Annotated in this window: 50 protein-coding genes; 29 read left to right on the forward strand and 21 right to left on the reverse strand. The window is 47.9% G+C overall.

Annotated features, from left to right (window positions below; all coding sequences use genetic code 11):
- Positions 1-173 precede the first annotated feature (173 nt).
- Complete coding sequence (locus EKM75_RS10055) at positions 174-1,022, reverse strand: YitT family protein (RefSeq protein ID WP_125694338.1); 849 nt, start codon at positions 1,020-1,022, stop codon at positions 174-176.
- 222 nt (positions 1,023-1,244) lie between these two features.
- Between EKM75_RS10055 and EKM75_RS10060 the strand changes: the two genes are divergently transcribed.
- The 4 genes from EKM75_RS10060 to EKM75_RS10075 are packed head-to-tail and all read left to right on the forward strand — an operon-like array spanning position 1,245 to position 5,843.
- Positions 1,245-2,441, forward strand: coding sequence for a CCA tRNA nucleotidyltransferase (locus EKM75_RS10060; RefSeq protein ID WP_125694253.1), 1,197 nt, complete (start codon positions 1,245-1,247; stop codon positions 2,439-2,441).
- Positions 2,442-2,469: 28 nt separating this feature from the next.
- Positions 2,470-4,365 carry an ABC-F family ATP-binding cassette domain-containing protein gene (locus EKM75_RS10065; protein ID WP_125694255.1) on the forward strand — a complete coding sequence of 632 codons (1,896 nt, stop codon included), beginning with the start codon at positions 2,470-2,472 and terminating at the stop codon, positions 4,363-4,365.
- 11 nt (positions 4,366-4,376) lie between these two features.
- Positions 4,377-5,327, forward strand: a complete 951-nt coding sequence (locus tag EKM75_RS10070; protein WP_125694257.1) for a thymidylate synthase — start codon at positions 4,377-4,379, stop codon at positions 5,325-5,327.
- A gap of 21 nt (positions 5,328-5,348) precedes the next feature.
- Positions 5,349-5,843, forward strand: a complete 495-nt coding sequence (locus EKM75_RS10075) for a dihydrofolate reductase (RefSeq protein ID WP_125694259.1) — start codon at positions 5,349-5,351, stop codon at positions 5,841-5,843.
- Between the two features lie 762 nt (positions 5,844-6,605).
- Here EKM75_RS10075 and trhA read toward each other — a convergent pair.
- The gene (trhA, locus tag EKM75_RS10080; RefSeq protein WP_125694261.1) at positions 6,606-7,247 is read right to left on the reverse strand and encodes a PAQR family membrane homeostasis protein TrhA; all 642 of its coding nucleotides are present in this window, start codon (positions 7,245-7,247) and stop codon (positions 6,606-6,608) included.
- 153 nt (positions 7,248-7,400) lie between these two features.
- Between trhA and EKM75_RS10085 the strand changes: the two genes are divergently transcribed.
- The 6 genes from EKM75_RS10085 to EKM75_RS10110 all read left to right on the forward strand — a co-directional run bounded on the left by EKM75_RS10085 (position 7,401) and on the right by EKM75_RS10110 (position 13,314).
- The gene (locus EKM75_RS10085; RefSeq protein WP_125681291.1) at positions 7,401-8,252 is read left to right on the forward strand and encodes a DegV family protein; all 852 of its coding nucleotides are present in this window, start codon (positions 7,401-7,403) and stop codon (positions 8,250-8,252) included.
- Between the two features lie 70 nt (positions 8,253-8,322).
- The gene (locus tag EKM75_RS10090; RefSeq protein WP_125694263.1) at positions 8,323-9,246 is read left to right on the forward strand and encodes a GDSL-type esterase/lipase family protein; all 924 of its coding nucleotides are present in this window, start codon (positions 8,323-8,325) and stop codon (positions 9,244-9,246) included.
- Between the two features lie 15 nt (positions 9,247-9,261).
- The gene (locus EKM75_RS10095) at positions 9,262-9,867 is read left to right on the forward strand and encodes a YpmS family protein (RefSeq protein WP_125694266.1); all 606 of its coding nucleotides are present in this window, start codon (positions 9,262-9,264) and stop codon (positions 9,865-9,867) included.
- 23 nt (positions 9,868-9,890) lie between these two features.
- Positions 9,891-10,112, forward strand: a complete 222-nt coding sequence (locus EKM75_RS10100; protein WP_125681297.1) for a YozE family protein — start codon at positions 9,891-9,893, stop codon at positions 10,110-10,112.
- 364 nt (positions 10,113-10,476) lie between these two features.
- Positions 10,477-11,430: a hypothetical protein gene (locus EKM75_RS10105; protein WP_125694268.1), complete on the forward strand. Its 954-nt coding sequence runs from the start codon at positions 10,477-10,479 to the stop codon at positions 11,428-11,430.
- Positions 11,431-12,636: 1,206 nt separating this feature from the next.
- Entirely contained in the window at positions 12,637-13,314 is a 678-nt protein-coding gene (locus tag EKM75_RS10110) for a hypothetical protein (protein WP_125694270.1), read from the forward strand.
- A 392-nt stretch (positions 13,315-13,706) separates the two neighbouring features.
- On the opposite strand, the gene EKM75_RS10115 is transcribed toward EKM75_RS10110, so the two are convergent.
- Positions 13,707-14,306 (reverse strand): hypothetical protein, encoded by a 600-nt coding sequence (locus EKM75_RS10115; protein WP_125694272.1) that lies wholly within the window; start codon positions 14,304-14,306, stop codon positions 13,707-13,709.
- Between the two features lie 647 nt (positions 14,307-14,953).
- Here EKM75_RS10115 and ylqF point away from each other — a divergent pair.
- From ylqF to EKM75_RS10155, 8 genes are all read left to right on the forward strand, one after another.
- Positions 14,954-15,817 (forward strand): ribosome biogenesis GTPase YlqF, encoded by an 864-nt coding sequence (gene ylqF / locus EKM75_RS10120; protein ID WP_125694274.1) that lies wholly within the window; start codon positions 14,954-14,956, stop codon positions 15,815-15,817.
- Complete coding sequence (locus tag EKM75_RS10125; RefSeq protein ID WP_125694276.1) at positions 15,810-16,595, forward strand: ribonuclease HII; 786 nt, start codon at positions 15,810-15,812, stop codon at positions 16,593-16,595. The genes ylqF and EKM75_RS10125 overlap by 8 nt, the downstream gene beginning before the upstream one ends.
- 28 nt (positions 16,596-16,623) lie before the next feature.
- Positions 16,624-17,505, forward strand: coding sequence for a DNA-processing protein DprA (gene dprA / locus EKM75_RS10130; protein WP_125694278.1), 882 nt, complete (start codon positions 16,624-16,626; stop codon positions 17,503-17,505).
- Between the two features lie 146 nt (positions 17,506-17,651).
- Positions 17,652-19,763 (forward strand): type I DNA topoisomerase, encoded by a 2,112-nt coding sequence (gene topA, locus EKM75_RS10135; RefSeq protein WP_125694281.1) that lies wholly within the window; start codon positions 17,652-17,654, stop codon positions 19,761-19,763.
- A 184-nt stretch (positions 19,764-19,947) separates the two neighbouring features.
- Positions 19,948-20,883: a tyrosine recombinase XerC gene (xerC, locus tag EKM75_RS10140; RefSeq protein ID WP_125694283.1), complete on the forward strand. Its 936-nt coding sequence runs from the start codon at positions 19,948-19,950 to the stop codon at positions 20,881-20,883.
- Between the two features lie 16 nt (positions 20,884-20,899).
- Complete coding sequence (gene hslV, locus EKM75_RS10145; protein ID WP_125681321.1) at positions 20,900-21,442, forward strand: HslVU peptidase proteolytic subunit; 543 nt, start codon at positions 20,900-20,902, stop codon at positions 21,440-21,442.
- A gap of 21 nt (positions 21,443-21,463) precedes the next feature.
- The gene (gene hslU, locus EKM75_RS10150) at positions 21,464-22,876 is read left to right on the forward strand and encodes an ATP-dependent protease ATPase subunit HslU (RefSeq protein WP_125694285.1); all 1,413 of its coding nucleotides are present in this window, start codon (positions 21,464-21,466) and stop codon (positions 22,874-22,876) included.
- A gap of 90 nt (positions 22,877-22,966) precedes the next feature.
- On the forward strand, positions 22,967-23,842 hold the full coding sequence (locus EKM75_RS10155) for an aldose 1-epimerase family protein (RefSeq protein WP_125694287.1): 876 nt from the start codon (positions 22,967-22,969) through the stop codon (positions 23,840-23,842).
- Positions 23,843-24,435: 593 nt separating this feature from the next.
- Here the strand turns inward: EKM75_RS10155 and plsY are convergent.
- A complete protein-coding gene (plsY, locus tag EKM75_RS10160) occupies positions 24,436-25,074 on the reverse strand; it encodes a glycerol-3-phosphate 1-O-acyltransferase PlsY (protein ID WP_125694289.1) in 639 nt (212 codons plus the stop codon).
- A gap of 265 nt (positions 25,075-25,339) precedes the next feature.
- On the opposite strand from plsY, the gene parE reads away from it, so the two are divergent.
- From parE to xerS, 9 genes are all read left to right on the forward strand, one after another.
- Positions 25,340-27,313: a DNA topoisomerase IV subunit B gene (gene parE, locus EKM75_RS10165; protein WP_125694291.1), complete on the forward strand. Its 1,974-nt coding sequence runs from the start codon at positions 25,340-25,342 to the stop codon at positions 27,311-27,313.
- A gap of 76 nt (positions 27,314-27,389) precedes the next feature.
- Entirely contained in the window at positions 27,390-29,792 is a 2,403-nt protein-coding gene (parC, locus tag EKM75_RS10170; RefSeq protein WP_382338815.1) for a DNA topoisomerase IV subunit A, read from the forward strand.
- A gap of 136 nt (positions 29,793-29,928) precedes the next feature.
- A complete protein-coding gene (locus EKM75_RS10175) occupies positions 29,929-30,888 on the forward strand; it encodes a LysR family transcriptional regulator (protein WP_125681333.1) in 960 nt (319 codons plus the stop codon).
- Positions 30,889-30,923: 35 nt separating this feature from the next.
- On the forward strand, positions 30,924-31,853 hold the full coding sequence (locus EKM75_RS10180; protein WP_125694295.1) for a manganese-dependent inorganic pyrophosphatase: 930 nt from the start codon (positions 30,924-30,926) through the stop codon (positions 31,851-31,853).
- Between the two features lie 146 nt (positions 31,854-31,999).
- Positions 32,000-32,572, forward strand: a complete 573-nt coding sequence (locus tag EKM75_RS10185) for a matrixin family metalloprotease (protein WP_125694297.1) — start codon at positions 32,000-32,002, stop codon at positions 32,570-32,572.
- A gap of 135 nt (positions 32,573-32,707) precedes the next feature.
- On the forward strand, positions 32,708-33,148 hold the full coding sequence (msrB, locus tag EKM75_RS10190; RefSeq protein WP_125694299.1) for a peptide-methionine (R)-S-oxide reductase MsrB: 441 nt from the start codon (positions 32,708-32,710) through the stop codon (positions 33,146-33,148).
- 34 nt (positions 33,149-33,182) lie between these two features.
- Positions 33,183-33,704 carry a peptide-methionine (S)-S-oxide reductase MsrA gene (gene msrA / locus EKM75_RS10195; RefSeq protein WP_125694301.1) on the forward strand — a complete coding sequence of 174 codons (522 nt, stop codon included), beginning with the start codon at positions 33,183-33,185 and terminating at the stop codon, positions 33,702-33,704.
- A gap of 46 nt (positions 33,705-33,750) precedes the next feature.
- On the forward strand, positions 33,751-34,194 hold the full coding sequence (locus EKM75_RS10200) for an NUDIX hydrolase (protein ID WP_125694303.1): 444 nt from the start codon (positions 33,751-33,753) through the stop codon (positions 34,192-34,194).
- A 1,217-nt stretch (positions 34,195-35,411) separates the two neighbouring features.
- Positions 35,412-36,476 carry a tyrosine recombinase XerS gene (gene xerS / locus EKM75_RS10205; RefSeq protein WP_125694305.1) on the forward strand — a complete coding sequence of 355 codons (1,065 nt, stop codon included), beginning with the start codon at positions 35,412-35,414 and terminating at the stop codon, positions 36,474-36,476.
- 203 nt (positions 36,477-36,679) lie between these two features.
- Here the strand turns inward: xerS and EKM75_RS10210 are convergent, their stop codons facing one another.
- Positions 36,680-37,261 (reverse strand): TetR/AcrR family transcriptional regulator, encoded by a 582-nt coding sequence (locus EKM75_RS10210; protein WP_125694307.1) that lies wholly within the window; start codon positions 37,259-37,261, stop codon positions 36,680-36,682.
- A gap of 182 nt (positions 37,262-37,443) precedes the next feature.
- On the opposite strand from EKM75_RS10210, the gene EKM75_RS10215 reads away from it, so the two are divergent.
- Positions 37,444-38,859, forward strand: coding sequence for an MDR family MFS transporter (locus EKM75_RS10215; protein WP_125694309.1), 1,416 nt, complete (start codon positions 37,444-37,446; stop codon positions 38,857-38,859).
- Positions 38,860-38,999: 140 nt separating this feature from the next.
- Here the strand turns inward: EKM75_RS10215 and EKM75_RS10220 are convergent, their stop codons facing one another.
- From EKM75_RS10220 to EKM75_RS10240, 5 genes are all read right to left on the reverse strand, one after another.
- Complete coding sequence (locus tag EKM75_RS10220) at positions 39,000-39,533, reverse strand: hypothetical protein (protein ID WP_125694310.1); 534 nt, start codon at positions 39,531-39,533, stop codon at positions 39,000-39,002.
- A gap of 118 nt (positions 39,534-39,651) precedes the next feature.
- Positions 39,652-40,611, reverse strand: a complete 960-nt coding sequence (locus tag EKM75_RS10225) for an alcohol dehydrogenase catalytic domain-containing protein (protein ID WP_125694311.1) — start codon at positions 40,609-40,611, stop codon at positions 39,652-39,654.
- 76 nt (positions 40,612-40,687) lie between these two features.
- Positions 40,688-41,035, reverse strand: coding sequence for an MmcQ/YjbR family DNA-binding protein (locus EKM75_RS10230; RefSeq protein ID WP_125694313.1), 348 nt, complete (start codon positions 41,033-41,035; stop codon positions 40,688-40,690).
- 59 nt (positions 41,036-41,094) lie between these two features.
- A complete protein-coding gene (locus EKM75_RS10235) occupies positions 41,095-41,244 on the reverse strand; it encodes a helix-turn-helix transcriptional regulator (protein ID WP_125694314.1) in 150 nt (49 codons plus the stop codon).
- Positions 41,245-41,386: 142 nt separating this feature from the next.
- Positions 41,387-43,090, reverse strand: coding sequence for an MFS transporter (locus EKM75_RS10240; protein ID WP_164508784.1), 1,704 nt, complete (start codon positions 43,088-43,090; stop codon positions 41,387-41,389).
- A 90-nt stretch (positions 43,091-43,180) separates the two neighbouring features.
- On the opposite strand from EKM75_RS10240, the gene EKM75_RS10245 reads away from it, so the two are divergent.
- On the forward strand, positions 43,181-43,714 hold the full coding sequence (locus tag EKM75_RS10245) for a TetR/AcrR family transcriptional regulator (RefSeq protein ID WP_125694316.1): 534 nt from the start codon (positions 43,181-43,183) through the stop codon (positions 43,712-43,714).
- A gap of 211 nt (positions 43,715-43,925) precedes the next feature.
- Here EKM75_RS10245 and EKM75_RS10250 read toward each other — a convergent pair whose 3' ends face one another.
- From EKM75_RS10250 to EKM75_RS10300, 11 genes are all read right to left on the reverse strand, one after another.
- A complete protein-coding gene (locus tag EKM75_RS10250; protein ID WP_125694318.1) occupies positions 43,926-44,768 on the reverse strand; it encodes an alpha/beta hydrolase in 843 nt (280 codons plus the stop codon).
- Between the two features lie 174 nt (positions 44,769-44,942).
- Positions 44,943-45,440 (reverse strand): cysteine hydrolase family protein, encoded by a 498-nt coding sequence (locus tag EKM75_RS10255; protein ID WP_125694320.1) that lies wholly within the window; start codon positions 45,438-45,440, stop codon positions 44,943-44,945.
- 228 nt (positions 45,441-45,668) lie between these two features.
- Entirely contained in the window at positions 45,669-47,000 is a 1,332-nt protein-coding gene (locus tag EKM75_RS10260) for a YhgE/Pip domain-containing protein (RefSeq protein ID WP_225426705.1), read from the reverse strand.
- A gap of 91 nt (positions 47,001-47,091) precedes the next feature.
- Positions 47,092-47,733 (reverse strand): TetR/AcrR family transcriptional regulator, encoded by a 642-nt coding sequence (locus tag EKM75_RS10265; RefSeq protein ID WP_125694322.1) that lies wholly within the window; start codon positions 47,731-47,733, stop codon positions 47,092-47,094.
- A 151-nt stretch (positions 47,734-47,884) separates the two neighbouring features.
- Complete coding sequence (locus EKM75_RS10270) at positions 47,885-49,273, reverse strand: MFS transporter (protein ID WP_125694325.1); 1,389 nt, start codon at positions 49,271-49,273, stop codon at positions 47,885-47,887.
- A 136-nt stretch (positions 49,274-49,409) separates the two neighbouring features.
- A complete protein-coding gene (locus EKM75_RS10275) occupies positions 49,410-49,697 on the reverse strand; it encodes an ArsR/SmtB family transcription factor (RefSeq protein WP_125694327.1) in 288 nt (95 codons plus the stop codon).
- Between the two features lie 121 nt (positions 49,698-49,818).
- On the reverse strand, positions 49,819-50,208 hold the full coding sequence (locus tag EKM75_RS10280; protein ID WP_125694329.1) for a DUF3021 domain-containing protein: 390 nt from the start codon (positions 50,206-50,208) through the stop codon (positions 49,819-49,821).
- A 12-nt stretch (positions 50,209-50,220) separates the two neighbouring features.
- Complete coding sequence (locus tag EKM75_RS10285) at positions 50,221-50,676, reverse strand: LytTR family DNA-binding domain-containing protein (protein ID WP_382338809.1); 456 nt, start codon at positions 50,674-50,676, stop codon at positions 50,221-50,223.
- Positions 50,677-50,696: 20 nt separating this feature from the next.
- On the reverse strand, positions 50,697-51,572 hold the full coding sequence (locus tag EKM75_RS10290) for an ABC transporter permease (protein ID WP_125694332.1): 876 nt from the start codon (positions 51,570-51,572) through the stop codon (positions 50,697-50,699).
- A gap of 1 nt (position 51,573) precedes the next feature.
- Positions 51,574-52,434, reverse strand: a complete 861-nt coding sequence (locus tag EKM75_RS10295; RefSeq protein WP_125694334.1) for an ABC transporter ATP-binding protein — start codon at positions 52,432-52,434, stop codon at positions 51,574-51,576.
- A 213-nt stretch (positions 52,435-52,647) separates the two neighbouring features.
- A complete protein-coding gene (locus tag EKM75_RS10300; protein WP_125694336.1) occupies positions 52,648-53,466 on the reverse strand; it encodes a DUF5776 domain-containing protein in 819 nt (272 codons plus the stop codon).
- Positions 53,467-53,702 lie beyond the last annotated feature (236 nt).

The raw sequence follows: 53,702 nt of genomic DNA on the forward strand, positions 1-53,702 counted from the left end.
GGGGCAGTGTGCCCCTTTTATTATACAAAAAATTGGTGTTGATAGATTTCTCTATCAACACCAAATATCATAGAACCTTCTTTTTTAATTGAGTCGTCACACAATAATTACTTTAACCTATGGTTTGACAAAAAAAGGCAACCGCCAAACCCGCGGTTGCCAAAAACAAGTCACTAACGTTTAAATTTACCCAGGAAACCAGTCTTCGGTACCTCAAATGAGAAGCCTTCACCTAACGCTTCATTCACATTAATTACCGAAATGAATGCCCGGGGATCGGTTCGCTGAATGATTTGGCGTAACCGATACAGTTCACTGGGTGCCACGACAACGTAGATCATCTTTCTTGGCTGGTGGGAAAAACCACCTTCGCCGCTGACTAGACTCACGCCCCGTTGCAGTTCATCCATGATACTGTCCGTGATTTCTTGATAGTGATCCGACACCACAATGATTCCGCGAGCAGCGTAGGCGCCTTCCTGCGTAAAGTTAACCAACCGGGAGTACACGTAGGAATAGATCAGCGTGTAGGCCATCTGCTGAATGTTGACGTAGACCAATGAAACCAGCAGGACCACGACATCCAGCCACAGCAACGTCTTGCCCATTGGCACCCCCCGGAAACGTTCGAAGATGCGAGCAACGATATCCGTTCCACCGGTCGTTCCACCATACCGGTAGAGGAGTCCGGAACCGAAGCCCCCAATTAACCCAGATGCCAGCGAGGCCAGCAAGAGGTCACCATGTAAGTCAATGGCAAATGGCACTCGTTGCCAGATCCACAACGAAATTGATAACATGAATGTTCCATAAATCGTGTAAATCGCCGATTGCCGCCCCAAGAACCGCCAGCCAATCAAGACGAGGGGGGCGTTAATTAGAAAAGTGGTGTATGCCGGGTCAATTTTGAACAGGGCCCGCAGAATCAAAGTGATCCCGGAGATTCCACCATCGGCCAAATGGTTGGCAATGTTGAAGAATACCAACGCAAACCCCAGCATGGCACAACCAATCCCTATCATTAATAAATCAACTGCACGGATCGATTCATCCTGTACTTGTGTCAACCGCCGTCACTCCCAACATCTAAATTTCTCAACTCATTCATCATAGCACACCGCTCTAGAAAACAGCGGACAAAACTCACGTCGTCTCAGCGAGTTTGAATTCAATTATGCCAGCGAATCTGTTAGACTGGCATATAGAGCAGTCATACAGAAATAACTGGTAGAAGGGTGAGCGAATTGAAGCTAGAACAATTACCACAGGAGTTTGAACTGGCCCGACCAGTTTTACAGACCATCGAGCAGGCCGGCTATGAGGCTTATTTCGTCGGTGGGAGCGTGCGGGATACCATCTTGGGTAAAGACATTCACGACGTAGACATCGCCACCAGCGCTTATCCTAACGAGATTAAAGGCCTTTTCAAACGGACGGTCGACACGGGTATCGAACACGGAACCGTTATGATTCTGGACCACGGTACCGGCTATGAGACGACGACCTTTCGTTCCGAGTCGACTTATACCGATTTCCGTCGACCAGACCAAGTCACGTTTGTCCGGTCACTGGAAGAGGACCTCAAGCGCCGCGATTTCACCATTAACGCCCTGGCCATGAAGGAAGATGGGGCAGTCATTGATCTTTTTGATGGACTGACCGATCTCCAGGAACACCGAATTCGCGCCGTTGGCGACCCGCAGGAACGGTTTCACGAAGACGCTCTACGCATGATGCGGGCGGTCCGTTTCGCCAGCCAACTGGACTTCACCATTGAAGGGCCGACTAAGCAGGCCATTACGGACCACGCGGCCCTACTCGAAAAAATTGCCGTTGAACGCACGCAAGTCGAATTGCTCAAGATGTTGCAGGGTAAGAAGCCACAACGCGGACTGCAAGATATGTTAGACACCGGTCTCTGGCAGTATTGCCCAGATTTTGCTTCCCACGAGGTAGCCTTGACCGAACTGGCCCAACGACTCCATCAGGGGGCCACGTCTAACGAAGCCGCTTGGACGCTACTGGCGACCCAGTTTAAGCTGGACACCACTGCCATTGGTAGCTTCTTGAAACACTGGAAGACGGCCAATCAAACGATCACGGCCGTTCAGACAGCCACCAGAACCGCTGAATTATTATTGCAGGGGGACCTGACTGCTTGGCAACTGTACCAATGCGGTGCAACCTTAACGCCGGTTGCCAATGAAGTCGCCGTTACCCTAGGAGCACCCGATCGCAGCACCCAGCTGGCCCACGACCTCGCTGCCTTACCGATTCAAACGAAGAAGGAACTCGCCATTTCTGGTGGGGATTTGATGAAGGCCGGCGTTAAACCAGGCCCACAACTTGGGGCCATTTTAGGTGACCTGGAATACCGGGTCGTCATGGGCGAATTGCCCAACGAAAATGCAGCGCTGGTTGCTAACAGCACCGCCGATTAAGAATCTGATATAAGAGAGTGAGAAACTTATGCAAACTTTACGCGCGGAAAACTTACACCGAACTTACGGTGAAAAAACGCTATTTGATAATCTGAATTTTATCATCAATGAACACGACCGCATTGGCCTGATTGGGGTCAACGGTAGTGGGAAGACCTCGCTGCTCAACACCTTAGCGGGTATCAGCAACGAACAATCAGGAGAGATCAACACCCCCAAGGATTACACCATTGGTTACCTGACCCAAAAGCCCGACCTCGACGAAAATATGACCGTGATGGACGCCGTTTTCTCTGGTGACCAGAAGGTCTTCGTGACGATTCGGCGTTATGAGGCCGCTTTGGCTGCATACGGCGAACATCCTGAGGACGACCAGGCTCAGAAACGTTACCTGGACGCCGAAGCTCAGATGAACGAGGAGGAAGCCTGGACCGCTGAAAGTGATGTCAAAACCATTTTGACACAGCTGAAGATCACAGACCTTTCTCAAGAGATCAAGACCATGTCCGGGGGCCAAATCAAACGGGTCGGCCTGGCACAAGTCTTGATTCAATCACCCGACCTCCTGTTGCTGGATGAACCTACCAACCACTTGGATTTTGATTCCATTGCTTGGTTGCAACAGTACCTGGCCAGCTATAAGGGCGCCTTACTGGTTGTTACTCATGATCGGTACTTCCTGGATCAGATTGCCAACCAAATTTGGGAACTGGATTTTGGGAAGCTTTATCAGTACCCCGGTAACTACCAAGCCTACGTTCAGGAAAAAGCCGAACGAGTCTCTCAAGAAGCCGATGCTGATCAGAAACAACAACAACTCTACAAAAAAGAATTAGCCTGGATGAAGGCTGGTGCCAAGGCCCGTTCTACCAAACAACAGGCCCGCATCAACCGGTTCAATGACCTAGCTAGCAACGTTGGCACGCGCCAGGTTCAAAGTAACGTGTCCATTTCCTTAGGCCAACAACGCTTAGGGAAAAAGGTCATCGAGCTTAAGGACGCTAATTTGAAGTTGGGCGACCACACCATTCTCAAGGACTTCAACGACCTGATCCAGGGTGGTGAACGAATCGGGATCAGTGGGGACAACGGGGCCGGAAAATCCAGTCTGCTCAACGTCATTGCCCAACGGTTACCATTGGACTCCGGTATCATTACGGTAGGGGAAACCGTCAAAATGGCGTACTACACGCAACAGATCGAACCCATTCCCGAAGATAAGCGAATGATCAGTTATCTCTCCGAGGTCGGGCAGACCGTCACGGATAATCAAGGAAACGCCGTCAGTGTGGCCGAACTTTTGGAACAATTCCTGTTCCCTCGGTTCATGCACGGAACCTTGATTCGTAAGCTTTCCGGTGGTGAGAAACGCCGGTTGTACCTACTAAAACTGCTGATGGAACAACCAAACGTTCTTCTGTTGGACGAACCGACCAACGACCTCGACATTGGGACGTTGACCGTGTTGGAAGACTACATTTCTCAATTTGCCGGTACCGTTATTACGGTTTCTCATGACCGGTATTTCCTGGACAAAGTGGCCGACCGACTCCTCATCTTCACCGGCGATGGCAACATCGAACGTTACTCCGGTCGTTTCAGTAGTTATCTGGATGACGCTTTGAAACAAAAGAAGCACGCCGATGATAAGCCCAAGGAAAAGGCCCCCGCTAAACCAGCAGCTCAACCCGATGAACCCAAGAAAAAGGTCAAATTGACCTACGCGGAACAGAAGGAGTGGGAAGGTATCGAAGGTGAAATCGATGGCTTAGAGGACCAGAAGTCTCAAGTCCAAGAAGCGATGAACGCCAACGGTGCCAACTACGATAAACTGGCCGATTTGCAGGCGCAGCTTGATGATCTCGACAAACAGTTGGATGACAAGATGGCTCGGTGGGAATACCTGAGCGAATACGCAGAATAGGAGTGACGGGTGTGTTAGAAGATGCTTACTTGGATCTGGCCAAAAAGGTTTTAACTGAGGGTCACCAGAAGTCTGACCGAACGGGCACCGGAACGGTGAGTTTGTTCGGTTATCAAATGCGTTTTAACTTGCAGGAGGGCTTCCCCCTGTTAACGACGAAAAAGGTACCATTCGGCTTGATTAAGTCCGAACTACTCTGGTTTCTGAAGGGCGACACGAATATTCGTTTTCTCCTACAACACCATAATCACATCTGGGACGAGTGGGCTTTCCAACGCTACGTTGATAGTCCCGACTACCATGGGCCGGATATGACCGACTTTGGCCGTCGTTCCTTAGTAGATACCGATTTCAAACAACAGTATCAGGCCGAAAAGAAGGCCTTCGACGACAAAATTCTAAATGACCAAGCCTTTGGCGACCACTACGGTGACCTCGGACTCGTCTACGGCAGTCAGTGGCGTGCTTGGCAGGGTAAGAATGGGGAAACCATTGATCAAATCGCCAACGTGATCGACACCCTGCGGACCCATCCAGATTCTCGGCGAATGATCGTATCTGCCTGGAATCCAGCCGACGTCCCATCAATGGCGCTGCCACCTTGTCACACGTTATTCCAATTCTACGTAAATGATGGTAAATTGAGCTGTCAGCTCTATCAACGTAGTGGGGACATCTTCCTAGGGGTCCCATTCAATATCGCCAGCTACGCCCTCTTAACGTCCTTGATTGCTAAGGAGGTTGGCTTGGAGGTCGGCGACTTTGTTCATACGCTAGGGGACGCCCACATCTACAGCAATCACATCGAACAAGTTAAGACCCAGTTAGCGCGGACACCACACGAGGCACCCAAGTTGTGGTTGAATCCTGAAAAATCTAGCATTTTTGATTATGAAATGGCCGATATCAAGGTTGAAGGGTATGATCCAGAACCCGCCATCAAGGCCCCAGTGGCCGTCTAACCAGCTAAGGAGGACTGTACGATGTTAATTTTCCTATGGGCAGAGAGCCAGGGCCACGTGATTGGCCACCGGGGCGAGCTGCCATGGCACTTGCCCGCAGACATGCACTTCTTCAAAACGGTCACGACCGGTAACACGATTGTGGCCGGCGCCCGGACGTTTGCTAGCTTTCCCAGTGCGTTACCCAACCGGACCAATGTCGTGGTAACCCACCACGATGCCAGCGAGTTTCCAGCCGGCGTGGTCGTATTGAACTCACTGGATGCTGTCCGCGATTACGCCCGCGAACGCCCCGAAGAAAAAATTTTCGTAGTGGGTGGGGCGCAAATCTTTGCCGGCCTCATGGACGACGTCGATTTGCTCTACAGAACGACGATCGATGCCGGGTTTGACGGGGACACCTGGATGCCCACCATTGATTACAGCCGCTTCCAGCGAATCAACCGACAACCGGGTATCCGTAACGAAAAGAATCCTTACGATTACACGTTTGAACAATTCCAACGTATCCAATAAATAATTTGTGGCCGGCGAAATTTCTTTCGCTGGCCACTTTTTCATACTGGTGTTTTGTTGCCGCCTCCGGTTGCCGGACGTGGTGGCCGCTGTGGGGACCGCCTACGGCCTGAGAAACGGTCCTTCGGCTCGACTTGAAGCCCCGCTAAAATCGGCGGGGCTCCAAGCTCGTCCCGTGAGATAAGTTCGGTGCCCCACCGAACTTATCTCACCACCACTGCAACCACTACGCCCGGCAACCTGCGGCTACATATAAGCTTAAGTGTAAGTAGTATATTTCAACTTATTTAACGGTATCTGTTCAAGCAATTCAAAATATTACGAACGTGTTTGCACGCCTGTTAATCTGTACGTAAACGCACACTATCTCAAAAAAAAAAGGAGCATGAAGTTCCCAAATTTCAGGAATCATTCGTGCTCCAAAATACAAATTTAAAATTCGTTAAGCCCTAGTCATCATTAGCTAACAACTATCATCGTGCATGTCACTGAGACCTTGCCAGCTACTCTCAAAATCTACGCTTCACTGCAATAATCCACAATTTCAGCGAAGGTGGGCAGGGGTGGAGCCAGCTGTGAAAATGGCGTTAACTAGCGCTTCTTGCTAGTTTAGGCCATGGGCGTATTTGAAGACACGGCATTTTCGCGGCTTTAAATCGAGCGAGAAGCCCGTATTTTGGCTGAAGCGTCCCCACAGCAGGCGCCGCCCCTGGCTGCCGAAGCGGCCATTCTAGCACATCTATCGCTTTTGAACCTAAGTAATTAAGCGTAGAACAGAATTGAGAAATACATCAGACCAGTCCCCAGCATCACAAACAGATGCCAGATAACATGGCCAAACGGCACACCCTTAAAGCTGTACAACACTGCCCCCACGGTGAATGACACTCCACCGAAGAATAGGAGGGCAAATCCAACCGGTCCCAGACCCACGTACAACGGTTTGATGCCCATCAGACACATCCAGCCCATCACCACGTAGATGACGGTGGAAACCTTTTGAAACCGGTTCAGCCAGATGGCCTTGTAGACGATCCCAATAATAGCCATGGCCCAGATGATACCGAACATGGTCCAGCCCAGCGCACCGCCAACCACCAGTAGACTGTACGGCGTATAGGTTCCAGCAATCAGTAAGTAAATCGCGCAGTGATCAAATATTTGAAAGACGTGACTCGCGCGGGTAAAGTACAAACTATGGAAAAGGGTTGAAGCGAGGTAAAATAGCACCAGAATGGCTCCGTAGATGGCGAAGGTCGTCATCCGGAGGGCGCCACCCTTACCGTGAGCCTGTAACAGTAGAATGACTAATCCGGCAATGCTTAAGGCAGCACCAATCCCGTGAGTGGCGGCGTTCAAAACTTCATTTACAATCTGGTAGGTGCGGCTACGTTCTTTTGTCAAACCAAATCCTCCTTATACGGTGCATAACATTCATTGGTGTTCGTAAACAACTTACTGAAAAAATCGACCAACTCTGCTATACTATTACCGTATGTTTCATTACGCATATTGTAGCATAAACCAAAATCTCTGGTCAGAAAGAGTGGGATACCCATGGCTAAAATTAAAATTGTTACGGACTCTTCTGCTGGTCTTACCGATCAACAGATTCAAGACTATAACATTACCATCATCCCGTTAACGGTCATGATCGATGATACGATTTACGTTGAACGGGAATCCATTACGAATAAAGAATTTATCGAAAAGATGAAGACGTCTAAGACGTTACCAAAGACGAGTCAACCGCCACTGGGTAAATTTGTTGAAACCTTTGATAAATTAGGGGAAGATGGCAGTAGCGTTATCTGCTTTACTATGTTGGCTGCCATCAGTGGCACGGTCCACACCGCCGAACAAGCCGCCCAATTGTCCAAGACGGATGTCACAGTCGTCGACAGTCAGTATACCGATCAGGCGCTGGCGTTCCAAGTCGTTGAGGCTGCCAAGTTAGCCGCTGAGGGTGGCGACAAGCAGGCCATCTTAGACCGCGCCGTTGCCGTTCGCGACCACACCAAGCTCTTCATGGGTGTCGTTACATTGGAAAACATCTTAAAGGGTGGTCGGCTTAGCCGGGCCGCTGGCATGTTGACCTCCTTGCTCAACATTAAAATTGTCTTACAAGTTACCGGTGGGGAATTGAAGATTCGGGCCAAGGGTCGCGGTATGAAGACCATTGACCGGTACTTCGATAAAGTTTACGAGCAGATCAAGCAGACGCCAGACATCGTGGCCATTGGGATTTCTCACGTAGAAGCCTTTGATGCCATCGACAAGATTCAGGGTCACTTACACGAAATCTTGCCTGACAAAGATGTCCTGGTACGAGAGACCGTTCCGATCATCGCCACCCATGGTGGTCCGGGTGCCTTTGCTTTGATGTACTACACGGATCCTACCAAATAAATTCAATAGACTAGTAAGAAAAGGGGTGGCGATGCCACCGCTTTTTCTTTTTCCTGAGGGGGATAAACTGATGAAGCTTAAAAATTTCAGTAAGATTATTGGGGTAACCTTACTCCTGGTGATGATTGTTCTGGCCGCCTTAACGTACTGGCATCCCGGAGCCCGCACCACTAGCTCCGGTACGCACCCAGCTGTCCGTCACCGTTCAACCGTTCGGGTCGTTGCGCTAGGTGACTCCCTGACGCAAGGCGTCGGTGATACCACTGACAATCAAGGGTATTCCGGTCGGTTGAAAACCATGATCCACAAAAAGGATAAGGTCAAAGTCGTCATGCACAATTACGGCAAGTCTGGCGACCGGTCTGATCAAATCGAAAAACGGTTAGTCGACAGTCGGCAGCAACAACGCCAAGTCCGGCGGGCCCAAGCCATCGTCATGACAGTTGGGGGCAATGATTTACTCCAGACCCTGACCAAAAACGTGACCATTAACCAACAGTCCCGATTGAACACGCAACTGACGACCGCTGAAAAGTCTTATGAAACTAAGTTAAAGAGTCTGTTGTCCACCGTCCGGAAGTACAATCCGAACGCGCCAATCTACCTCTACAGCATCTATAATCCCATCTACGTGTACTTTGCCAACCTAGACCAGATTACGGACGCTGTGGACGATTGGAACGCCGTGACGACCCAGACCGGACGGGACTTCTCGCACCTGTACATGGTTGACATTAGTCGGGCCATGTCCGTTGGTCAGTTCAAATCAGCCACGCAACAGGCTAAATTAAAGCGCCAGTCGCAACAGGCCAATGATGGCAAACTGTCGGCCAAGAGCTTCCAGGAACAGATCCTGGCCAGCAGTAGTAGCGACGAACTCAATGATTACCTTTCATCGGCCGACCATTTTCACCCAAACGCGAAGGGGTATGACCTGATGACCGCCGCTGCCTTCAAGCAAATGCAGGCGCATCAACAATGGCTAAATAAGTAAGGAGGAATCGGCTTCATGCAACGACATTCGCAGACTAAAACACCCACCCGAAATTGGTGGAAGTGGGGCTTCATCGCCCTGGTGGCCGTCATCCTCGTCACCTTCATAACGATGGGCGTCAAAGCACTCGGTCCCGCCAACGTGCCCGCCACGGCGAAAGCGCCGGCGACGGAAACGACCAATATCAACGTGACGCTCAATAAGAAACAAGTCAACGCGTTGGCTGACTACTATGTAAATAAGTCACTTAAAAATGAACCCCTTAAATATCGGTTCCAGGTGAGTGACCACGCGATGTTGACCGGATCCACCAAGGTTTTGGGCGCCAATGTCAACTTTGTTTTACTCTTCAAGCCAACCGTGTTATCCTCAGGAGACGTCCGATTAAAGGCCCAGAAGCTATCAATTGGCTCGTTGCCAGTTCCAGTCAGCTTCGTGATGAGCTACATCGCGAAGAACTATCCACTGCCTAAGTGGGTGGCGATGAACGTGAAGGAACAGACGATGACCTTGCACTTGACGGCCATTGGCAACGGCAAGAAGCTGTCTTACGCCGCTAAAAAAATCGATATGACCGGTGCCGGGAAGTTCGTCTTCCAGACCCGCATTCCGAAAAACTAACGTCCTAATAAAGGAGGATCGTCATGCCTAAAAGTTTTTATCAGTTTTTGATGACGGAACGGAACCCCGAGAGCTACGATCCCGTGGCAACGTTCGCCAACAACGCATTTCTAGACAGTTCGTTTCCCAAACAAGAAACGGAATTTGATCCTCTGTCAAAGTATCTTGAAGAAAACGCGCCGTACCTACCTTCGATGACCATCTTTGATGATGCTTGGCAAATGTACTTAGCCGCTTTAGCCTAGCGAGGTTGTATCAGAATAGGAATTAAAGAAGTCCGCATTGGCGGGCTTTTTTCCTTTGGGGTAATTTGGGCTGCAGCAGTGCGAGTTAAGTCGGCTTGACCAGGCTCGTTTAAGCCACCGGTGCCTATATTGACTTTTCCAGAGCGCTTGATTAATATTAGCCATATACAGTACTGGTATTAACAATATTTATACGATACAGAAAAGCATTTGAACTTTTCTCAGGACATCTGCTTTTGACAGATTTGAAAGGCCGAATTGATGTTGAAGGGACTGGTGTTACTTGAAATGACAGCCCCCACCTAGCGACACCAAGCCGGCTAAAATTGAAGTTATTATGAATAGGAAACGGAGGATTTCACTGATGAAGGTTAACAAATTGATTGTCTCAGCGCTGACGATTCTAAGCGTATCCACTATGGGACTCGCAACAGTTGCGTCCAATGCGGATACGGCGTTGGCAAAGACTAAGGCAGCCAAAATCGTTAAAACGACTACATATAAAGCCAAGCACAAGGTTCACGTTACCAAGGGAAATCTGTACTCTACGGCTAAGCTCACGAAGGTTTCTCACAAGGCTAAGAACTATAAACGGACGACATTCTACCGCATCAAGAAGGCCAAAGTTGTTAAAAGTAATAAGAAAAAAGCTGTATACAATTACGTTAAATCAACGAATGGCAAGACTAAAGGGTGGATTTGGCACAGCTATGTGAAGAATGGCAAGGCTCCAAAGGCTAAGGCGAAGAGTTTGAAAACAAAACGTAATGCTCAAGGTCTGAAGAAAGGGACAGCAAATAAAACTGCCATTAATAAACTTATGCCTGATGGTTACACCCTCACTAAGAGTAAAAAGATTCCAGGAACCAATATCAAGTTAAAGTCCAGCAAAGTCTATACTGCTGATGAAGATCTCTATATGATTGCTAAAAATGGACATCGAGTTTATCTCAAACCAGATAAACCAGGAAAGACAACTTACCGACAATATGCGACGGAAGTTATTCCTGGGTTAAAGGATCCTAAGACCAAGTTCACCAATAATACTGGCCATTGGATCATGTATAGTGTTAGCGGCAATGGGATTAAGGAAACGGATAGCCATGGAGATAAAGATGGTTGGAGTGATAATGGACGAATTGCTGCGCCTATTAAAGGTTATAAGTATTTCAGTGATCTGTATGATCCAATTGCTGGGCATTTTCCTGAGATTGGATGGGCCATTAATAGTACAGGAACAAATGCGACTCTGTATAATTGGGATAAAAAAATCTTAATTAATACTCCATCCGTGAATAAAGATAATTTGTCGTATTAAGTTAAGTTAAAAAAGGAGCCTAAAATTAGGCTTCTTTTTTATTTGTTATGAATAATTTCTCACCCACATCAATGTGAGAAATATAAGTAAAGGAAGCTCTTATCATGACTAACGAGAAATACTTACGTCTACATCATACAACTTTTGGCAGTTATCCCAAATTCTATCAATAATTCTGAGTGTTGGAAGCTACTTTATATTTCTGGAATGGATTAAACGAAACTGCTGCTAGTCCACATAAAGGATTTAAACATTTTAATGAATTAGAACCTGAATTGCAAGATAAGTTTGATGGTATTTGGAAAAGTTGCTTCTCAACCTTATTTGTGATTAATACAAACGATATAAAATAAAGTAACTGAATGTATGTCAGAACCAAGTTTTCACATATATTTAGCTACTTTTATACCTAGCTCTTTTTCACGAAGAGGTGAAGCTTGATGGACAAGTAAGGGCTAAATTTGATACAAATTTAGTATTAAGCTTTCAGTTGCCGCACAATCTAGAAGTAAGAAATTAATAGGCGAGATGACAGCAAATAGGTTGTCATCTCACTTATTTGCGGTGTCAGTTAATTTACAAAATTGCTGCATACTAAAAGTCATCTACGACCATTTAAAGTTAATCTGATTGCCGGGTATCAAACTTACGAAAATCACTGTTTCTTAGAAGACATGGCATAGTTAATCGTTGTCTAACGATAATCTACAGCTTCAATATCTTTAAAAATGCTTTCGACTACTTCATTCCGCTCCGTAAGAAATTCTTTTGCCCTTGAAAGGTTTTAAAATACCTTATCTTCTAATTTAGAAGGAAAATAATACCTAATTATTGTATAATATATTTTATAATCCATTATTTCAGATAGTTGGTAGAACGATTTGAATGAATATCTAAAGAATACATACTTTCTAAATTATTGTCAGTACTAACTGGTGCAACTTGCTTACGTGTCTACCAATTAATCTAATTAAATAATTTTTGAGGAGAGTTCTAATTATGAAACCTTATGTAAAACGCATGGTACGGGCAGCTCTATTAGGAACCGCCATTTTATCGTTGTCAGCTTGAGGAAATCAGGACCTAATCAAGTTAACGAGAAGACGGTTTCCTTTATCAAGGATGCGCAATCACCTAATCAGCGAATTTGGTTCATGGCTAATTCCGAACATTCAGACACCTACGACCTCAGTAAGGATACGCATATTGAACCAGATTCTAGTGACTAAGAATGGCAAGGCAACTGTCTACAATACGCCAATCTATACGTTTCTGATGCGAGATATTGATGGGAAGTCTGATAAAAAAATAATTTCGATGGCCAAAGCTGAGGATAAGAAATACTACCACGAAACCATCCAAAAATCTAAGGACGATTTGCAGGAAAGAATTGATAGTGATAAGGGTATTCTGAAGAATAACACTTTTACTGCCAATGCTGATGAACGAAAGGATAAACAAAGATTAGAGTCAGATATCCAACACATGCTGGCTTTTCAGGCTAAATTTCCCGTTGCTAAGTATGAAAAGCCAACTGCAAAACCGCTCCGTGCATCCGTCGTAACCGATAATTCAGGAAATAATGTCGTTCAAGAGAATATCGTTCACCAGCGGATTAAGCTGGATGACAAAGTTTGGAATTATAAATTCAAAGAGCATGGTTTACCGTTTAGCTATCCTGAAAACATTAAGTTAACTATGAGCAATGGTTTTAGCCAAACGTACGATTCACCCGTCAAAATTTTGAGTTCAATGTATGTTGGCTACACGAATGAAACGAATAATCAGCCCAACATCTACTTAACCACTAAAACAACTAATAAAGATACCAAGTCCGTGTTTGATTCATTAAAGACTAAAAAAGTGACTGAAGCTAAGGACTAAAACTCGGAAAAGCCATGCCCCTAAACTACATCTATGATGACACTGACAGTGATAATGGTCATCGAGATATTCTTCTCGACCCAGCGTACAACGTTATCAAAACAGGGACGTGGTATGATACTGAAAACCAGGTAGTCTTTAACGCATCAATTCTTGTACCAAGTAACATCACGGTCACGCCTACACCAAAAGCCACTTAACTTGATTGTTGAGCGGTTTTTTGACGTTTGTTAAACGACCAAAAGCACCACTATCTGAAATAGAAAATAAAGGTATATAGAGCTGCGACAATATAAAGGAACCCCCTCGAGTTGGATTTACGCCAATTCGAGGGGGTCCCTTCAACTAACAATCATGGTGTTCTTGATCATTGTGATAGCTTAGTGATTTAATTAATCCTTGGTTCCCAGGTTATGCCATCTCTTATTCGAGTACTTGTACGCGGTGATCTTATTGGATGACACAACGTCCCATTCGTGTTTAGTGGGGATAACATGACTGCCGTATTTGAAGATGACTTGCTTCTTTTGCGTTGGCTTGAAGTAGGAAGCAGTACTATGGGTCTTCTTGTCGTAATTCGTGTTGAACTTCTTCATACCATTGTAAGCTTCAATCCGATAGCCATGAAACTTCTTGTAGCGAGGGTGCTTACCTTTTTGATACCAATTTGAGCCAAACTTTGTGACTGAATAGATAGCATTAGGCGAGGACCTATACTTTCCAGAGGTCAAAATCCAATCATAGTTACTGAACGTGTGTGCAAGTTTATAATGCGCCCCGGGCAAAATTTTGTGGGTAGCAAGAACCCGGTCACCCTTGTAGGCCGGATAACCAGGCTTGATTTTACTGACGGTAATCGGCTTGCGAATAGTTACCCAATGGTTGGTTGTCCAGTATTGACTGAACTTTGCGGCAGCCGGACTGGGAATGGCTAAAAATAGGCTGGCCGAGAGGGTGACAGCCGCTAAAGTGAAACCTTTATGTAAATTCATCAGAATCGCTCCTTCATGTGTTACAACGCTAATCATCTCGTGGTCAGCGTTCATAGAGTTAGCTTACTATTTTGTGAACTGTTAGTAAATAGGGTTTGTAACCATATCTGGTAAATTGTTTCGTCTTATAATATTTTCTAAATAAAAATAAGTTAAATATTTATAACACAAAGAAAAAAGTGAATCGCAACATCAGCGACTGCTCACATTCAGGTAAGAAAAATTCAGTGTATCCGCAAAAAAACAAAAATAAGACTATTCCCACGGCTAATAACAACAAATAGCGCCACTATCTGAAACGAAGAATAAATGGTAAAATAGACTAGTTACTCAGATTCTCTGTTATCTTTTTGTATACCAACAACCGAAACGGTTAAAAATTAGCCGTATTGAGCGGCGCAAAATGAAAAATAGAACTGTCTTCTCAAATTCAGCTAACTATGAATTGAAGAACAAGCTTGTTAACCTGGTTACATGCAGCTTAATTCGTTTACAAGAGGGGACAGTAAAAGCGATTCGTAAATTTTTAAGAGAAATTGCGACCGCAAACGACTGGAATATGCCCGAAATAGAATGGACATATGGCAATTTTGACTATTTTAAGAACACCAAGGCGTCAAGCCCTTGGTATCAAAGGAGAAAAACTTATGAGCATTATCCAATGGTTCCCTGGTCATATGGCCAAGGCCATCCGTCAAATGGAGGAGAACGTCCACCTCGTAGACATCGTGTTCGAACTGGTCGACGCTCGGATTCCCGCTTCCTCACGTAATCCCGAGGTAGCCCGCATTGCACGGGACAAGCCCCATCTGATCATCATGACCAAGAAGGACCTTGCCGATCCACAACAAACTGCCGCTTGGCAACGTTACTACCATTCCCAAGACCAACCCGTCATCGCCATCGATTCTCGGGCCAACGTAACCCCCAAGCAGATCACCAAGATTGCGGCCAACATTTTGGCCGACAAGCTCGCTTCCGAAAAGGAAAAAGGCCTGAAGGAACGCCCAATGCGGGCCATGACTGTTGGAGTTCCTAACGTTGGGAAATCCACGTTACTGAACCACCTGGTCAATCACAAAGCTGCCCAAGTAGGCGATACTCCTGGGGTAACCAAGTCCCAACAGTGGCTCCGTTCCAACAAACACTTGGAACTGCTCGACACCCCCGGTATCCTTTGGCCTAAGTTCAAGGACCAAGAGACCGCCCAAAAACTAGCCTTAACCGGTGCCATCAAGGAAAAGCTCTACGAAAAAGATGACGTGGCGCTCTTTGCTCTCAACTTCTTCCGGAACTACCATCAACCAGCGTTGATCGAACGATACCACTTGGCCGACGCCGACTTAGAGTTGAGCGATGTCGACCTACTGATGAAGATTACGGAAAAGGTCGGCATGCGTGACGACTACCTGCGGGCTAGCGACCGGTTGATTCTGGACGCCCGCCACAAGAAGCTGGGTGGCTTCACCCTGGACCGGGCACCCGAGGTAGGTGACACCCCTAATGACTAAGCAACCCAGCCTCAGCAGTTTAAAGCAAGAGCTCGCGGACGTCACTAGCCTAACTGACCCCCGTTTAGTCTCATTAACGGCTGATTCACGGAAAGGTGCGCAATCACTCCTGAATCAGATCAAACGTCGTGTCGCAAAGGCTGAGGCGGCTGAGCTGGCATTTCAGGAGCGGCTACACTACGAACGACCACTGTGGGCAGCCAATCAACTTGTGGCTGGCATCGATGAAGTCGGACGGGGGCCGTTAGCCGGTCCCGTGGTGACGAGTGCCGTCATCTTGCCGCAGGACTTCGACATCCCTTTGGTCAACGACTCCAAGCAGCTGACTCCTAAGGAACGCGAGCGCCTATACCCGCTGATTCTGGACCAGGCGACCGCCGTCAGCATTGGTATCGGGAGTTCCCAACTGATTGATCAAATCAACATCTATCAGGCGACTCGAGTTGCCATGCAGCTCGCCGTATTGGGCCTCGGCGTGCCTCCACAGCATCTCATCGTGGACGCCATGCAGATTCCCGTCGACCTTCCGCAAACGCGGTTGATCAAGGGAGACGCCAAGAGCGCTAGCGTAGCGGCCGCCAGCATCGTAGCCAAGGTCTACCGAGACCATCTCATGGACACCTATGACGTACTCTATCCCGGCTATGGCTTTACTAAGAATGCCGGTTACGGAACGGCGGAACACCTACAGGGTCTGGTTGACCGGGGCGTTACCCCGATTCACCGCCGAACTTTTTCACCGGTTCAAAAAATTATTGCTAACGAATCACGGAGTTAATCCTTAAAAGGGATAGGAGGTTGCAGCCATGCAACTGACACTTCGTGATTTTTTCATGCGTTTACCACTGATCCAAGGAATCGGCCCCCGCACAGCCCTAGCTTGCTGGCGGTGGGTGGAACAGCACCCTGAATTAACCGACATTGGTCCCACTGAGCTTGCCAGCATGCTTCAAGATTTAATGCTAACCGCTCAGCGTACCCAGCAGCTTAAAACCAATCTATTCACCGCTGAACTCAACCGGCAGGTAACTGAAAACCTGGAGCATACGGGCTGCCTGACCATCGTAGATGCGGCGTATCCCATCCAGCTTAAAGAAACGTTCAATCCACCAGTTGCCTTGTATTTCCTCGGGGACGTCCGTTTCTTGCAGGGACTACAGTTAGCCGTCGTCGGTTCCCGGCAACCCACGCCGTATGCCTTACGTGCCATGAGACTATTGCTGCCCCCAGTAGTGGAGCGCGGGCTCTGCCTAGTCTCGGGTCTGGCCCAGGGGGTTGATACCTTAGCGCATCAGGTGGCCTTAGCTCACCGGGGACCTACCATCGCCGTAATTGGCACCGGTCTCGATAAATGCTACCCGGCCGCCAACCGCGACCTCATGGACTTGTTGATTCGCGACCACCTGGTGCTATCCGAGTATCCCTGGGGGACCGCGGGTGCCCGTCACCATTTTCCCGAACGCAACCGCATCATTGCTGGACTAGCCCAGAGCGTGCTAGTGATCGAAGCGGCCCACCATTCAGGCAGTCTAATCACGGCCAACATTGGGCTTCAGGAGAACCGCAACGTCCTCGCCGTTCCAGGGGCCGTCGACAGTCCCAATTCAGTGGGAACCAATGAACTAATTTTAGCGGGCGCGAAACCAATCTTGAATCCCGAACATATAATAGAAGAATTTTTTAGTTGACAAGCGCCCCCGACTTGAAATATCATGTGTGGGATTACTAGTGAAAAAATTAGCGAACTTTTAGTTCGACTTAGAACCAAATCGATACGGTCACTGAATCCCGGTAGAACGGGATTTACACCTATCATTCGAGGGAGTAATGTGTTTTGCCGACGAAAACAAAAACCAAAACAACGACAAAGAAACGGCGCAAGCCGCAAAAAAAATTAGTCATCGTGGAATCTCCAGCGAAGGCCAAGACAATTGAAAAGTATTTAGGGCGGACCTACAAGGTCATGCCTAGTCTGGGGCATGTGCGGGACTTGCCTAAGAGTTCGATGGGGGTCGATACTGAAAATGACTACGATCCGCACTACATCTCCATTCGTGGTAAGGGCGATGTGATCAAGGGCTTACGGTCCGAGGCCAAAAAGGCCAAAGCCGTCTACCTCGCATCTGACCCTGACCGTGAAGGGGAGTCCATTGCCTGGCACTTAGCCCACGTCCTAAACCTGGACGTGAAAGACAAGAACAGGGTCACGTTTAACGAAATTACCAAGGACGCCGTCAAGGAAGCCTTCAAGACGCCCCGGACCATTGACATGGACCTAGTGAACGCCCAACAGGCACGGCGGATTCTAGACCGTTTAGTGGGATATTCCATCTCACCATTACTTTGGAAAAAGGTCAAGAAGGGGCTAAGTGCCGGTCGGGTTCAATCGATTGCGCTGTCCCTGATCATTCAACGGGAAAAGGAAATCAAAGCCTTCATCCCCGAAGAATACTGGACCATCGACGCAGACTTCAAGAAGGCCCGGCACACGTTTGGTGCCAGCTTCTACGGCCTGAACGGTAAAAAGGCTGGCCTGAAAGATAACGCCGCCGTCCAAGACATCCTGAACAAACTCGATAAAAAGGGTGACTTTGACATCACCAACGTGGTTCGTAAGGAACGGAAACGTTCACCCCAACCACCATTCACCACAAGTTCTATGCAACAGGATGCTAACCGTAAGTTAAACTTCAGAACACGGAAGACCATGATGGCTGCGCAACAGCTTTACGAAGGGATCAACCTGGGCAAGGAAGGTACGCAGGGGCTAATCACCTATATGCGGACCGACTCCACTCGGATCTCTAGCATTGCCAAGCACGAAGCCTCTACGTTCATTCACGAAAAATATGGGGCCGAATACGCTGCAACGAAGCCCATCAAGGGAAAGCTGCCTGAAGGGGCCCAAGATGCCCATGAAGCCATTCGACCAACCTCTGTTTTCCGAACCCCAGCTAGCCTGAAGGAACGGTTGAACAAGGACCAATTCCGGCTCTACCAACTTATTTGGAACCGGTTCGTGGCCAGTCAAATGACGAACGCCATCATGGATACCATGGCTGTGACGCTGGAACAGAACGGCGTTACTTTCCGGTCCAACGGGTCCAAGATGAAGTTCGAAGGGTTCTTGAAAATCTACAAGGACGGTAAGGAAAAGGATAACCTGTTGCCCGACCTTGAGATTGGTGACGTGGTCAAGTTAGCCAAGACTGATCCAGCCCAACACTTTACCCAGCCACCTGCACGGTATTCCGAAGCCAACCTGATCAAGGCGTTGGAAGAAAACGGTGTGGGCCGGCCATCGACCTACGCCCCAACGCTGGACACGATTCAACGCCGCTACTACGTTAAGTTAGTCGGCCGGCGCTTTGAACCGACTGAATTAGGTGAAATCGTTGATGGCATCATCAACGACTACTTCCCAGACGTGGTCAACGTTGATTTCACTGCCAACTTGGAACACGAGTTAGATGGGATTGAAGAAGGGAAACAGGACTGGGTCAAGGTCATTGATAGCTTCTATCAACCATTCTCAACGGAAGTCGCCCACGCGGAAGACGCCATTGAAAAGATTCAGATCCGTGACGAACCCGCCGGCTTTGACTGTGACATCTGTGGCGCACCAATGGTCATCAAGATGGGCCGCTACGGTAAGTTCTACGCCTGCTCACGCTTCCCCGATTGCCGGAACACGAAGCCAATCGTGAAGGAAATCGGTGTGACCTGTCCCGTTTGTCATAAGGGTGAGGTCATCGAGCGGAAGTCCAAGAAGAACCGGATCTTCTACGGTTGTTCACGCTATCCCGACTGTGACTTCGTCTCATGGGACAAGCCAATCGGTCGTGACTGCCCTAAGGACGGCCACTACTTGGTTGCCAAGAAGATTCGTGGCGGTAGCCAAATCGTTTGTCCTAACGGGGACTACGAAGAAGCACCCCAAAAGTAAAAAGTTATTAACGACAGGTTTGTCAGTCATGCTCGCGCAGTAACGCAGTGACCGATGAACCTGTTTTATTGTATGGGTACCGGTCATTTTTAAACGGGCACCGGTCCAGAAAAAAACTGGTTGATGAGTTAGTTGTGTTTTTTTAAGCCATTTGCTAGCATTAACAAGTACAGGAGGTGTTCACGTGGACCAAACAGTCACAGACTTTCTCACGTATCTGCAAGGTGAGCGACAGTATTCTCCGGAAACCGTGAAGGCCTACCGCGAGGATCTGGAAGAATTTCACCAGTTTCTCGAAGACAACGGGGGCGTCAAGCCGTGGTCGGCAATCGACCAGTTGGATGTTGAGGTTTACCTCAGCAACCTCTATGATCACCACTACGCACGGACAACGATTTCCCGAAAGCTGTCCACGTTGCGATCACTTTACAATTTCCTGATGAGCAACGGGCAAGCAACCGACGATCCCTTTGCCTACATTCAGTTGAAACACCACCAGAACCACTTACCCCGTTTCTTCTACGAACGGGAAATGACGGCCTTGTTTGCCGCGGCGGTTGCCAATCCGAATGAACAATTGGCAACCCGGGATTCAGCGGTGCTAGAAGTGCTTTACGGCACCGGCATCCGGGTCAGTGAATGTGTCAACCTGACGCTGCCCGACGTGGATTTTGATAACCGCATGATGTTGATTCACGGGAAAGGGAATAAGGAACGCTACGTGCCGTTCGGTCATTACGCCGGCGACGCCCTGGAACGCTACTTTACAGCGGCCAGGACACCCCTGATGGCCACGCATCAACAGACACACGCCTTTGTCTTCATCAACTCACGGGGCGGTCAGCTGACGACAGCCGGGGTGACTTATTTGCTCAACCAGATCATCAAACGCAGTAGTCTGACGACGGATATTCATCCGCATATGTTGCGGCACACATTTGCCACGCACCTCTTGAACCGGGGGGCAGATCTCCGGTCAGTCCAGGAATTGCTGGGGCACAGCAGCCTGTCCACGACGCAGATTTACACCCACGTAACGCGGGAACACTTACAGCGGGATTACCGTCAGTTTTTTCCACGCGCAACCGAAGATAAGTCACATCAAAAGAAACCATCCTAAGGAGATCGATGAAACTATGCCAGTAAAATTTGAAGCCACGACCATCTGTGCTGTTCGGCACAACGGCCACAACGCCATGGCAGGTGACGGGCAAGTCACCATGGGAGAAAAGGTCATCATGAAGGGGACCGCGCACAAGATTCGCCGCATCTACAACAATCAAGTCGTTGTTGGATTTGCCGGTAGTGTCGCCGATGCCTTCAACCTTGAAGAAAAATTCGAAGGCCAATTAAATGAATACAGTGGGAACCTGCAACGAGCTGCCGTTGAACTCGCCAAGCAATGGCGGTCCGACCAAGCACTCCAAAAGCTTGAAGCCTTACTGATTGTTATGGACAAGGACGAAATGTTGCTCGTTTCCGGCTCCGGTGAAGTCATCGCTCCAGACGACGACATCCTGGCCATCGGTTCTGGTGGTAACTTTGCCTTGGCAGCAGCCACGGCCTTACACCACCACGCTACCGACATGAGCGCCAAGGAGATTGCCGAAACGGCCATCCACATTGCTGGGGGCATCGACATCTTTACCAACGAAAACGTTATTTCTGAAGAACTTTAATTATTGAACGGAGGAATCACTGTGGACGCTATTAATAAAACGCCTAAAGAAATCGTGGCCTTACTTGATCAATACGTGATTGGTCAGGATGAAGCTAAAAAAGCCATTGCGATTGCCTTACGCAACCGTTACCGTCGGATGCAACTCGATGCCGACATGCAAGAAGAAATTTCACCTAAGAACATGTTAATGATCGGACCGACCGGGGTCGGGAAGACTGAAATCGCTCGCCGGTTGGCTAAGATCGTGCACGCGCCCTTCACCAAGGTCGAAGCCAGCAAATTCACCGAGGTCGGCTACGTTGGCCGCGACGTTGAATCCATGGTCCGGGACTTAGTCGAAGTCTCCGTCAGCATGCAGAAGCAAGATCAGTTCAAGAATGTCCGGAGCGACGCCGTTCAAGCCGCTAAAAAGCGGTTAGTTAAGCTGCTGGCACCGGCCAAGAAGAAAGAAAACAAGAACAACAACGACTTTGCGAACATGATGAACATGTTCTCCCAGATGCAAAATGGCCAAACGCCTACGGCACCAACTGACCAAGAAGAAGTCACCGATGATATCCGCAACGAACGGTCATCTCTGGCGGATCAACTGAACAAGGGCTTGCTGGAAGACCACCAGGTCGAGATCGAAATGGATGATCCCCAACAAACCAATGCCACCGACAACAACATGCTAGGCCAAATGGGAATCGATTTGAACGACACCCTGGGCTCAATCATGCCTAAGAAGCGGATCAAGCGGACGGTCAGTGTGGCCGAAGCGCGTGAAATCCTGGTCGCTGAAGAATCTGAAAAATTGGTCAACAACGCTGACATCAACCACGATGCCATCAAACGGGCCGAAAACACCGGAATCATCTTCCTGGACGAAATTGACAAGATCACCAAGGGCAGTGGCCAAAATAGCGGCGACGTTTCCCGTGAAGGGGTCCAACGCGATATCTTGCCAATCGTTGAAGGCACGCAGGTCAAGACGAAGTACGGCACCATCGACACCGATCACATTCTGTTCATCGCTGCCGGTGCCTTCGCTGAATCCAAGCCCAGCGATTTGATTGCTGAATTACAGGGACGTTTCCCGATTCGGGTCGAATTAAACGACCTGAGCAAGCAGGATTTTGTCCGGATCTTAACTGAACCGAACAACGCCTTGATCAAGCAATACATTGCCTTGATTGGGACGGACAACGTGAAGGTGACGTTCACGATGGAAGCCATCGAACGGATTGCCGAATTGGCCTTTGAACTCAACCATGAGAACCAAAACATCGGTGCTCGGCGGTTACAGACGGTCCTGGAAAAACTCTTGGAAGACCTGCTCTACGAAGGACCTGACATGGGGACTGGTGACGTCACAATCACCGAGAATTACGTTAACGATAAGATTGGTGACATCGTTCAGAACAAGGACTTGTCACGCTACATCCTATAAAACATTACGGGAGCCAGGACAGTTGTCTTGGCTCTTTTTGGCGAGGTAGGGTATCATAGAGAGTAATGATTTAAGTCTGGGAGGAATTCGATGATAACGCTTAACAACGAATATTTAACGGTTCAGGTCAACCCATTGGGTGCCGAACTATCGAGTGTCAAAGACAATGAGAGCGGTTTAGAATACATGTGGCAGGCGGATAAGGCCTACTGGGGTCGCCACGCACCAATTCTCTTTCCCATCGTTGGTCGCTTGCAGGATAACCAGTATCGTCTCGACGGTAAAGTCTATCAAATGACCCAGCACGGGTTCGCGCGGGACCGGACGTTTACCGTCGTCGATCAGGACACGACGCACGTTAGTCTTGAACTCAAGGCCGATGCCGAAACGAAAGCATTGTTCCCATCCGACTTCATCCTGACCATCAGTTACGAACTGGTGGACCACCAATTGAAGTTTTCAGCGGACGTGGCCAATCCAGCGGACGATACGTTAACGTTTTCCTTGGGGGCCCACCCTGGGTTCAATGTCCCCCTGGGTGACCCAACCGCAGACTTTACGGATTACCAAGTCACCGTTTCACCGAAGAAGGTCTACCAACGTGTCCCACTAGTTGGCCCATACAGCGACACGCAGCACAGCGTGCCCCTCGACCTGACGCAGCCACTGAGCTTGAATCACGGTCTATTTGACCACGATGCCCAGGTTCTGACGTTAGACAACCACGAGACGACAGTGATGTTGAGTACGCCAGATAGCGACCATGGTGTCGCTTTGACAGTGGCCGCACCATACCTCGGTATCTGGTCACCATACCCGAAGCAAGCACCATTCGTTTGTTTCGAGCCTTGGTGGGGCTTAGCCGATGACGTTCAGGCGACCGGTGATTTAGAAACCAAGGTGGCCATCCACCATTTGGCTGGCCACGAGAACTTTCAGGCGGCTTACCAGATTACTTACTTCTAAACTAAAAGTTGAAGTGCTCGTTGTAATCCAGCATTAGTTAGCAGCGATATTGTTAATTGGTTGCGCTCCGGCGGCCAGGGATTCTGATTGCGTTTTGACATGATCATCGTTGAGGCCTTATACAAACTATATTGCACTGCAGTTGGTAGTAGACGCGGGGCTTTCAAGACATCAAGCTGTGTCGGCATCGGTTCAACCCATAGCTGACAAACGGTAAGTGAGAGGAGACAAATTAGGCTGCCTAATTCACACATTAATATTGTTATCTGACTCTCTAAGCAGTTAAACAGCACACGTTAAGTTTGGTAGCACCTATTTTCCGTTAAACTCATCAATTTGAGCGGAGGTGGTCAAGGGGTGGGCCGGCCGTGAAAATGACTTAAGCTAGCGGTTTATGCTAGCTTAAGTCATGGGCGCCTTTGAAGACACGGAGTTTTCGTGGCTTCAAAGCGAGCGAGAAGCCCGCTCTTTGGCTGAAGCGTCCCCACAGCAGGCCCACCCCCTGACCACCGGAGCACGAACACTCACATAATATTTAACAGAAAACGAAAAGGGCTCCCAACGACAAAAGTCATTGAGAGCCCTCAGTGTTCCTATTTAGCGTGATGCTTACGGTAGCCATGACCGAAGGGAACCATAGATTCAGTTCCCTGACGGATCCGCGTAATGTTCGTCCGGTGACGATAAAAGACAAAAATCGTCAAGATCAACGCAATCCCGGTCAAATACCAGTCCTGAAAACCTAACGAGATCAATGTAATCAGGCTAAAGGCAATCATGCTGGCAAGACTGACCATACTGGTCCAATAGATCAGACTGACCCACAGGCCGGCTGCAATCACAAACATGATGGGATTGTAAGCCAGTAGCATCCCCGCTGAGGTGGCCACCGCCTTACCACCTTTGAAGTGGTCGAAGACCGACACAGTATGTCCCAGAACGGCCATGAGGCCGAACAAGAGTGGCGTTGCCGTTCCGAGGACGGTCGTCACAGGGACAGCTAACCCGGGGAAGAAGGTGGGCAGCAACGTTGCAACCGTCCCCTTAGCAATATCCAGAACCATCACAATGGTTCCAGCATACGGTCCTAAGACCCGGTACGTATTCGTTGTCCCAATGTTCCCCGAGCCAGACTGTCGAATATCCGTTTGAAAAAAGGCTTTGCCGACCCAGACACCATTGGGAATGGCGCCCAGGAGGTAGGCCACAAGAAGTAAGCCAATTAATTTCACAAGTATTTCCTCCGCTCCGGTTTGGTGGAATCATCACTGATCACCACAAATTAAGCTGTCCTATATTTTAGCATGTTTTAACCGGAACGCCAATTATCTCTGAAATTCTAGCACGGTTTTAACTTCCTGTGGTATGATTATGAAGTTACTGGATACCATCAGGGCGGCATTGGACGAACCGTTTGAACATATGTTCGCTTTGGGGTAAACTAGAGAAGCACTGCAATCTGTATTTTTAACGACTAAAAGTAAAGGGGATTTACGCATGGCGAAAGCAAAACCAAAATATGACGATTCCTCCATTCAGGTTTTGGAGGGATTGGAAGCTGTTCGTAAACGTCCTGGTATGTATATCGGGTCAACCGACGGCCGGGGTCTGCATCACTTGGTCTACGAAATCGTAGATAACGCCGTCGATGAAGCTCTGGCTGGCTATGGTAAGGAAATCAACGTGACCATCCACCAGGACAATAGTATTACGGTCGTTGACCACGGGCGGGGTATGCCAGTTGGCATGCACGCTTCAGGAATTCCAACACCAGAAGTCATTCTCACTGTGCTGCATGCCGGTGGGAAATTCGGCCAAGGGGGGTACAAAACCTCTGGGGGACTTCATGGGGTCGGGGCTTCCGTGGTCAACGCCCTCTCCAGCGCACTCACGGTCACCATTGTCCGTGATGGCGTGCGGTATCAAGAAAAATTCAAAGACGGGGGCCATCCCCAAGGTACGCTGAAAAAGTTAGGCAATACTCGGGCCCATAACGGGACCACACTGACGTTCAAACCGGACAGTCAGATCTTCACGACCACCGTTTATAATTTTGGCACCTTAGCGGAACGCTTACGGGAATCCGCCTTCTTACTAAAGGGCGTTAAGATTACCCTGACCGACGAACGCGAGGGTCAGGAACGTGAAGAAACCTATCATTTTGAAGACGGTATCAAAGAGTTTGTTGGGTATCTTAACGAAGACAAGGATACGTTGAGCGACGTCATGTACTTTGACGGCAGTAAGGACGGTATCGAGGTTGAAGTAGCTGCCCAATACAACGATGGGTACACCGAAAACCTGCTTTCTTTCGTCAACAACGTTCGGACCAAGGACGGTGGTACTCACGAGGCTGGTATGCGCAGTGGGTGGACTAAGGCGTTCAACGAGTACGCCCGCAAAGTTGGTCTTCTAAAGGATCGTGACAAGAATCTGGAAGGAACCGATGTCCGTGAAGGTCTCTCAGCCGTTATCTCTCTTCGAGTGCCCGAAAACCTCTTACAATTTGAAGGCCAAACGAAGGAAAAGCTGGGGACGCCTGAAGCCCGGACCATCGTTGACAGCGTGATCAGTGAACAACTCGGCTACTACCTCATGGAAAATGGGGACTTCGGGAAGATGCTGATCAAGAAGTCTACGCAGGCTCGGCAAGCGCGTGAAGCCGCTCGAAAAGCGCGTGATGAAAGCCGGAATGGAAAGCGGCATAAAAAACACGAACGCCTTCTCTCTGGCAAATTGACGCCCGCGCAATCCAAGAACGCGGCCAAGAACGAACTGTTCTTAGTCGAAGGGGATTCCGCCGGTGGTTCCGCCAAACAAGGTCGGAATCGAAAGTTTCAAGCTATCCTGCCGTTACGGGGGAAGGTTTTGAACACCGAGAAGGCCAAACTACCTGACATTATGAAGAACGAAGAAATCAGTACCATGATCTACACGATTGGTGCTGGCGTTGGAGCCGAATTTAACATTGAGGACGCCAACTACGACAAGGTTATCATCATGACCGATGCCGATGACGACGGTGCTCATATCCAAATTCTCCTGTTAACGTTCTTCTACAAGTACATGCGACCGATGATCGACGCCGGCCGGATCTACATTGCCTTGCCACCGTTGTACCGCATCAAACGGACCGGGAAAAACCAAGACATTGCGTACGCTTGGACGAACGACGAACTCGCCGAAAAGACTAAGCAGATCAAGAACCACGGGTATAACCTTCAACGGTTCAAAGGGTTAGGTGAAATGGACGCCGAACAACTGTGGGAAACGACCATGGATCCCGATAACCGGACCTTGATTCGTGTCCAAATTGACGACGCCGCCTTGGCAGAACGCCGGGTCACGACTCTGATGGGCGATAAGGTTGAACCACGCCGGAAGTGGATTGAAAACAACGTTCAATTTACCTTAGAGGAAGATAACTCGAGCCTGTTAGAAAACGATTCATCGACCTCATCAACTGATTAATCAAAATTCCGGTGAAAGGAGCAATTAATTCGTGAGTGAAGGACAAAAAATTCAAGAGCTAACGTTGGAAGAAGTTATGGGCGACCGCTTTGGTCGTTATTCCAAATCAATCATTCAGGAACGGGCACTTCCCGATATTCGGGACGGCCTAAAGCCCGTTCAACGGCGAATCTTATTTGCCATGAACAAGGACGGCAACACCTACGACAAGGGGTTCCGGAAGTCCGCTAAATCTGTCGGGAACGTCATGGGTAACTTTCACCCTCACGGTGATAGTTCCATTTATGAAGCGCTGACGCGGATGAGTCAGGACTGGAAGGTTCGCGAACCGCTCGTTGAAATGCACGGGAACAACGGATCCATGGACGGGGACCCCGCAGCCGCCATGCGGTATACGGAAGCTCGTCTCAGTAAGTTGGCGGGTGAAATGCTCCGTGACATCGACAAGGATACCGTGGAAATGGTCCTTAACTTCGATGATACCGAGTACGAACCTACCGTCTTGCCAGCCCGATTCCCCAACCTGTTGGTTAACGGATCCACTGGAATCTCAGCGGGTTACGCCACCGAGATTCCGCCGCACAATTTAGGAGAGGTTGTGGACGCCTTAGTCTACCTCCTGAGTCACCCCAAGGCTGAATTGGCCGAACTGATGACCTACGTGCAGGGACCAGACTTTCCAACTGGTGGAATCATCCAGGGGAAAGACGGTATCGTCAAAGCCTACGAAACTGGTCGGGGTCGGATCGTCGTACGGTCCAAGACTAAGATTGAACCCCTTCGCGGAAACAAGAGCCAAATTACGGTGACGGAGATTCCTTACGAAGTCAACAAGGCCCAACTCGTTAAAAAAATTGATGAAATTCGGTTAAACAAAAAAGTTGAAGGCCTCGCTGAAGTCCGGGACGAAACTGACCGTGAAGGCTTACGCATTGCCATTGAACTCAAACGAGATGCGGATGCTCAGGGGGTCTTGAACTACCTGTTTAAGAACACTGAACTCCAAATCACGTACAACTTCAACATGGTGGCCATCAACCACCAACGGCCAGAACACGTTGGCCTCAAGACTATCCTGTCAGCGTACTTAGAACACCAACGCACGGTGATTACTAAGCGGACCCAGTACGACCTGCAAAAGGCGCTGGATCGGCAGCATATCGTCTTAGGGTTGATCAAGGCTCTGTCGATTCTCGATGAAGTCATCAAAACCATTCGGGCCAGCAAGGACCGGCGCGATGCGCGGGACAACCTGGTCAGTGCCTACGATTTCTCAGAAAAACAAGCGGACGCTATCGTGGCCCTGCAGTTATACCGGTTGACCAACACCGATGTGACTCAGCTAGAGGCCGAATCCGCCAAACTCTCAGCCGCTATCGAAGAGGACCGGAAGATTTTGGCTGACCCCAAGACGTTGAACGCTGTTCTGCGGAAGGAATTAAAGGCCGTTGCCAAGGAATACCGGAACCCACGTCGGACTGAGATTCAGGACCAGATCGAAGACCTGAAGATCAAGACGACCGTCACGGTTGCCGATGAAGACGTCGTCGTTTTAGTGAGCCACGATGGTTACCTGAAACGCTCCGGCGTCCGTTCCTACACGGCGTCGGACCCCGCAGACAATGGGTTGAAGGATGAGGATTACCCAATCTTCATGCAACAATTGAGCACGTTGGATCACTTGATGATGTTCACCAACAAGGGTAATCTGATTTACCGGCCCGTCCACGAAATCAGCGATGTGAAGTGGAAGGAAACCGGTGAACATATTTCTCAGACCATCGGCTTAGAGTCCGATGAAGAAATCGTGGCCACCTTCGCCTTTAAGACGTTGAAGGAGGCCGGTCACTTCTTGATTGCAACCAGTGATGGCTATATCAAGCAGACTGCCTTTAAGGACCTGACACCGGGTCGGACGTATAAGAGTCGCGCTGCGGTCTATGAGAAACTGAAGAATCCGGATGCCAGTGTCGTTCAGGTCAAATACCTGACGGAACCCGTTGAACAAGGAATCCTCTTAATTTCCAAGAACGGCTACGCGCTGCGTTACACCTTGGATGAAGTTTCCATCAATGGGGCCCGGACCACCGGTGTCCGTTCCATGGACCTGCGTGACGATGATGAGGTTGTTAACCTAGCCATGGTCACAGATAGTGATACAATTGCGCTGATCACCCAACGTGGGGCCTTCAAGCGACTAGCAATGAAAGAACTGTCAGTCACGAGTCGGGCCCGCCGGGGAGTGGTCGTCTTACACGAATTAAAGCGCGAACCACACCGAGTCGTCGATTTCATGACGATTCCAGCGGGGAACCCCGCACTAGAGATTCTGACGGACAGAGAACGGACTCACGATGTCTTGCCAACCGAACACCCACTCAGCGGTCGCTACTCCAACGGCTCGTTCGTTGTGGATACTGATGTTGAGGGGACGCCGGTTCAGTTACGTCTCAAACCAACGGAACTAGTCTTGGAATAAGACAATCTGTGCGACTTTGCGAGCAGAAATCGTTGCGCTTTTAGTGTAAACGGCCTATCATATACAGTAATAGTAACCATTAGTTGGCAGGTCGTTAATTAACGGACCCCGTCACAATGATAAGGAGCAAAAGCGGATGAAGACGAAGCAGGAAAGCATTTTTTCTTCAAAAACCCTGACGTATTTCCTACAGCTTGCTGAGACCATGAATTACACGCAGGCTGCCCAGATTTTAGGCATCACGCAACCAGCATTAACGCAGCAGATCAAGAAACTGGAACGAACGGTGGGCGCACCACTATTCTATTCAGTCGGCAAAAAACTGCGGTTATCCGACGCGGGATATACCATGCTCGACGCGACGCACAAGATTTATGGCATTCTCAACCAAGCTACTGACGAGATTCAACAATCGACCAGTGCCACGCAAGGTGAAATCAACATCGGGTTACTGGCATCCATGGAAGATGCTGTTTTTGAGGATTTTGCCATTCTGTCGTATCAAAACAATCCGGATCTCAAAATTTCCTTCCACATGTTAACCCGGAAGGAAATTTGGGAGCGCCTGGAAAACAACAAGATTGATTTGGCCATCATGTACTTGCCCGATGACTCCATTAAGAACTGGAAACCGTACGAATCGAAGAAGATTATTTCGGACGACCTGTTGTTCATTCACCATGATGAACAGTTGGCCAAGAAACGGCGGATCAAGTTCAAGGACACCACCGAGAACGTTTGGGCCATGTATCCAGATGGGTACTACTTGAACCAAACGTTGCATGAAGCCTACAAGAATCAATTGGCTGATTTTCCCAAGAGTGTGGCGAACTTTACCACACCGACGCAGTTGCTCCATTTTTCCATGCAGACACAATCCGCGACTGCGTTACCAAATTCGTTTATGATTGGGCAGGACGACTTACCCAACACCTGGACGGCCCATTTTGATCCAAACATTCGGTTCGACTTGGCCTTCGTCTTCCGGAAGGGTAAGGCAGAAATCCCCCGTATTAGTCACTTCTTGGCGCAGTTTGACCGGTACTTGCATACCGACGATTACATTTCCCGCCTTAAACAACTTCGGAACCAATAAACTAAAAATATTATTTGTTAAAGGAGTTCTATCTAATGAGTAAAGCATTGATTTTCGGTCACCAAAATCCAGATACGGACGCTATCGTTGCCGCTAAGGCCTTCGCTTACTTCCAAACCCAGAAGGGCCTGGATGTTGAAGCCGTTGCCCTGGGCGAACCTAACATGGAAACTAACTTCGTATTGAATCACTTTGACGAACCAGCACCACGGGTCATCAAAACTGCTTCTAACGAAGTTGATCACGTTATGTTAGTCGACCACAACGAAGCCCAACAAAGTGTTGAAGACATCGACAAGGTGACGGTTACCCACGTCGTTGACCATCACCGGATCGCTAACTTCGAAACGAAGTTGCCTTTGTACTACCGGGCAGAACCAGTTGGTTGTGTCAGCACGATTTTGACCGAAATGTTCGACGAAGAAAAAATCGAAATCCCAGCTAAGTTAGCTGGTTTGATGCTTTCCGCTATCATTTCAGATACATTGTTATTACAATCCCCAACGACGACTGACAAGGACCGCGAAGCAGTTCGTGCCTTGGCTGAAATCGCTGACGTGGATGTTCAAAGCTACGGTATCGAAATGTTAAAGGCTGGGACTAACCTGGCAGCCAAGTCTGACAAGGAACTCATCGACGGTGACGCTAAGTCATTCGACATGGGTGGCAAGAGCGTACGGATCGGCCAAATCAACACGGTCGACTTAGACGACGTTTTGTCCCGTCAAGCTGGTTTGGAAAAGGAAATGCAAGCTGAAATGGCCGCTGACGGTTATGACTTGTTCATTACCTTAGCTACCAACGTTTTGAACAGTGACTCAGAACTCATCGTTGCCGGTGAACCTAAGAGTGCTGTCGAAACGGCCTTCAACACTAAGCTGGACAACAACCGTGCCAGCTTACCTGGCGTTGTTTCCCGGAAGAAGCAAGTGGTACCACCATTGACCGCTGCCTTCGAAGGCTAATTTAAGATAATTTACGTTCTAACGAACACCTTTGCCCAGTTTTTGACTGGGTAGAGGTGTTTTTTTAAGCCGCCTAAAATGGGATTCGCTATAATACTGTCGATGGTAGTCGTTAGGCATCTTCCTTCGAGGGAGAGGGATTATGCATGACAAGAAGCTGGTATCGGGGAATTATTACCGCAGTTATCGCTGTTGGTCTGTTACTCACGCAGGTCGGCAATATTGTTGCTTTAGCAACGACTGCCACACCATTTGGTCCGGAACGTTTCGCGAGTGATCATGCCACGTACGTGATCGATACCAAGTCGGCCTATTACCGGCACATCTGGGAGAGTGCCATCTACGCTTGGAATAAGACTGGTGCGTTTCATTTCAAACAGGGCTCAGCGGCACACGCTCAGATTCAATTGTCGACGGCTTCTCAGTCCCAATCTGTCTCAATGGGGCAGGACGTTGGTCTAACAGATTTCTGGTCTAGAAATGACTACCTAAAGTCTGTTAAGTCAACACTGAACACCCAGCTGCTGCAGGAATATGGCTACTCACAATCCGACGACTTACACGTCGCTGAACATGAGTTGGGTCACACGATGGGCTTAGGTCACAATCCATCTAAGCGTAGTGTCATGTACTACCGCAACCGCGATGAGGGTATCCAAAAAGTAGATATCCAAGCCGTTAAACTTCGCTACACGTTGCCTGCTGGCGAAGCAAGTTAGGACTATAAAACGTTATCACGGGAGCTGAGCTCTCAGTGATAACGTTTTTTTAATCAAATTAATTGTAATTTTGACAAAGAGGCATAAACTAGAAATAGGCTTATTAGTTGTGTACAATTGATTGGAGGAATTTGAATGGCATCTCAAGAGAATCAGGCAGATTTAAAGAAACGATTGACAGCTGAACAGTTTGCCGTCACGCAACATGCAGCCACAGAAGCCGCGTTCACTGGTGAGTACGATCAATTCTACGAACCCGGTATCTACGTCGACGTGGTGAGTGGTCAACCATTGTTTAGCTCCACCGATAAGTATGATGCCGGTTGTGGTTGGCCATCCTTTAGCAAGCCTATCGATGCGGCCAACGTCAAGGAAAATACGGATCATTCATTTGGGATGGTTCGCCAGGAAGTCCGAAGTACTGATGCCGCTTCTCACTTAGGTCACGTCTTTAATGACGGGCCCGCTGAGACTGGTGGTCTACGCTACTGTATCAACTCGGCGGCGCTGAAATTCATTCCCGCCAATGAGTTAGACGCTAAGGGGTATCATGATTTTGAACAACTCTTTAAGTAAATAGACTCTTTAATCGAATAGAAAGGGTGAGTCGATGAGTCAATTTGAAACAGCCATTTTTGCTGGCGGATGCTTCTGGTGTATGGTTCAACCATTTGATACGCAACCGGGAATTCAATCCGTTATCTCTGGTTACACCGGTGGGCATACCGTCAATCCAACGTACGCTGAGGTTGCGAGCCATACCACCGGCCACACCGAAGCCGTAAAAATCACATTCGATCCAGCTATCATCAGTTACGCGCAACTGGTTGAAATCTATTGGCGGCAAACCGACCCCACGGATGCCAGTGGTCAGTTCCAAGATCGCGGCGAAAGTTATCGACCAGTCATCTACGTTAACGGTCCTGAACAACGTCGCGCGGCCGAAGCCTCTAAGTCAGCGTTAGCGGCCAGCGAACGCTTTGACGACCCAATTGTCACCACGATTGAGGACGCCCAACCATTTTATCCCGCCGAAGAGGAACATCAGGACTTCTACAAACGCAATCCATTCCGTTACCAGATTGAAGAAATGGGCGGTCGCCAAGATTTTATCCAAAATAAATGGCGTTAATACCCATTCTGTATGCTACAATTATGGGTAAAGGATGGTGTTTTCAGTGGGATATGTACGTGATTTACGGCAAAAAGTTGGTCAGGAACCCTTAATTGTGGTCGGCTCCGCAGCAGTCGTTCGTCGTCACCAGCAACTCTTATTGATCAAACGAACGGATAACTTGCTTTGGGGACTGCCAGCTGGTTCTAAGGAACTCAACGAAAGTGCTGAAGACACTGCGCGACGTGAATTACGTGAGGAAGCTGGCTTAATCGCAACTGACGCTAAACTCATGACGGTTGCCAGTGGTTCCGGCATGCAATACACGTATCCCAACGGCGATTCAATTGATTCCGTGACGGTTGTTTACGCGTTAACGGTGACTGGCGAAGCACAGCCAGATAATATCGAGACGAGTTCGGCTAAATTTTTTGACCTGCAGCAGTTGCCGGAGAATCTGACGCCGTTAACGCGACAAATCCTACAAGAAATTTCACTAATCAACTAACGTAAAATTAATCAGCAAACCGAGACGCGTAAAGTTGCGTTTAGGATTGCTGATTTTTTTTGAAGATTAGATCAATGAGGCTGGGATTGGCTTTCAAGTCTACTTTCGATAATATATATTATGTAAAGTAGAATAGCTTTTCGCCGTAGACTTGAAGAATGGCCATGCCCTTTCTTTTGAATGTGTCGTTATTTTTTTGCGACGCTACTTATATACTTGTTGGTTAAAAAATAAAAACAAAGCAGCTAAGTTGCTCAGCAAGTTACTGCCGACATCCGTGTGTCGACTGATCATGATGCTCAGAAAATTGTTTGCGTCACCGCTGACCGAACTTATCCGCCAGCTTGCCGGCTGTAATCATCTGCTTGCAGCCAAATTAGTTTAATTTCGATTAAGTGCTGCCGTCTGTCAGCAAACCTATTTACCGATTAAAGTCAGCCAAAACTGGCAATTTACAGGCGTATTCTCCGTTAATTTCATGGTCAGGTCTCCGTCTAAAGTCTGAACGTGTGCTTAGAATCAACGTCCAAAATCACGTTTTGACAGTCGAACCCAGCAGCACTTGGTTCTGTGACATTGCTGCCAGTTCTTAAGCTAAAGTACCAGGCAAACACGGACTACCAATCAATAATCAGAAATTACTTGCTGCCCAGCTCAGTGATGGCAGCTGCTAAGCTTAAACAGTCAGTTAGAGTTTCCAAATAGTTTGACGGATTCGATTGCTAATGTGGGCATCAACGACTGGCTAGCTGGGATTTTGTTAAACGCCGTCCAAGTTGATGTTTAGGTGCTATTTTTCTTGAATATGATACAACATGCGTGACGTGTTATGTGCCTAAATACTGTTGCTACAGTGATTATGGTTTGATAACTGCTGATTTCATCCAACATGTTAAGTAGCTTAAAGGCCCGACAACTGCTGCTATACCAGTATTTAACAGGATTTGAACGTAACCGTAAGTAACAATGTTCTTCAACCAACATAAGCTTGTAGTTCAAACACCGAAAAACGGCTATATAACAGGCATTACGCCCATTTTTAACCCCAATATGCTAACTGACTCTATAGGTCATAATAGTACTATTCAAACTACTACTTTCATTAAAACAAATATTTTAAAGATAGTAATAAGCAAAAATAAGACGGGGGACTTGCTAATTGAACCATTCACCGGTATCATATAACATATGAGAACATACGTTTGGAGGCCACTTCCATGGAGAAACAACATTACTTAAAATTAATTAACGAAGAACTGGCCACCGCACCCTGGTACGTCCAGGAATACTACCAGGCCAAAGCGACCGTGCCCCTGTCTCCAGCCACCCTCTATCAGTATCTAACCGAGTACCGCCGCTTCTTCAACTGGTTGATCAGTGAAGGCCTGACGACAGCTACCTGCCCCGCTGACATTGATATTCAAGTGCTGGCTAGTTTAAAGAAAGAAACCGTTGAACTATACAAATCTGCTTTATTGAATCAAACCAAGCTCACGGGCGCCCCTGGTAGCCGAACCCATCCAACCATCAATCGCTCGTTAAACGCCCTCTCTTCACTCTTCAAGTACCTGACGGAAGATACCGAAGACGAGCACGGTGAAGCCTACTTCGACCGTAACGTGATGCACAAGATTGCCCTGGTCCGAACCAGTGAGACCTACGCGACCCGAGCAGCCAACTTAAAAACCAAGCTCATGCTGGGCGACACGGATCATGATTACCTGGCCTTTATCGACAAAAAATACGAAGATCTGTTGTCACCGGCTAAAAAACGGTATTTTCACCGGGACAAACAGCGTGACCTAGCCATCAACGCCCTGCTGTTGGGCAGCGGCTTGCGGGTCTCAGAAGCCGCCAATGCTGACCTGCGCCACCTGAACTTGAAAACGGGCACGATTGGTGTGGTCCGTAAGGGTGGCCAACGGGACACGGTGCCGATTGCGCCGTGGACGTTGCCTTACATTCAAGACTATGTTGAGCACCGAACGGCGATTTATCACGCTACTAGTAGTGACCGGGCCCTTTTCCTCAGCAGCTACCGCGGCCAGGCCTCGCGCATGCAGGCCAATTCCATGGAAAAAATGGTGGCCAAGTACTCCGCCGCATTTAAGGTCCGTATCACGCCGCATAAGCTCCGGCACACGTTAGCCTCAAAACTCTACCTAGCCACCAAGAACGAGCAGCTCGTGGCCACCCAGCTGGGACAGAACTCAACCAGTGCGACCGGACTGTATACTCATATTATTGATGAGGAACAACGGCATGGGTTGGAAAAAATGTAAAATATTAATTGCTTTTTTCCTAAAAAGTTCCCTTAAAAATGTACTTTATTTTGGATTTAATTTAAAATCAGCGACCTAATTTTAGAAAAAGCCAGATTTCCTTATGAAAGGAAATCTGGCCTTTTAGGCTGGTATAAATTTGGCTAGCTGCAGCATTTTTCATGCCAAGTTGTTTATATCATTTCTAATTTCATTAGTAGCGTTTACTTTAGAAAACGGTCATACACCGGCATCAAAACCATATTGACCAAGTTATGAAAACGTTGCTTTGTTATTGGCTCATCGTCAAATAAACTGTCGAGTGTTAATAAGATAGGAATGTTATAAAACTGTTGCGGCATTTCAGCTTTCAGATCACCACGAACTCGTGCTTGATCAAAAATCTTTTTGACAATCTGAGTCAGATAATTATCTTGATTAAGCTTGTCAAAATACTCACCAAGAGTAATACTACCTAGTCGTTCTTTAGCAAGCCCAATCATATTTTGATAATTCATTTGCGACATTGCAGTTACTATTTCATCAAATAACTTAATTAAGTCTTTTTGTACATTACCAGTATCGGGAATTTCTAAATTAAATTTCCCTATCTGTGTTCTCAATGCTGCCAAGACAATATCTGCTTTAGAATCCCACCGGCGATATAGTACATTTTTATTCGTACTGGCATTCTTCGCAATCATATCCATAGTTAAATCTTCATATTTAGTTGTCGCAATTAACTCTAACGTGGCTGACAAAATATCGTTTTCGAGTTGTTGCCCCCGTCGCCGTTTCTGTACCATCTCATAAACTCCTATCCTAATCTCTTATTTAACTGTACCACGAAATTGTTTAATATTTAACACTGAATTATTGCTATGAACAATCACCAAACGCAAAAACTTGACGAAAATCACCTTTAGAGATAAGATACCTCAGTACCTTAAATTAGGTACTGAGGTATCTTAAAAGTGGAGGCGTCAACATGAAAGAACAAAAATTACCACGAAACATCTTGAATCAAGCCTGGATCATCGTTTTAGGTGCCATCGCACCGCTTCTTGATTCAACGATGGTCAATATTGCCCTGAATCATTTAGTTAAGAGCTTCAATACCTCATTGAGTACCGTTCAGTGGGTCGTCACTGGCTATCTGTTAGCTATGGTAGTCGCTGTGCCCTTCACCGGCTGGCTCAACGATAAATTTGGTGGCAAAAATGTTTTCTTAGGGGCTGAGCTGTTATTTGGTATTATGTCCCTTGCTGCCGGTCTTTCAGGAAACATCAACGTCTTGATTGGCTTTCGGTTCGTTCAAGGGTTCAGTGCTGGACTGATTACCCCACTACTAACGACGTTACTGGTTGATATTGCTGGTACTAGTATGATGGGTCGTTTGATGGCCGTCGTTGGTCTGCCAGTCTTACTGGGACCAATTTTAGGACCAGTCTTTGGTGGTGTTATTGTTCAATACTTAAATTGGCGTTGGATTTTCTTTGTGAATATTCCAGTAACCATCATTGCTTCGCTCTTTATTTGGTTAAAGCTGCCACGTACGGCGCCTAAGAACATCCATGCCAAATTCGATTGGCTCGGGGTCGCTTTACTTGCAGGGATGTCAGCCAGCATTGTCTATGGTGTTGTCCAAGCGAGTTCCAAAGCTAATTTTACCAATAGCACCACAATTACTTACCTGATCATCGGTGCAATTGCAGGTGTTCTGTATTTCATCTATGCCGCATTGAAAAAAGAACAGGCCATCGTGCCACTCTCCCTATTCAAACATGGGAACTTTGACGGTTCGGTGATTGGGCTATTTTTAGCCGGTGTCGCAACTAATGGTCCAATGCTATTGTTGCCACTATTTTTCCAAAATTTGCGTGGTCAATCAGTTGCAATGGCTGGGCTGTCACTGTTACCACAAGGCATTGGTATGTTGCTTGCGCGACCAATTATTGGCCGTTTGATCGATAGTATCGGTGCACGTTTTGTCATGCTTGGTGGACTAGCAATCACACTGATTGGCTCAGTTCCTTTCATCTACTTTAACCAAAAATCTGCTTATTGGCTGTTGATGGTGGTCCTCTTCATTCGCGGAATTGGAGCCGGTGCAATCATTAGCCCGCTTATGACCGATTCTTTCATCGGTATTGACCCGAAACTGTCTGGTCAAGTTTCAATCGCAACTCGGATCATGCAAAACGTTGGTGGTGCCTTTGGGTCTGCTTTATTAGCCACCATTGTTGTGAATTATCAGACTAATCATAGTCACTTTTTGGGACTGAGCATGATTGCTTCAAGTTACCAACAAGGATTCTTATGGGCCGTCATCTTCACAGCATTACTAGCGATTCCAGCACTGTTGTTGACCAACCGGTTAGGTAATCATAAACAAAATTCGTAGACTATTTCGTAATCCTTAATCGACATTTTAAAATAATAACTATTAAAATATCTGCTGTAATAAACAAGTCTTAATGTTTATACACAGCAGATATTTTAGTGTTTTATTTAAAATAGCCCATTTTTAGAAATATCGTTAGCTTAGTCTCGACAGCGTTTTCCTTCACTACGGTCATGATGCCGCTCGGCTTGAAGTTCAGCGTTAGCACGCATTTCCGTTGGATACTTTCGGCCAGCTAACCACCAAACACACCCACGTTGCACCAACAAGGTGACGCCTAAATAGAGCAATAACGTGACTGAACTGCCGGTCCATAACCGATCAACACCCAAGTGACCGGCAATACCGACGACCCACCAGACCAACGTCAACCAATTCCCTTGGCGCATCACCAGTCCATTATCATCCACCCAGAACCGATACGACCAGGCCCGTAACAGAGCAAAGATAATCGCACTAGCTAAGCTCAAGCCACCAAAGACAACCACCTGTGAAGGACTGATCTGTAGATGCTGTTTGTTGAAAGCATCTCCAATTGACGCAGCTCCCAATAGTACCACCAGTACGAAAAATTTCATTTTAAAGCGAACCACTTTGGGGGCAAGCTGCCGTTTAATCACGACGAAAAGTAACCACGCACCCAACACCAAATTGGTCAAATCTAGATTTTGCATCTCAAACTCCCTTAAGCTATTTATTTAAGCCATTTCTGTAGTATACACCTTAAACCTAAAAAGTGGTCAATCCACATTTGGATTGACCACTTTTACCTGTCTTTAAAAACAATCGAATCTATGGCAACACGACAACCTTACCAAGCCCATCACTAGTCGCAAGATACGCGTGAGCGGCTCGCGTTTCAGCTAGCGTAAAGACGTGCTCTGGGGTCACATCAACCTGGTGCTCTGCGATAAAGTCGAATAAGCTTTGGATACGTGCGGCATCAACGTGACCCGAATAAAATCCCGTCAGGTAACGATTGTTGGGGATGTCCATGATGGGATCGAAGCCATCAAGCGTCCAGACACCACCGAGCTCCCCGGTTGCGCTAACAATGCCCCATTCAGCCGTGTGCTGTAAGGAATCCCGGACGGCTGAGGGCCCCATCAAGTCCACAATCTTGTCGAATTCACCCGCACCCGCCGGCAAGACGTTAGCGTCGGGTGTATGCAGGACCTGATCAATCCCGAGCTGCTTCAGAGCGCTATCCTTACGCGTCGAGCGCGAGGTCCCCGTGACTGACAGATTCAAACCGGATGCGTTCATTAATTTTAGCACCGCGACGCCCACGCCACTAGTGGCGGCACGAATCAACACACGGTCACCCGCCTGTAAGCGTAAGCTCTGATAGATACCAAACGCCGTATAGAAGGTCTCGGGCACCGCCGCCAGTTGGGCCCAGTCTAGCTTAGTCTTAATCGGATAGACCTGGTCGTTAGGCAACAGAACATATTCGGCATAACTGCCATCAAAGGCCCGACCCATTTCGCCCATTAAGGAAACAACGGTTTGACCAAGGTGAAATTGATCCGGTGCGCTGGTTTCATCAACCGTGCCAACAACTTCAATCCCTAATATTCGTGGGAACTGAACAGAAGGCGACTTGCCCTCCCGCGTAAAAATTTCCGAATGATTGATGCCAAATCCCCGAACCTTAACCCGTGTCCAGCCCGGTCGTACCGCGGGGGTTGGGACCTCCGTGTATTCCAAAACTTCTGGCCCACCTGGCCGATTAACGACTACCGCATGCATGGCGTGATCTTCCCTTCATTTTGCAAAAACTAAACTGATCCGTCTTGCTATCAAGTCTACATCATCATACCATTAATTAATCGGTCAATTGGAAACTAGCATCAACAAGTTTCCGCAAGACCTCTTTGGACGGCACCTGACTGATATCCAGGGTAATCCAGTGTTGTTTCGTGAAATGCTGTCCCGGTAGGATGTAAGGCATCGTGTCAATGAGCTCGTCAATGCTGGCAGGGTTACATTTTAAATCCAGGTACAAGGTTTCATTTTTCTCGTAGGCCAGCCCAAATATTTTCTTACTAGCCGCGTGTCGCAACGCGTCGAAGACAATCCGATTGCGGCGACCCGGGGCGTTAAACGGCTCATCAACATTAACTTTCTGGCCCTCGCTACTAAATGCGATGAGGGCTTCTTTTGTCATTTCCATAGTTATGACTCTCCTTCACTTCGATAGTCAAACAAGACGTCTACTGATGCGTTTAGAATCTATGCTAATTTAAAGGCCAGGCTTAGCGACGGATTATACTTATCGTTTTCAATGGCATTGATTGTTTGCCACGTCACGGCCGCCAATTTAGCCACCTTTGCCTGAGATAATTCTAGTGTTTTACGCCAAATGGCAATACTATTTTGCATCGCTTTCGCCTTCCTATGTCAATCCTATCTAACACTTTTAGTAAAACATGTTTGATATCAAATGTAAAAACTTTTTGACATTTATGACGGTGACCGAAAAAAGCGTCTGAGATCTTCGTCAATCCCAGACGCCCACTAAAATTTAGTTTCGATTCAGATAATCACGGCGTTTCCTGAACAGAAATACTGTCAATAGCATGCCAAACGTAAATGGCAGCGCCAATCGATATGGCCGCAAGAAGGCCTGGGTTAATTGTTGCTTAGTTTCGCGTCTGATTGTCGCAACCACGGGTGTCAAAGCCCTATTATCTTGAGTAATTTGGGTCGTCACGGCCTGGCTAACCTGTTGGTGGATACGCCGTTTAACGGCAGCTGGTGCTTGGGTCAACTTATTTTTCTGCAAGGCTTGCTGATAGTTTAAGCGGATGAGTCGTTGCGTTTTCGGCTTATCGATGAACGTTGTCTGTTGATGCTTAGGCGTTTTCTCCGTAGCTAACTGGGTTTTTACCTGCATCAGCGTGTCACGCTTCACCTTGTCTGTCACCGATAGAGCCTCGACGCCGTTCTGCGCAAAGGTCCAGATATTGGTTTTCGCCGTTAACAAATTCGCAGACAGTGCCGACACAAAAATGGCCACGGCTAGAGATGTCCCAATCTGCCGAAAAACACCAATGACGCTCTGCGAGGCCGTTAACAGATTGCCGGTGAAGTCGCCGGCCGCCAGTACCGTAATCGGTCCAATCACGATGCCGTAGCCTGCGCCCACTAGGATTGCTGCCACACAGACCTGCCAATAGATATTGGGATTCATTTGACTAAGGGCCACATAACCCCCAATCATCGACAGACTCCCCATCAAAATGACAGCTCGCGGCCCCATCTTGGATAACAGCCAACCGCTGATGGGTGACCAGATGAAGATCATGAGCGAGGCCGGCGTAATCATCAGTGCTGCCAGGAGCTCCCCTTTATTTTGTACCTTCGTAAAGAAGCTCGGCATCAAGACTAATAGCGCAACCAGAAAGATACCGGACATCACGGTCACAACTGCTGACCCGACAAACTGTTTGTCCTTAAATAAAGCCAGCGGCACCATAGGTTGTTGACTATGTGCTTCGACCACAATAAAAGCAACCAGTGCAACCAGACTCAGTAGTCCAAGTCCCAGACCTCTCCCACTCGTCCACCCCCAGTCGCTACCCTTGACCAGCAACAGGGTTAGGCTGAATAACATCAGCATTGAGAGTAGCGAACCAGCAATATCTAAACGTTCCTTGGTTTGCTTGCTTTCATGTAGATCGAACAACCGCCAGCAAAGCACGAGCGAAAGCAAGGTAAACGGCACGTTGATCAAGAATATTCCACGCCAACCAAAGAATTGCGTCATGATCCCGCCAATCGTTGGTCCCATGGCTGCCGCTAATCCCTGCGTGACGCCCAGTGTGGCAATCGCACTGGTTCGTTTTTCCATAGGAACGCTCTGAATGCCAATTGTCATACTGGCTGGGAAGACGATTGCTGCCCCCAAGCTCTGAATTCCCCGGCCCACAATTAGCCACGCCACATTAGCTGCTAATCCAGAAAATAGTGAACCGATTAAGAATAGCGCTAAGCCAAAAATGTAAAACCGGCTGCGGCCATGGATATCTGCTAGTCGGCCTAAGGGAATCGTCAAACTAGCAAACAAAATCGTATACAAATTGAGCGCCCATGAGAGCTGCTCCAGACTGGTCGATAACCCCGTTTGAATTGCTGGTAACGCAATGTTCATCACCGTCGTGTCCAGCATACATAGGAAAATTCCAATGGCCATTGTCCCAACTAACTTCGTAGCTTTTTTCAACATAAGATCCCCTCCTCAAGTGTTATCGTTAGTCTACGGGGATGGCTTACGATAAACTAGATTTAGGTTACAGAAAGGGAGATGTTGTGACCCATGAATCCACAGGAACGTAAGCAACAAAACTTGGCGACCATCTACCAGGCACTACTGGAGTTGATGATGCACAAACCCATGACGGCCATCTCCATCACTGAACTGTGTCACCGGGCTCGAGTTTCCCGGTCGTACTTTTATCGGCACTATCAAAACTTCGATCAAATTATCACCGCGTATCAAACACAAAACATGCTCAGTTACCTGCGCCGTTTGCCACGTGTATCTCAAGTTGAACTCGCTGACCTAATGACGCATTACTTCAAGAATACCAAGTTAGAGGCCGAAACTTATCAGCTTCTGATTAAAAATGGCCAACTAGATATCCTCTTGCAAACGTTCCAAACCGTTTTTTATTTGCTGATCAAACAGGACCGTATCAGCGGACACAGTTCACGTTTAAATGAACCATATTATTTAGAGTACTTTTCTGGTGCCGTCATCAATATCACAGTCAACTGGGTCAAACGGGGTTTTGTTGAAACCCCAGAATATTTAGGGAAAATGGTGACTCAATTTACGCTGAGACAATAGAAATGACACCACTCCAGTTGGCTAATCTGCCGATCTTTGCCCCCCCTACCTCCAGCAGATTAATCCTGTCTTGTAATCACATAATTTTAGAATACAAAAACGACCTCACCGCGGTTAATTCTGCGATGAGGCCATTCAATTTGAAAAACTTAACCTAAGCTTGTCTGTCATTAGTCTAAGATATTAGTGCTTTACTGGTTCTCCACAACCACTAGTTCTGGAGAAAATGAATCAACAGGCGGTCTACTCGCACATTATCATGTAGTTTACTGTGTTGGGCACCCGGCCCCATAATTTTTTGTTCCTGGTAGGACTTGGCCCGACTGGCAACCAAATACCGCAATGACTGGGATAAGGCGTTACTAACTGATCCATCTGAATGAGACCCATCATCTTTATCACCGTAGATGTTCAGTACGTCAATCTGATTTTTCGGATAGGTCTGCCGGAGTGGCAACAAGGCCTGGTACTCCGGTTGCATCTTCTCAGGCTGCCCATTGGAACGCAGCTTCATCCGGTTAGGTTCATCATTTATTCCCAAAATGCCGTTAAAGTGGCCGGCAATGTCGACCTGCTTTTGTAGTTTAGGTAAGTTGGCCTGATTCTGCCGTAAATAATACATAATAGCCATATTACCCATTGAATGACCGACAACGTTGAACTTTTTAGCCTGATAAGTTTGTTGCAGTTTAACAACCGTTGCCTTGGCCCACCGACCCCATTGCTCAGGACTTGAATTCCGACTATCCTGATAATCTACCTCGACAATGGGGTGATAGTCACCCGCACGAAACTGGCCAGACAGGGTGACCTTTCCTCGTTTCGAAACGGTGGCCCGCACGATTGTCTTCGTTATCCCGGCATTTACGAGTGCATGGGCCATCTGATTTTCAGCACGATAACTACTTCCCCAACCGTGGAAAAATAGTGTCGGCTCATATTTACTAGAATTGGGTAGCTTAGCTGTAGTAGAATGACCGCCACTCACCCCGCAGGCCGACAGTCCCAACATCAATAAACCAATCCCCAGGAATCCAATCCACCTTTTTTTCATGTGATTTCCCCCTATTAGTTGAACTAAACCTGATAGTCCAAGTATAAGCCTTCGGGTGAACTCGAAGGCAAACTTTATTCTCAAGTCGAACAAAACAAAGGCAGTTTAACCAGAAGTCTTCAAAAATATGGACAACAAAAAAGCCCACTGATAACTTCAGTGAGCTTGATTTCATTAAGCATCTAACATCGTGACGAACCGGTGATTCCAAATGCCCTCAAAGAAGGCAATGGTTTGGTCAGCCGTCATGAATTTATTATCCACAGTGGTCGTTAGCCCCCGTGTCATTTGTAAGTCGTAACCAATACCGTGGGCCACTTTAGTCGTGGTATCCACGCAGTATTCAACCTGAGCGCCACAGATTTCTAGTGACTCGGCAGCAAAACTCGTCAATACCCGCCGTAAGTTGGTATGGTAAAAGGCATTTGCGTGATGCTTAGAAACTAAGGGGTCCGTATCGCGGTAATCTAGGTCGGGAATCAATTCCCAATCGTGGGTTCCTTGAACCAAGTCTTCATCCGAATGCTGGATAAAAACAATGGGCTTTTTGGCCTTGCGGTACGCCGCAATCCGGGCGTTGACACCGGCAAGGACTTGGGACATGTTCGCTGCGGTCTGTTCACCGTAACAAACACCATTTTGAAGATCAATGACTAATAGAACGTCTGCCATGTTGATGGCCTCCTTCAGGAATCTTTCAGCTCAGCTTCTATCATACCCTATTTGTGGGGACCATCAAACAATAAATATTCCAGCATTAAGCTATTTCTAGTTTGATGAGAATAATTCTAACGAGTTGCTTCCGTGAATAGACGCTTCGTACAGTCAAACTGGTTGTCCGCCTAGTACTCTACCAAAATCGAATTGAATTTTAAATAGCCCTGTCAGCCAGGCAAAGTCTCAAAGTTCTGGCACATCCGCGCGATGCCAGTAGAAGTATGCCAACGTTCCTAAACTAAATCCCACGACGATGCCCACTAAGATCCAGCTAATGCCAGCAATCGAGCCTCCTAACGAAATCGTGTGCCGGAGCCCAGCCATCGCCACAGTCATCGGTAAATACGGGTGAACCGCTCGATAAAACGGATTAGTCAGTTCAATGGGATACGTGCCACCCGACGCGCCAATCTGAAAAAGCATGAACAGTAGCATCAGCCAGGCCCCAGTCAGGCCAAACCACAAGCGGAAACATGTCACCAGACTGAAGAAGGCTAGCACAATCAACAAGCTCAGTAGGTAAGTTTTTCCTGGTTCCAAGGGTCGCAACCCAATAATATAGCGCACGCCTAACCACATGCAGGAAGCTGCCAACACAACAAATCCCCAGAGCAAGCCCATTTTATCTAACCAAGCGTAGACAAAGTTACGGTAATTTCCGTGACGTTTGCGAGCATCGTAAATAATATTCAGTGTGATGCACCCCACGAACAATGAAATCGCCATAAAGTATGGTGCCATTCCTGTCCCATTATTAGCCACTGCCACCACGTCATGTTGCGTTAATTTCACGGGCATTGCCAGTTGCTTGAGCTGGTCAGCACGCCGGGGTGCACTTAGCTGTTGACTATGTTTAGCTAATCCGGTCGCAATCTTTTGGGTCGCTACCGCAACTTGAGTCGCTGGCAGACCTAACAAGCTAGCCTGACTTACCTGAGCATGTTGGCTGGCCGTCACTTTCAACTGTTGTCCCGCACTCACCGCAGACTTTTGACTAGCCTGAAGCTCCGCTTGAATGGCCGACTGGTTTAATTTTTCTTGAAGCTTCTGCATTGCGGTGGCCCCCATCTTAGCGGCTACCGTACTCTGCCCAGCGTTGGTATCGTATGTGAGTTGCAATTGTCGTGGCGCAGTTGCCAGATGGCGCAACGTCTTAGAAGCATTCGCCGGAATTTTTAAAACTAGAAATAATTGACCCGCCTTCAATTCACGTTGCGCCTTCGTTGCAGCCATCTGATGAAACTGCAAGGACTTCCCATCAACCAACTCCCGTGATACCGTTTGGCCCCAATGAAGCGTTTGCGTTCCCCGGTCCTGATTGACCACTGCCATGGGCAATCGGTGCATTTCTCCATACGGATTCCAAACGGACGCTAGAAATAAAGCGGCGTAGAATAATGGAATCACCAAAATGCCCAATAAAATCCGCCAAAGTGCTGGATGCTGCTTAAGGTATCGCCATTCCTGAGATTTCATGTCTTTCTCCCCCTTAACCCGAATGAACGAATCATTCATTCGATTGCCACCCAGTCTAAGCAAGTCCATCTAAAATACAATTTTTTGAAATTGTTGGTCAGACCTTAGACCAGTCAGCTAATTAAGGGACTTATTGATAACTACGTCTCAACATTGCCTGCACGACCCCCAACATTTGCTCATCATCACTTCGAGCCATCTCCGTTTCAAAACTGTCATAGCGCTTGTGGGCACACCACCAGAAAACCAGATCAACTACGACGACCCCGTTGCGTTGGGAATCGACTAACGTAGGTTGGTGCTGGTGTAAGAAGCTGCCTACCCGCTGATAAAGCTCCTGCCGTTGCTGTCGATAGAGCGCGGTCAATGCCGGATTCACGGTGGGGTTGTGCTCCAGAATCAAGAAGTAACGTCCGTAGCGTTTGAAGGCTGAAAACAGGGCCGTTAGCAATTGATCAAACGTTGTGGCCTGTTGGTTAGCCAGCTGATGATTCCAGTCCGCATAAGCGGCCTGGGTTCGCCGGACCAACTCCCGGGGATCAGCAGGTTGAATCGGATAGATGGCATGTGGCAGACCAGTTACCGCTGGCAAGGTCGTCAGGAAAACATAGTCTAGCAACGCCGCCTTTCCGCTAAATAAACGATACAAGGTGCCCACGGCCACGTTGGCTCGCTGCGCAATCATCTGCATCTGAGTTTCATGGTAGCCAGGCTGAATGAACGGTTCACTCGCCGCCGCGTAAATTCGACGCAATTTTTCTTCATCGGTCATGATTCACCAACCCCTTCCACTTTCATTAAACCGTATTCATCTAGAAAGTTCAGGCTTGGCCATGTTTCTAGCACACTCACCTTACAAACACATAGGGGACGACCACTCCCATCTCTGAGAATAATCGTCCACCTAATTAGACCGCTTGAACTTAATGACGACTGGCTCCCGGTTTAAGGGTCACCGGTATCACCACACGCAAACGCTGCGACCAAACCACGCCTACCAAGGAAATGAGTCCTGTCCCCACCATGGTTGCCCGGAAACCGCTAGCAAACGATAAACCTTGAAACTGGTAAAAGATCATGACGGCTATAGTCGTTCCCAAAGCCCCGCCCAACAGACGAAATACGTTGTAAATTCCCGCAGCTTTACCGATCATTGCTTGGGGAACCGCCCCAAGCACGGCCTTCTGCAGTGCCGGACCAGCCATAGATAACCCCACACCTGCCAGCATTAGCGGTATGATGAACCACCCATAGCTTTGTTGGCTGAACAGCGCAATCAATAAGTACCCCAATCCCTGCAGGCATAAACCAACCGTGGCTACCCGCCGTTCACCAAATTTATCAACCGCCCGCCCCGCAAATGGCGCTACCACGACTAGCGTACCCGTCCAAGGTAACAATTCCAGCCCTGCTGTCAGCGCGGTCGCATGTGGCTGGGCTTGCAAGTACTGCGGTAGGAAGAAGACAACGCCATACATGGACCCGTAAAGTAAGGCCGTGGCGAGGTTGCCACCGGTGAAGGTTCGGTTGTGAAAAATTTTGAGTGGAATCATCGGCTGCGCTTCAGTCGACTGACGATAAATGAACCAACCGCCACATGCCACACTTATGACAGCAACAACCACAATCAGGCCAAGTGCTCGCATTCCTAGATGACCAGTCGTTGCGGACAACGCCCAGATAATACCGGCCATGGTCACAACGATCAATAGATTGTCACCAAAATTTAGGGGCTCACTGGCACCACGACTCTCCGGTAAGTGGCGGTGAATCAATGCCAGGGCTATGATTCCAATTGGGACGTTGATCCAAAAGATCCATTGCCAGGTCAGTTGCGCCACAATGAAACCGCCTAGCGAAGGGCCCACGATTAGGGCTAGCCCACCAATTCCACTCCAAATACCTAACGCTCGTCCCCGTTGATTCGCTGGCAAGGTATTGGTCAGAATCGCCATTGACATGGGCGTCATGACCGAAGCACCGACGCCCTCCACTACCCGGGCTAAAATCAACCAACCAATGTTGCTGGCCAACGCGCACAAAACTGACCCAACCGTAAAGACCAAAATTCCTAAGCTATAGACCTTACGGCGGCCCCAACGCTCACCTAAGGCAACCCCTACCAGTAAGACAGCAGCAATTGTGATGTTGTAGGCATTCAGTGCCCATTGCAGCGTACTGATTGAAATTCGAAACTCATTGCGAATTGCCGTAGATGCCGTAGTCACAATCATGGCATCCATCATTGCCATGAAAAATCCCAACGATGTCAGAACTAGTACCCATTTAGACTGAAGCTCTTTTCCTGTCATTTCCCCGTCTCCCTACTCACTAAGATAGTTCAAATATCTTTGAACTATCTAAACATACCATTGGCAAGAACGGCTGACAAGCAGCAATTAAAAAAAGAGCAGTGCTTACAACACTGCTCTTGATTGGTCTAATCCCCTATAGATTTTGCCAGAAATGGGTGAAATACCGATCAAAGGTCGACCGGTCTAAAGTCACATATTTTTCGCGAGCCACTTTGTGGACACTAATCAGCTCCGCCTCCTGGAGAATCTTAAAATGATACGAACCCGAAGTTTTACTAATCTTCATAACCTGACTGATTTCACCACAAGAAACCTCGTGATTCAATTGATTCAAGTATCGGATTATTGCTAGTCGGATAGGGTCGGCCAGGGCCTTGAATACCTTGATGCTGTCTTCAGTTGTTTGCATTGATTTTGTCATATCTTTATCCTACTAGACTTGAAATTTTACGCAAGCATTTACGAATCTTCAAGGAATTAAATTTCCTTCCCATTACTTTTTGTATATAACAACTATTCTTTGAACTGGTCCATCGTGATGGTCACTTATGCGGGCGCTTCTTCAACACCCGATTGATCTGGGTAACCCGTAGATGTTGATTCAGTCTGACCGTCCCACTAATAACTAAATAGATTAACAGAAAGACTAGCCAAAATGTCCACCCAATTGGCCAATCATTGTAGGCCATCAATGCCACCATTAGGAGTGCCGTTCCAACCAGATGAACTCCAAATGCTAACAACAAGGAAACTTCCACCTGACAATTATCAAAAATGAGACTAAGCACGCCAATCAAGGCACTCGTCAGAAGCAGGCTGACCCCATTGCCAGGTGATACATGCGCCGGAGCTACCTGGAAGACGATCAATAGGAGGTACGTCACTGCACCATATCCCATACCCTGCAGGCCATACCGCAATCCTTTTTTCACAGCTACCCCCTCCTATAGCCCCAATTGGCTCATCAACGCTTTGACATACTTGCGGCTTACAACTGTCTTGATCTGCATTGATAGAATCGCCGTCAGGTTACCGGAAAAGCTGTCTTCCAGTGACTGAAGATGATTCAAATTCAACACCCCATGCTTGGAAACCTGAACAAAGTTGTCGTCACCCAAGCGGCGGACAAAACTTCGCAAGGTCTCGTGTGTGGTAATCGTCCCAGTAGTTGTATATAGCAATAACATCTCCTGCTGGATATCAGCTAGAATAATTGTGGCCGTCTTCACCAACAACAGCCGATCTGGCGTCTTCACGGGAATAAGTCCGGCATGGGGTGTCTGATAATTGTCTAAATAATCCAAAATGGCCGTTGTCTCCGGACTCTGGGTCGCTGCCTGCACCACGACTAACGGATCAGTCGGGTCGATGGCCGCGTTCTGCTCAAATTTGTGGTGCACCCCAATCCCCCCCATTTCACTTACCGTTCCTGAATTGATTGGTGCTGCCGGTGAAGCCGAACCCACACTGGTCCGAAGGCCAAAGCAGTCGCCCCAATCAAGATTAATCCCATTATGCGGTAAGTCTCTGGATGAGTCAATAAGGTTGACCAGTTGAGCCGGACACCCATCAATTGTTCAAAGTGAGTCCTGGCAATCCAGTTACCAGCAAAGGCTGTTTTTAAGTTACCCGCCATCAAATACTGTCGGTAAAGGGCGGCCACGTAGCTTCCTGGAACAAATTTAACCAAGTCTTGGGCAAAGGTGGGTAGAATACCAATGGGCATGTAGGTACCCACTAGGAACCCGGCCGCCGTTCCCACGATAGTACCCAATTTGTTCAAAGTGTTCACCGCATGAACGCCTGAAATAATCACCGCATTTACCATTGTTGCAAGAAGCGAGCTGATAACCATCAGTCCCAGCACTTTGCCGACTGTCGAACTCCCGAGAGTTACCCCATCCGTCAGGTAAAAGTTTCCCCACATGATTATCAACATGACCGCCTGCATTAACGTGCCAATAATCGTCGCACTACACAGATAACTGGTAAATAAACGGAATGGACCGGCGTCAGTCAGTTCCAGATCAGCCGTTACGTGTTTCTCCTTGTCGTTTACCATCAGTGACAGACTGGTGAGGGTCGTCGTAATGCCGGTAATGGACAGGGTTCCACCGATTAGCCAGGTGTCGAGAAGTAGCTTGGCATGAGGCACCCGCTGCCAACTCGTTAACATGTTTTGTTTCAGGAAAACTAGGTATAGGATGAATGAAATGAGCGCCCCCAGTAGCGAGAAGAACACCCCGCTCCGATCCCGGAAGTACAGCAGCAAGTTGCGCTTAATCATTGCTAGCACGTTAACGCATCTCCTTTCCAGTGAGAGCCAGGAAGGCATCATCCAGGGTTCCCGGTCGAAATTCAAAGTTACTGATCAATGGCCGATTCATCGTTAAGATATCCAAGGCGGCTTGCATCGTTGCTAGCCTAAAGGTAACCTGCGAACGTGTTTGATGGGTTGGTTGTAGCGCCACCTGGGCAATGAGTTGCGCAACATCTGGTGTCGTCACGGTTAAAATATCGGCAGCATAGCGGATCTTAATCTCAGCAGCAGTTCCCTGAGCCAATACGCAGCCATGATCGATCACGACGACATGGTCTGCGTTGTCAGCCTCGTCTAGGTAATGGGTCGTGAGAATGACAGTCAATTGCCGGTCTCGTTGTAAACGCTGAATCAGCGTCCAGATAGCGTGGCGGGTCTGAATATCTAGACCAGTCGTGGGTTCGTCCAAAAATAAAACGTCAGGGTCGTTAAGTAAGGCGCGAGCAATGTCGACGCGCCGTTTCTGACCGCCAGACAGGGTCCCGTAGCGTTGCTGCATGAAGTTGGTCAAACCCAGCTGTTGGCTTAGAGTGGCCACCCGGTCGGCTGGAACGTGATGATACTGGTCCGCCCGAATTTGGAGGTTCTCACGAACTGTTAAGCAGTTATCCAAAACACTCCCCTGAAAAACAACGCCTAATTTGGCGTGATGATCATAAATAATGGTCCCAGCGGTCGGTCGACTAAGTCCAATCAACATGTTCATTGTCGTTGATTTGCCAGCGCCATTGGGACCGAGTAAAGCGGTAAAGCTGCCCCGTGTAATTCGTAAGTCGAGGGCGTTGACCGCAATTTTATTGCCAAACCGTTTCGTTAAGTGTTTCGTCTCTAGTAGCATTCCCCTCATCTCCTATGCCAGGAGAATACACCCGGGGCGCGGGGATGTCTCACCTACCGGGACAAGTGGTATTCACTGCTCAGTAAGTGGTCGAAACAGCCGGGTGAAATCCTTGGAAGAAAATATGATTTTACCACCCACCCGGTTTCAATTTTGAGCGCTCAAATGACGGCAAAAAATGGTGGCCATCACTGGCCACCATTGTTATTTTGTTTATTTATCGGCTATAACTAACTTCTTATTAGCTGATACAAATTGCCCATTGCTTAATTCAAAGCGCGTAGTTAAGCGATAATGCTTCATCCCAACAACTTTTAGAGTTTTACCGGCTTTCACGTGTTTTCCTGCCTTACTCAGCTTCAGGTCTTGATAGCGGTCGATCCCCTGCTTATTCAAAATTTTGATTCTCTTAACTGATTTTTGATAATAGACTGGTGCCACAAAAGCTGATTTAGCCGTGATGTAACCCGTCTTACCAGTGACATCCTTCACTTGATAACGCAGCAAACCGGACTTGGACCGTGCGTAACCAACCACCTTAAACATTGGTCGATTCGTGCGTTTGGTCTTAGGATAAGTTGCCACACGTTGACCTTTCGTAAACGTTGGCTTCTGATACAGATATAGCTTCTTTAGCCCATAAACGACCGTTTGCTTAGGTACCACTGGACTTGGTGCAGCCTGGACAGTTAACGTAACCGTCTTAGTTTCACCGTTCGCAGCTTTGAGGGTCACTGAGTAGGTACCCGGCTTCTTGAGGTCAGCCTTACTCGTATCGACTGTGACCGGAATACTGTCACCACTGTTATTGGTGGCTTTGGCGTGGAACGTGGTCGCATCAACGCTCTGGCCAACTGTCACGGTTGCCTGCTGGTCAGCAGTGAAACTGGTTTGATCAATTACCGTTGGAGTAGCCGGTTTAGGCTTCAAGTAAATATAGAAATTCTGGAGAGAATAAGTGCCTCCAGCAGACTTGGTTAAAATAGCCTTGTTATGGGCCTCTTGCCTAGTCTTCACTAAATCAATCGTCATATTTTGAAGCTGATTAGCAGTAATTATCGAAGTAAGACCATCAAAATCGGTTGCTAATTTTTTTTGAAACTCTGCTGAATCTTTTCCGCCCGAACTCGTTGGATCACAGATCTGACTAAGTTCAGCAATTCCCTGATCACGTTTGGTTGGATCATTAGCATACCCGTTGTGCTAGTTAATTAGCTGCCAGGTATCTACGAATAAAAGTTGTTCTAATCGACTTTTGAAGCCACGCA

The sequence above is a fragment of the Levilactobacillus tongjiangensis genome, assembly GCF_003946345.1.
GTDB classification, from domain to species: Bacteria; Bacillota; Bacilli; order Lactobacillales; family Lactobacillaceae; genus Levilactobacillus; species Levilactobacillus tongjiangensis.

What these genes read in the sequence shown, in the direction of transcription:
- EKM75_RS10055 (WP_125694338.1), bottom strand. Translation starts at nt 1,022, where the DNA reads ATGATAGGGATTGGTTGTGCCATGCTGGGGTTTGCGTTGGTATTCTTC.
- EKM75_RS10065 (WP_125694255.1), top strand. Translation starts at nt 2,470, where the DNA reads ATGCAAACTTTACGCGCGGAAAACTTACACCGAACTTACGGTGAAAAA.
- EKM75_RS10075 (WP_125694259.1), top strand. Translation starts at nt 5,349, where the DNA reads ATGTTAATTTTCCTATGGGCAGAGAGCCAGGGCCACGTGATTGGCCAC.
- EKM75_RS10085 (WP_125681291.1), top strand. Translation starts at nt 7,401, where the DNA reads ATGGCTAAAATTAAAATTGTTACGGACTCTTCTGCTGGTCTTACCGAT.
- EKM75_RS10090 (WP_125694263.1), top strand. Translation starts at nt 8,323, where the DNA reads ATGAAGCTTAAAAATTTCAGTAAGATTATTGGGGTAACCTTACTCCTG.
- EKM75_RS10095 (WP_125694266.1), top strand. Translation starts at nt 9,262, where the DNA reads ATGCAACGACATTCGCAGACTAAAACACCCACCCGAAATTGGTGGAAG.
- EKM75_RS10100 (WP_125681297.1), top strand. Translation starts at nt 9,891, where the DNA reads ATGCCTAAAAGTTTTTATCAGTTTTTGATGACGGAACGGAACCCCGAG.
- EKM75_RS10105 (WP_125694268.1), top strand. Translation starts at nt 10,477, where the DNA reads ATGAAGGTTAACAAATTGATTGTCTCAGCGCTGACGATTCTAAGCGTA.
- EKM75_RS10115 (WP_125694272.1), bottom strand. Translation starts at nt 14,306, where the DNA reads ATGAATTTACATAAAGGTTTCACTTTAGCGGCTGTCACCCTCTCGGCC.
- ylqF (WP_125694274.1), top strand. Translation starts at nt 14,954, where the DNA reads ATGAGCATTATCCAATGGTTCCCTGGTCATATGGCCAAGGCCATCCGT.
- EKM75_RS10125 (WP_125694276.1), top strand. Translation starts at nt 15,810, where the DNA reads ATGACTAAGCAACCCAGCCTCAGCAGTTTAAAGCAAGAGCTCGCGGAC.
- dprA (WP_125694278.1), top strand. Translation starts at nt 16,624, where the DNA reads ATGCAACTGACACTTCGTGATTTTTTCATGCGTTTACCACTGATCCAA.
- hslV (WP_125681321.1), top strand. Translation starts at nt 20,900, where the DNA reads ATGCCAGTAAAATTTGAAGCCACGACCATCTGTGCTGTTCGGCACAAC.
- EKM75_RS10155 (WP_125694287.1), top strand. Translation starts at nt 22,967, where the DNA reads ATGATAACGCTTAACAACGAATATTTAACGGTTCAGGTCAACCCATTG.
- parE (WP_125694291.1), top strand. Translation starts at nt 25,340, where the DNA reads ATGGCGAAAGCAAAACCAAAATATGACGATTCCTCCATTCAGGTTTTG.
- parC (WP_382338815.1), top strand. Translation starts at nt 27,390, where the DNA reads ATGGGCGACCGCTTTGGTCGTTATTCCAAATCAATCATTCAGGAACGG.
- EKM75_RS10175 (WP_125681333.1), top strand. Translation starts at nt 29,929, where the DNA reads ATGAAGACGAAGCAGGAAAGCATTTTTTCTTCAAAAACCCTGACGTAT.
- EKM75_RS10180 (WP_125694295.1), top strand. Translation starts at nt 30,924, where the DNA reads ATGAGTAAAGCATTGATTTTCGGTCACCAAAATCCAGATACGGACGCT.
- EKM75_RS10185 (WP_125694297.1), top strand. Translation starts at nt 32,000, where the DNA reads ATGACAAGAAGCTGGTATCGGGGAATTATTACCGCAGTTATCGCTGTT.
- msrB (WP_125694299.1), top strand. Translation starts at nt 32,708, where the DNA reads ATGGCATCTCAAGAGAATCAGGCAGATTTAAAGAAACGATTGACAGCT.
- msrA (WP_125694301.1), top strand. Translation starts at nt 33,183, where the DNA reads ATGAGTCAATTTGAAACAGCCATTTTTGCTGGCGGATGCTTCTGGTGT.
- xerS (WP_125694305.1), top strand. Translation starts at nt 35,412, where the DNA reads ATGGAGAAACAACATTACTTAAAATTAATTAACGAAGAACTGGCCACC.
- EKM75_RS10210 (WP_125694307.1), bottom strand. Translation starts at nt 37,261, where the DNA reads ATGGTACAGAAACGGCGACGGGGGCAACAACTCGAAAACGATATTTTG.
- EKM75_RS10215 (WP_125694309.1), top strand. Translation starts at nt 37,444, where the DNA reads ATGAAAGAACAAAAATTACCACGAAACATCTTGAATCAAGCCTGGATC.
- EKM75_RS10220 (WP_125694310.1), bottom strand. Translation starts at nt 39,533, where the DNA reads ATGCAAAATCTAGATTTGACCAATTTGGTGTTGGGTGCGTGGTTACTT.
- EKM75_RS10225 (WP_125694311.1), bottom strand. Translation starts at nt 40,611, where the DNA reads ATGCATGCGGTAGTCGTTAATCGGCCAGGTGGGCCAGAAGTTTTGGAA.
- EKM75_RS10230 (WP_125694313.1), bottom strand. Translation starts at nt 41,035, where the DNA reads ATGGAAATGACAAAAGAAGCCCTCATCGCATTTAGTAGCGAGGGCCAG.
- EKM75_RS10235 (WP_125694314.1), bottom strand. Translation starts at nt 41,244, where the DNA reads ATGCAAAATAGTATTGCCATTTGGCGTAAAACACTAGAATTATCTCAG.
- EKM75_RS10240 (WP_164508784.1), bottom strand. Translation starts at nt 43,090, where the DNA reads ATGTTGAAAAAAGCTACGAAGTTAGTTGGGACAATGGCCATTGGAATT.
- EKM75_RS10245 (WP_125694316.1), top strand. Translation starts at nt 43,181, where the DNA reads ATGAATCCACAGGAACGTAAGCAACAAAACTTGGCGACCATCTACCAG.
- EKM75_RS10250 (WP_125694318.1), bottom strand. Translation starts at nt 44,768, where the DNA reads ATGAAAAAAAGGTGGATTGGATTCCTGGGGATTGGTTTATTGATGTTG.
- EKM75_RS10255 (WP_125694320.1), bottom strand. Translation starts at nt 45,440, where the DNA reads ATGGCAGACGTTCTATTAGTCATTGATCTTCAAAATGGTGTTTGTTAC.
- EKM75_RS10260 (WP_225426705.1), bottom strand. Translation starts at nt 47,000, where the DNA reads ATGAATGATTCGTTCATTCGGGTTAAGGGGGAGAAAGACATGAAATCT.
- EKM75_RS10265 (WP_125694322.1), bottom strand. Translation starts at nt 47,733, where the DNA reads ATGACCGATGAAGAAAAATTGCGTCGAATTTACGCGGCGGCGAGTGAA.
- EKM75_RS10270 (WP_125694325.1), bottom strand. Translation starts at nt 49,273, where the DNA reads ATGACAGGAAAAGAGCTTCAGTCTAAATGGGTACTAGTTCTGACATCG.
- EKM75_RS10275 (WP_125694327.1), bottom strand. Translation starts at nt 49,697, where the DNA reads ATGACAAAATCAATGCAAACAACTGAAGACAGCATCAAGGTATTCAAG.
- EKM75_RS10295 (WP_125694334.1), bottom strand. Translation starts at nt 52,434, where the DNA reads ATGCTACTAGAGACGAAACACTTAACGAAACGGTTTGGCAATAAAATT.
- EKM75_RS10300 (WP_125694336.1), bottom strand. Translation starts at nt 53,466, where the DNA reads ATGACGATTGATTTAGTGAAGACTAGGCAAGAGGCCCATAACAAGGCT.